The sequence below is a fragment of the Agrobacterium sp. CFBP 3001 genome, from assembly GCF_027871605.1.
Taxonomy (GTDB): domain Bacteria; phylum Pseudomonadota; class Alphaproteobacteria; order Rhizobiales; family Rhizobiaceae; genus Agrobacterium; species Agrobacterium leguminum.
Map to the genome: position 1 here is coordinate 1 of NZ_JAQAHD010000017.1, position 57671 is coordinate 57671.

The window sequence follows — 57671 nt, forward strand, 5'->3', positions numbered from 1 at the left end:
ATAATAACAATATCATGATATTGTTATTATGATCGATCGCCACTCGAATCTGATCTCCACCCCAATCAATTCCATCTCACTCATATAGTTTCCGCGCATAATCATTCTCCAGCCATATCGGCAATTTCAATATAAAAATCATATATTTACGCGTCATCGTCCGGCGATTCGCAAATTGCAGGTCGTAAAACAAGATTCTGACTACGGATTTTCATCCGCCCTCAACATTCCTATACAATTCAATGCAGCATATATTTTATATGTTTCTGCGTATATATCTATATAAATATATGTTTACGGAATCCTCCCAGGTCGAAGGGGCTCCCCCCTCGTTATCTCGGCTTCCAAATCTGAATTCTTCTTCTGGTTGTACAAATATTGCTTCTTGCGTCGACGATTCATAATCTTCGCCACCCTTAGCCTCATCAGGGCTGTATCTGCACGAGCTGCAAGAACGTACATTTCATAGAGACCCATTTGAACACACCTTTCCTATCACGCGACGCAGTTGCGACCGTGTTATGAGCTTCATCTCTCTTTCCCATCTGCCTTTCAGCTCGATGGGCATTGCAACGGGGCACTGAAAACTGCCACCTAGGGAAATAAAGACACTTATCAGTGCCCCACATCAGTGATTTATGCCTGTCAGAGCCTGGCCTTCAGCCAATGCATTTCGAAGAGATAGAGAGGCCCACCACAAACCAGATTCCACCTCTCCTCCGGTCATTGCCAGAGGACTTTCCCTGTCAGGCCCCGAAATATGAGAGTGACGTCCTCTCTCACAACCGGCGCTAGTTCGACTTCAAAACAGGAGGTCTCCCGGTTTGTCGCTGAACAGGGACAGTATATGACAAGCAAACGCGGTGAGGATAAATGAGGAAATAAAAGTTCCGCTTATACGGAGAACAGTAGGTGTTGATTGCCACTGAGAACTGACCCGGCGTTTCCACCGAGAATTGACCCGCCTGTTAGGTATGTTTCGGGACTGTGGTCGTGGTCAAGTTCCTCGTTTTCTCCTTTGTCGTTTTAGTGTCGTGCGCTGAGCTGTTCTTGAAGCGGAAGCTGTCGTTTCCGGTTTCGAGGATGTGGCAGTGATGGGTAAGCCGGTCCAGCAGCGCAGTGGTCATCTTGGCATCACCGAATACGCTGGCCCATTCGCTGAAGCTGAGGTTTGTCGTGATGATGACGCTGGTTCGCTCGTAGAGCTTGCTCAGCAGATGGAAGAGCAGTGCACCACCTGAAGCGCTGAACGGCAGGTATCCCAGCTCGTCGAGGATGACGAGGTCGGAGTGGACGAGCCGGTTGGCAATCTGCCCAGACCGTCCTTGCGCCTTCTCCTGTTCCAGTGCGTTGACCAGCTCGACGGTCGAGAAGAACCGAACCCGTTTGTGATGATGCTCAATGGCCTGAACGCCGATTGCCGTCGCGATATGCGTTTTGCCCGTGCCGGGGCCACCGACCAGGACAATGTTGTTGGCGTCGTCGAGGAACTCGCAGCGGTGAAGCTGACGCACGAGCGCCTCGCTGATCTCGCTGCTGGTAAAATCGAAGCCATTCAGATCACGATAGGCAGGAAAGCGGGCGGTCTTGAGCTGATAGGCGGTCGATCGCACCTCCCGTTCGGCTGTTTCCGCTTTCAAGAGCTGCGACAGGATAGGAACGGCAGCCTCGAACGCCGGCGATCCTTGCTCCGTCAGTTCGCCGACGGCTTGTGCCATGCCGTGCATCTTCAATTGCCGCAGCATGATGACAATCGCGCCGCTTGCTGGATTATGACGCATGGCGGGCCTCCGTCTTCCTCAGGGCATCGTATCGTTCGACATTGGCCTTGGGCTCGTTGACGAGCGTCAGGGCTTGCGGCGCATCGATGGTCGGCGGCGTGAAGGATTTGCCGTCAACAAGTCGATGCAGCAGGTTCAGGACATGCGTCTTGGTCGGAACGCCGGACTTCAGCGCCATGTCGACGGCCGACAGGACGGCCTGTTCATCGTGTTGAAGGACAAGCGCCAGGATATCGACCATCTCCCGATCGCCGCCCGGCTTCTTCAGCAGGTATTGCTGTAAGGAACGGAATACCTCGGGGAGTTCGGCGAATGGTGCGCCATTGCGAAGCGCACCTGGCTTGCGCTGCACCACCGCCAGATAGTGCCGCCAGTCGTAAATTGTCTGTCCCGGCCGATCATGCGATCGATCGATGATACGACGATGCTCGCAAACGATCTGCCCTTCTGCAGCGACCACGACCCGTTCCGGGTAGACCCGCAGGCTCACCGGCCGGTTGGCGAAGGATGCCGGGACGCTGTAGCGATTGCGCTCCAGATGCACGAGGCAAGTCGGCGAGACGCGCTTGGTGTATTCAACGAACCCATCGAACGGCCGGGTAATGGGCATGAGCGCGGGTGCTTCCTCCGCCCAGATGTCGGCGATGGTGCCACGCATTTGCCCGTGCGGGGTCTGTGCCCAGAACTCCTTGCAGCGTTGCTCGAGCCAGTCGTTCAGAGCATCCAGCGATGGAAAGCGCGGCGTGGGCTGCCATAGACGATGACGCGCGTCCTGCACGTTCTTCTCGACCTGTCCCTTCTCCCAGCCCGAAGCCGGATTGCAGAACTCGGGTTCGAACAGGTAGTGGCTGGCCATCGCCTGGAAACGGACGTTGACATCACGCTCTTTGCCGCGGCCGACCTTGTCGATCGCGGTGCGCATGTTGTCGTAGATGCCACGGCCGGGGATGCCTCCGAACACGCGGAATGCATGATTATGGGCATCGAACAGCATCTCGTGCGTCTGCAGGAGATAGGCCCGCACGATGAAGGCGCGGCTGTAGCTCAGCTTCGTGTGTGCCACCTGAAGCTTGGTTCGCTCATTGCCGATGATCGCCCAGTCCTCCGACCAATCGAACTGGAAAGCTTCGCCGGGATCGAACGCCAGGGGCACATATGTCCCGCGGCCCGTCGTCTGCAATTCTCTCTGCCGGTCATCACGCCATTCCCGGGCAAATGCCGCCACCCGATTGTAGGAGCCCTCGTAGCCAAGGTTCATCAGATCGGCATGTAACTGCTTCATCGTCCGCTTCTGTTTGCGGTTCTTCTTGGATTCGGTCTTCAGCCAGGCCGACAACCGATCTGCAAACGGATCAAGCTTGCTCGGCCGCTCCGGGACCTTGAACTTCGGCTCCACGCCGTCCAGGCGCAGGTATTTGCGGATGGTATTCCGGGATAGGCCAGTCCTGCGGCTAATCTCCCGGATCGATAAATGTTCTCGAAAATGCCAGCGTCGGATCACGCTCAATAACGCCATGTCGATCACTCCATAGCCCTCGCTGAAAACATGCGAGGGAAGGTTGGAACATGGGTCAATTCTCAATGGAAATATCAGGCCACGCCGGGTCAGTTCTCAGTGGCAATCAACAAACAGTAGGTTTCAATTGTAGAACAACCGGCGCTAGGAAACTGAAAAATAAGCTCTAATAATTATTCGTCACAGACAAATCAACAATCGAGACCAGAATTTCATCAAGAAACTTGCCCGAATAGAACACCACTTCGTCATAATGGCCTTTGAGAAAAACTCCCTTGCGGGCATGGATCAAACCGCTCGGCCGTTGATCCGCATATCACCAAGAGCGGCTAGAGGCTACGGCTATCGGCAAGAGCTACGTGTGTGGCTTCTTATTCTAATCGACGGATGCAACAGCTTCCTGTCCCACCGCCTCCGGTAAAGCCTGACCTGCAATTCGACGCTGATAGTGTGAAATCATCGAACTAATTTGTGGATCACCAAGCTTTTCCTCGGCTGCAGTAAGGTAGGTTATTGCCTCATCGAAGTAGACTAAGCTCCCTGTCTTTCGATAATACTCGATCCCAAGATCAGCAAAAGCCGACAAGATGTTCTTGTTGATTGGATAGCGATCAACACCTTGGACAGCCAGCGAATAGGCATCCTCAAGGATAGCGACCCGATCCTCGTTCAACAGGCCCTTCGCACGAACAGCTCGCTCGACCAAGAGTTTGATCCTGTAACGATGAACGGGACCATCACTCCCGAAATCCTTGTTGAACAACCGAATCTCTGTCTCCGCCTTTTCAAATTGACCCTGATCAATCAGATTTCGGATCAAACGGTGTCTAGGAACACGCTCTCCTGGCGCGTTTGACATCATCATTCGTAGAAGGCGGTTCTGAACGTTCTTGTCGGGAATGCGAGCGATACCAGTTTCAACGTTGCAAAGTTCCCGCAAAGACCGGATTTCCACGTCATAGGTTGGTGAAATATTGCTGATGACGGCCTCGAACAAGGAGATTGTTTTTTCTAGATCTGAGAATTTGTACTTGGTAACAATACTCGCGATTACTGGGTGACGACAGCGCCAGCCATAAATTCCTTTGCGCTCGTCGAGATTATATTCCGTTATGATCTCGGTAAGACTAGAGAGCATTGGCGCAATGCTCGCGGCATCAACACCGAGAAGGCGGATAATCAACTGACGGTGGACCCGAATTCCAGCAGTCTCCATCGCCGCCACATAGCGGTAGATATCCTGCAATTGCGGAGCAAGATCCGCATACTCCTTGAGCATGATATCGTCAAAATTGTCATTCGCGAAGATGTTCTTAAGGCAGACAAACATGTCAGCCTCGCAGCGCACTGAAAGCCTGCGACGCCGTTCTTCTCGATTAAACCCCTCGAATTGATCCTCGACCAATCCCCGCACGTCTTTGTTTGTATCAAGAAGCGTCAGCAGGGACTCGATCTCGTCAAGCGCAAGCTTGGATAGGGTGAACACCTTACCATATTTGAAGATATTCGGAGTTTTGATGCGGGGATACCAGTGGTTCTTTGAAGATGACAGGATGACTTTGAGATGTGGATTGTCGAATTGGACGAGGAGATCAATAAGGTCGTTTACTTCCTGTAAGTGTCGATGGGCATCGTCCACAAAAAGTGTGCCGATCTCCTGCTTATCTTTTAGCTCTTGGGCTACATCGCGCCACTTGAGGACGTTCAGGGTGTGATCACCCCTATGTTCGAAGCAGACATATCCGTTCCCTCGTAGTAGATTCAGTGTTTGCCGGATAGCGGTCGTCTTGCCGACTCCACTTGCTCCCAGGACCGTGACACAGAGCGTGGCTTCTCCAGCCAAATAGCCGATGACCTCATCGACGACTTTACGCTTGAAGGTATTTCCAGCCACGATATCCGCATAAGTAGCAGATTTTCCGTTGAACATGCCACTGATGTCGGCCGGAAGTCCGCACGCATGAGCGACGTCGATGGTCACTGGCTCCAATACTGGAAACCTCCCAAGAATTGGGAGATCATTCGGGATCGTGGAGGCCTTAGGAATCTTGGGCGCTAAGGCGGCGAAAAACTCGTCGATTCCTCCGAAAGCGACTTTAATGCCCCGATTTTCAAACAGCGACGCCCTGTCCTCGTCGGGCGAATACATCAACAAGCAGATGCGACCTGGAGACAGAATTTTCGCGTTGACTGCCGCAGCTCGGTTCACAATAGCTTTGATATCAGGGTCGGCTAACGAATGGCCGATGATTATAAGGTCAGAGCCCGCTAGGTCGCCTTTGAGGCGGTCGTAAAGCGACTCTCTATAGGTCTCGGTCTGTTCATAGTCTGCTTCAGAGAGGATGATGCGCGAGGTATGACCATCGCAGATGTCATACTCAATGGTACCGTGTATTTTAAAGAGGACAGCATCCTCGGATTCGTCGCCCGTCGTGAAGCTGAAGTTCGAGTGGTAGACCCGTGCCTTCTTCCCTTTGCTAGAATACGCTTGCTCGATAAGATCGTCGTAGTTTGTAGTGAATATGCTTTTCCAAGGATAGAGAGGCAGATTCTTGAGGCCGCCAGTTGGCTTCAATCCGGCACAAACTTCACGTAGAAGATCGATAACTTTGCGACGGCTCTTTTTGGATTCGCATATGCTGGCCATTTCGCTAAGCGTATAACCGTTAGCATCGACGCTGAACGCTTTCGAATATTTTTCGATGAGCGCGGTTACAGACGGCGCACCCGAAGGAATTGATGATCCCGAGCCGAACAATAGAACCGTGTTCTTCGGGTTTATTTCCTTGGCAAGGTCTTCAAGCTTTATTGGCATGGTGCGACTCCATTCAAATGAACGGTAAGCACAAGTCAGCGTTGGTTGCAACTTATGCAGGAATTAATCCACCGCGCATTAAAAGGACCTACTATCATAGCCCTTCTAGTGATCTTGCCTTCAAGATGCATTTAATAGAAAATGCAGCTCTTAAGTGTTTTGCTTCGGCATTCCGCAATTAAGGCAAACAATGAAGCGTTCTATTGCTATTGTTCTAGTTCTGCTCATAAGCGTCAGACCGTTTCCGGCTGTTTCCGACGAAACGACGGGGATGTGCTCGCCCATCGTCAACGGCACGAAGGGCGACGTGCGGGTAGTCATCAGGTGCGCGAACTATGTGGAGGAATTTCAGTCCAATCTGGAGTTCTCGATAAAACAAATTAAACGCGTTTTTGAACTCCTCAGCCAAACCCAGATTTCGATCCTTGATCTCAGGGTTGATCAATATGAAAAGAACCAAACTGATGAACAGTGGCAGCTGTTGATCGAAGATCTCCAATACATCAACGAGGTGATAAGTGCTTCAAAGCAAGCAATTCTTATCTATCGCACAAAAATACAGAAGAAAGAGACTAAAACGGGCGAAGCGCTGATGAAACGATTGGAAGAGCGAAGACAGCTAATGGTTGAGCTGACGTATCGGAAGGACAAACTCACGGGAAATGCGTTCAACGACTGGATTGATCGATACACAAAGGTGCGCAGTCAAACAAAAGTCGATGTGATCGCTCTTATGAAGGCTTGGGACCTTTATTACTCTTGTGGACCAAAGAAGGTTTGGCCTGCTTATGGTAAAGTGGTTTCAACGTTTAAGGAGCAAAGCCCTTCAGAAGGCTTAGAACTACAGCTTCCCGAAAACTCAAAAATCCGGGCCACTACGGACGGAACTGTCGCATCGATCACTATGTCGCCGGATACCGGGATAACAATGATCATTGAGAGACAAAGCTTACTTGGAGATAATGCTACCGGCCAGATATATGGAAACCTTGGTGCAGTTGATGTTGCTGAAGGACAAAACGTGAAGAAGTTTCAAAACATTGGAGCATTCGATGCACAACGGGTTTTTGCCAACAAGCCCTTCTACTATAGGGAGTTCGAACAAGTTCAAGATTCTTATAAACTACTGGACCCGTATGATTTTCTGCAAGACCAGAAATTGCCGAATCGGCTTATTGGATCTGCAAGTGAACGGACCCTTCCGTGCGATCTATGATCGGTGATTTATCTCCGTTCGTAATCGAGTTATCGTTAGATAGAACCCATGCGATGATCCCCGCAATTGCGATTGACCACACCAAAACGCTAATAAGCCGGATAACGCGGTAAGCATCTTCTTTGCTCAGTCGCGGAAAAATATTCTTACGAATAATGTCGCGGAATACTAAAATTGCGGCTCCAATAGCAACACCTCCAATACCGGCAACTTGAGCAAGCACCTTCAAAGTTTCAGACATATTACTTCTCCGACTTCATGCGACCACGGACAAATGTCCATCTGCGTCTGGTTCGGTTGTTAGATTTGCGCGTTTTCACGCATGAAGCAATCGTTAAGGCGCGCAGCACTTTTATTGTTGATGTTTCCCGCTAAAATTGATCAAATCATTGTATTATTTAATTTTTCGATGAAAGAAATATTTCCAATCAAGTGAACAAAACGAAAGAAGATGGGGAATTGAAGGTGATCATAGGAAGAGGATTGGCCGCTGCCACCCTGCTTTTTCAAGCTCTGCCGCCTTCGCCGCGCCGACATACCTCAGCTGCGAATTCGCAAGTTCGAAAGGAACCCCTCAGGTGTTCAATTTCGCTCTCGACGAAGCCGTCGGGACATTTGGAGTTTATGTCCCGGCTTCTGGAAGCCAGAGAATGGAGAAAGGCACCTTTGCCGGTGGTAAAGCGAGCCTGAATGAAGGCTCGGTGGCATGGGAGATCGATATCGCCAAGGGTTCAGTCATTCGTGACAAGCGCATGGTTGGCGAGAAGGATGGCGGGACCTGCAAGACGATCTCGCACGCACAGAGCGACTTTGAAGAGTAATGCCGGTCTGGACAGGAGCCAGTATCGAGACCTCTGCACATGGAGCTGGCGGTCCGGTGCATCTATAGCGCCTTGGCGAAGCGTTCCAGTTTGCCCAGCGTTTGCTGACCCAGCTCCACGGCGCCGAAACCCTTCGCTTGCTGGAACTCGGCTTCCGTGCTGAACACCATGCCCAGCACAACTTTCGTCGCGCCATTCTGATCTTCAAAGGAGGCCCAGGCATCGGCATGTTTCGGCCCGTTTTCGCCCCATAGCAGCGTATAGGCGAGCCTCTCTTCGGGGCGCACCTCGACATAACGATGATGGTTCGGGAAAACTGTGCCGTCAGGGCCGATCATGTCAAAGACCCATTCGCCGCCGGTCCGCAGGTCAATCCTCTTCGTGCGGCAGGAAAAGCCTTCCGGGCCCCACCATTGCGGCAGCGTCTTTTCATTCATCCAGGCTTTCCAGACAATGTTTCGCGGCACCTTTATCGTTCGCTCCAGCACCATGGTTCGCCCGGCCACGCTGGCCAGATTGTTGAGACCGGCGCTGAAACCTTGTTGATAGCCATTGCGCATATCCTCGGCCAGGGAGGAAAGTTGCACCGTTACGGTCAAGCGGCTACGCTCTTCTACATCCTGAAAATCGGCAGTTACCAGCGCTGCCGACTGCGTTACGCCGCCGGATGAGACCACCTCATAATTCACGCTGCGGCGGGTTGGCTGCAGCTCCAGCCAGCCGCATTCACAGCGAATATCCGGCTGGCCGGCGACCTTGCAGAGCGACACTTCGCGACCGCCCAGCCTGCTGTCCGCCTCCAGGAACTCCACGGTGACCGAGGGCGAGGGAGAGGCCCACACCGCCCGGGCGGCGGGTGACAGCCAGACCTGCCAGAGCGCCGATAGCGGAACGGCAATTTCCCGTTCGAAGCTGAGCGTTGCAAAACGATCTTGCCGCTGATGCGGTTCAGTGTGTGCGCTTTCGTGATCCGGTTTCGTTGTCATTCGGATTCCTCCTTCATGGCTTGCATTGCAAATGCCTCCAGCCGGTCAAGCCGGCTCTCCCACACGGCCCGCTGCTCATCGAGCCATGTGCTTACCGGCTCCAGCGCTTGAGGCACGATGGCGCAGGTGCGCACCCGACCATCCTTGGACGTGACGATCAACCCTGCCTCCTCCAGCACGGAAAGATGTCGCATGACCGTGGGCAGACGCAGCCCCGTGGGCGCGGACAGTTCCATGACCGGCGCCGGCCCGCCGCCGAGGCGCGCCAGAATCGCCCGCCGCGTCGGATCGGCCAGAGCCTGGAAGATCAGTGAAAGTTCCTGATGATGCTTAGTCATATTGCTAACTATCATGTTTCATCGCGATGGGGCAAGGAAAAACTTAGCAGATTAACTAAGTTTTATCGGGAGGAATGGCCCCGGAGATGAAATGCCGATGCGTCGTCCGGCCGTCTCGTTTGGGTAACCGGGCCTTTCCCCTTCATGCGCCTGGCGTTCGGCAACGGGCGGCGGATGCAACTGCCGGGCCGGAAAAGGGCCATCAAAAGTTGCAGAAAAAGATTGACTCTCGCTGCCGCCTGAGTGAGCTTCGCCGGGAAAAGACGGGGAAAAAATCAAATCATCATGTCACCAGAACGCTTTAATCAATGCCTGCGGGTGATCCGCTGGACGCCGATCAATATTGCGTCCGCGCTGCAATGCGAACTTTCATGGATCGAGGCGCTGGAAGCGGGCAACGAGGAGGTTCCCGCTGGCCTGGCGACATGGCTGGAAACGCTGGCGCAAGCCCATGAGGCTCTTCCGCCTCCGTCCACTTACAGAGGAAAACGGTCGACATTCTGATGCGGCCGGCAGCTTTCAGCCTTTACCAACGATTGGATTATTCGAAATGAAATATGTCATAGCAGCTCTTGGCCTGATCGCCTTCTCAAGCCCCGTCCTCGCCGCATCCTGCGAGAAGAACTTCACTGTCTCAGGCGTACCGATGGTGACGGCTGTCTCTTACAAGTCCTGGCAGGAGCTGCCGAAGGCGAAAGCGCCCGCCGTGCTGCAAAAACTCGCTCAGGCCGTGGCGGCGGAAGGTTTTGCAGGCATCCAGATCAACAAGGCGTTGTCTTCCATCGATGCGCATCAGGAAACCAGCGGCAGCGGCAGAATTCAGACGCTGCGGGTCGTGGCCCGGCAGAAGGGCGCCGCGGTGCGAATTGATGCTGTCTTCAACATTCAGGCAGGGCAGATCGCGGACAAGAACGTCATCCGCGAGGGCATCTGCAATATCATCAATGGCGCGTGACGCACGGTGAATGACCCGTCCGTTCGCAGTCTCGATGCCGGCGCACGCTGACATCGAGACTGGGGAGCTGTGCGGGTGCGGCGCATTTGTTGCGAACGGACGCGGCGGCTGGCCCGCCGCGGGCGGCGGGCCATGTGCTGGTGCATGCCGTTGATGGCGATGCTTAGGGTATGGCGGGCAAACCCGGAATCTGCGATGGGTGCAGACAGGGATAGTGTCCGCAGCCGAAAGCAGGCTGCGAATCGACGGGGAAAACATGCCGATCTATGAACTGGCTGCCGTGGGCGCCGCGACGTGCTGGGCGATAACCGGGCTTCTTGCCGCGGGCCCGGCGGGGCGGCTTGGAGCGCTGGCCTTCAACAGGACGCGGCAGCTTTTTGTCGCCGCTTTGCTGGGGGTCTATGTGCTCGCGTCAGGCTCCTGGCGAGAGCTTCAGCCCGAGGCATTGTCGTCGCTTATCCTTTCCGGCTTCATCGGCATTTTTGTTGGCGACACGCTTCTCTTTACCTGCCTCAACCGGCTGGGGCCGCGCCGTTCGGGAATCCTGTTTGCGCTGAATGCCCCGATCGCCGCGCTGCTGGCATGGGCGGTGCTTGGCGAGCAGCTTCCCGCAAGCGCCATTGCCGGCATAGGTCTGACACTCAGCGGCGTGCTGCTGGCAATCCTCTTCGGCAAGCGCAAGGCGCAGCTGCATGAATGGGAGAGCGTGAAGGGGCCTCTCTGGCTCGGCGTGCTCTTCGGCCTTCTGGCGGCGCTCAGCCAGGCGGTCGGCTCGCTCATTGCGAGGCCCGTGATGGCGACCGGGATCGATCCTCTTGCCGCTTCCATGCTGCGTGTCGGGGTGGCCGCCCTTTGCCTGACCGCACTGACCATGCTGCCTATCGAGGCTGTCAGGCCCAGAGGCCCGATGACCCGAAGCCTGTTCCTCCAGACGGCGTTCACGGGCATCATCGCCCTGGCTTTCGGCATGACGCTGCTTCTTTTTGCCCTTTCCGGCGGCAAGGTCGGCATCGTCTCGACACTGTCGGCAACGACGCCCGTGATTATCCTGCCATTGCTGTGGCTGAGAACGCGGGAAGTGCCGGCGCCCGGCGCATGGGCCGGCGCCGCACTTGTCGTGGCCGGTATGGCGCTGATGTTCTGGAGATAGCTTCAACCCGATGGAGAACGGGTGCGGAAACACCTCATCCGCGTCGAGACTTTTCACGCCAGAATTCAGACAGCAATGACCGCTTGCTAAGCAACTTTTGCGTGCTTAAAAGGCGTCTAATATCAGTTCGTTAGAGAGGACCAACTTCGTGGAACAGGAAAACATCCAGACCGGTAAGGGTCGGCGCAGGGCGCTTTGGGCGGCAGTTGCGATTATTGCCGTTGCTGCCGCAGGCGTCATCGGCGGCAAGACCTTCTACGAAGCAAAGGTGAAGGAGCTGGTTGCCCGCAGCGGTGCGACTGCCACTTCCATCGAGGTTGATTTTCTCGGGAAAATTCATGTTCGCGATCTGACGCTGCCGCTTGAAGAGGGCAGGAATATCAAGATCGCGGCTATCGACGGACGCCCGAAACTTCCGTTTCTGGACGGCGCGCTGGACATGAACACCATCGACATCGATGTGCCGACCGGAAAGATTTCAATGGCACAGGCCCGCGTCGAGAATGTCGCGTTCCAAAAGCCGGCACAGGCGGAAGGAAACGGCGGCTCCCTGCCCCGGCGCATCGAGCGCTTCGCGGCGACAAGCATCTCCACGCCGGAGGTGACGTTTACCCAGTCCGTCGCGACCACCGAGCAGAAGACCGTTTACAGGAACCTCGCTCTCTCTGAGATCGCCGGCGGCCGTATTGCCCGATACTCTATCGATAATGGCAGCTACGACATCAAGATGCAGCTTCCCGACAGCGAAGGTGCGATGAAGGACAAGCATATGGTCGTGTCGACCGGCGCGATCGCCGGCCAGGACATCGACGTCGCTTATCTCGCCCGGCTCTATACGGAAAAGGCGGGCCCGGACGACAAGGAAGCGAAGCCGCTCTACGGGCCGCTCTCCATTAAGGCAGTTTCCTTCTCTGAAGGAGACGGTCATTTCAGCTACGATGAAATCCGCAGCGATGGCTTTACCGCCCGCATGCCGTCCGAACCGCTGCTGGAAACCCTCAAAACGCTGACGACCACCCAAGATCCTGACGAGCTTTCACCGGAGGCGCGCCAGGCGCTTTTCGCGAAGGTCGTGTCCATTCTCGACATGTTCGGCAAGAGCAACATGCAGTTCATCGGCCTCAAGGCCGACGCGCCGGATGAAAAGGAAGGCGCGGCCGGCAAAAGGGTCAAGGCCACCATCGACCGCATCGACATGCAGATGGACAGCCGCAAGCTCGACTTTGGCTTGAATGGCATGTCGATCGGCGATGGCGACGGCAAGATTGAAGTCGCGGAAGCGAGCCTCAAGGGCTTCGACTGGAGTTCGACGATCAAGGGAATTTCCGAGATCATCGCGCTCGACGAGACGCAGATGGAGACCTTCCAGTTCAATCGCCTGATACCGGAACTCGGCAGGGTGCGCCTCGGCGGCATCAACGTCGATATGGCCGCACCGGAAAAGACGGAGGAGGAGACGGAAGAAGAAGCGGCCGGAACGCCGGAACGTATCAAATTCTCACTCAAGAATTTCGAGATGGGGTTGACCAAGCCCTTCAACGGCATTCCGACCGATATCGAGATCAGGCAGGACGAGCTCACGCTTCCGATCCCGGCGGATTCGACGGAGGAAGTTTTCGTCGAAGCCCGTAAACTCGGTCTCGAAACGCTGGCCTTCTCTTATGGTCTCGCCGCCGGCTGGGACGAACCGAACAGCAATCTGGTGATCCGCGATATCTCGCTCAGCAGCAAGGATTTCGGCAGCGTCAATTTTGCCGGTCTGGTAAGCGGCTTTACGGAAGAGTTCTTCTCCTTCGACGTCAATCGCGCGCAGGCGGCACTCTTCGGGCTTGCCGGCCGCGAAGTGAAGCTCACGATCAAGGACGAAGGTTTGATGGCCAAGGCGATCAAGCTTTATGCCCTGCAGAACGACATGACGGAAGATCAGGTACGCGCCACTCTCACTCTGGTGGCGAGCATGATGCTGCCGCAGGTGGCAGCTGAACAGCCCAAGCTCCAAAACGCCGTGCAAGCGCTCGTCCAGTTCATCAGCAAACCCGGTACCCTGACGGTAACGGTCAAATCCACCGGCGCGAACGGTCTCGGCATTTTCGATCTGGTTGCCGCTTCCGACAATCCGATGGGGCTTCTCGACAAGGTCGATATTCAGGCGACGGCCGAATAAATCCGGCGATTTCCGCCCCTCCAGTGGCTGCACAGGCTTTAGCTAGTGCAGCCACTCGCAACTATAGGCCAGCACCGGCTCGGCAAAGCCCTTCAGCCTGTAACGATCGCCGTGGACGAGGACATCGGCGCCGCCATATTCCTGGAAGGTCTTGTCCGAGATCAGGATCTGGTCGCTCTCGGCGGCGGCGCAAAGCCTTGCCGCCAATTGCACGGTCGTGCCGAAGAAATCATTGCTGTCTTCGATAGGCTCCCCGCAATCCAGACCGATACGGATGTGAATGGGCTCGCCCCTGTCGCTGTTGTAACGATGGAACTCGCGCTGGATATCGATGGCGCAATCCACCGCAAATGGCGTGGAGGAGAACACGGCCATTATGCCATCGCCGGTGTGCTTGACCTCTCGTCCCGAGCGCCGCCCCAGACAACCCCGCACGAGGGCGTCGTGCGCCCGGATAAGTTCCGCCGCCATGCGATCGCCGAGGCGGGCCGTCATTTCGGTTGAACCGACAATGTCCGTGAAAAGGATCGCGCGGTGGCCGGGGTCCATATTTTTCGAGACGGCCCCGGGTGCTACCGGATCCTGTATTCGCCCGAGAAACGCTTCCACCGCCGACAGCGCGACTTCCACCACCTCGCTGGCGACGAAGCCGTGCGCTTCGCGATGCACGCACTGCGCGGTTTCAGCGTCCGGCGCGTCCATAAGGCAAAACGCCGTGCCGCGCCTTTCATCGAACCAGTAGGTCAAAAACCTGACGCCGTACCGATCCTGAATGTTGATATCTTTAAGATGTGCCGCGGCGATATCGGCAGCGGAAACGCCGGCAAGCTCGTGCCGGTCCATGAAGATAGGCATTGGTTTCCTCCCAAGAGTATATCGTTGCCTCCTCTGCCAGCCATTTTATGACTTCGCCGAATTGCCGTCCATCGTTCTTACGGGTGACGCCGCACAGGGCGGGAACACCGGAAAGGGCGATATTCGTTCGCGTTAGCACTCGCGACAGCCGCAGCGACTTAGCTGCGTTTGACCATGCGCCGAAGCAGGGAGCGGGATCTGGCCTTGCGGGAAATGAGGTGGATATCGCTGACCAGCTTTGCGCCGCCTTCCCGGCGTTCCAAGGTTATTTTCCGGCTATGGAAGGCCTCCAGTTCGGCACGATGCGCCACGCTGATGATCGTGGCGTCGGGCAACTCATCGATCACCGTCTGCATCATCCTGTCCTGGCTTTTTTCGTCGAGAGCCGCGGTCGCCTCGTCCATGACGATGATATCCGGGTTGTTCAGCAGCAGGCGGGCAAAGGTCAGCCGCTGTTTTTCACCGCCCGACAGCGTCTGGTCCCACGGCGCCTCCTCTTCCACCTTGTCTTTGAGATGGCCGAGACCAACCTTGTCGAGAGCTTCTCCTATCTCTTCGAACGTCCAGCTCTCGGCCGCCTGCGGATAGCAGACCGCCCGGCGAAGGGTGCCGGAGGGCACATATGGCCGCTGCGGCAACATGAAAAGCCGGCTGCCGGCCCGAAAACTGACGCTGCCTCCGCCCCACGGCCAAAGGCCCGCGATTGCCCGCACAAGCGTGCTTTTACCGGATCCGGATTCGCCTGCGACGAGCACCCTTTCTCCCCGCCCGATTTCCACATCGGTCTCCTTGACAACGGCCGTGCCGTCGCCGAGCGACACCGAAACATCCTTGAGGCTGAGCATCGTTTCGCCTTCCGTTTCGCCGCGTACGATCCGGCCGAGCTTATCGCTCTGTTCGGCCCGCTCCAGCCCGTCAAGCGACATCATCAGGGAGGCAACGCGGCGTGCACAGGCATTCCAGTCCGCCAGCCGGGGATAGTTGTCGACCAGCCAGCCGAAGGCGGATTGAACGATGGTGAAAGCGGATGCCGCCTGCATGACCTGGCCGAGAGACATGCTTCCATCGAGAAATTTCGGCGCGCAGAGAAGAAGCGGAACAACGGGCGCAATCAACATCGATCCATGCGACACGACCGTGGTGCGCATATATTGCTGCGCCATCTGCTTCCATTGGTGTCGGACATTGCGGAACCTCCTGTCGAGGTCGCTTCGCTCTTCCTCTTCGCCGCCCAGCAGGGCGATGCTTTCCCCGTTTTCCCGGACACGGGTGAGCGTGTAACGGAATTCCGCCTCCAGCTGGTTCTTGACCTCGGAGACCCGGACGAAGTTCCGGCCGATCAACGCAATGGAACTGGATGTGATGAGCGCATAAATCACCGCCGCGATCACCAGAAAACCGGGTATCGTGACCGATAAGCCGCCGATCGGCAGCGTCAGCGCGCCGCCAATCGTCCACAGAACGACGATAAAGGTGGACGCCGATACGAAGGCGGCAATGACGCCCGCCACGAAATCCACGGGCGCTTCGGTAGCGATCCGCATATCTTCCGACAGCCTCGCCTCCGGATTCTGATGGTCGCCGTCGATCAGGTTGAGCTGGTAATAGCGGCCATTTGCGATCCATCGGGAGACCAGCACTTTGGTCAGCCACGACCGCCAGCGGCGCTGAATGCGCATTCTGACGTAAACCTGCGAGGTCACAATAAAAACGCTTCCGAGAACCAGCGGCGGGAATATGGAAGCGAGAAAGTAGACCGTCGATGCATCCCGTTTTTCAATCGCATCGAAAATCCCGCGATTCCAGACGTTGATGCCATATTGGAAACCGACATTGACGCCGATCATAGCGAGAAGCCCGATGGAGAACGGCCAGGCAAGCCCGTCCCCACGGCGGCTCCAGAAACCCCGCGCGCTGATCAGGAAGCGCTTCAGAAGATATCGCTTGCGAGCCTCTTCGGCCTGCTGCGGCGTCAAACCCGCAGCGGGCTCCAATTCCTCCGGCGGAAGGGGATCATCGGGTGCGTCGTTGGCATGAACATTCTCTGCACCGTTGTGGCCGGTGCCATCGACTGGTTTGGGTTTTGCGTCAGCATCGGTCATGGATGCATAAACGGATGACCGTTTGAAAAGTTGCCGGCCCGGGACGCCGGTTTTTTCTCCACTTCAGCAGATAGCCAAATCCCGGTCCAAGCAGAGCGCCGGCGATGACCCATTCCATCTGGCCGAGCGAAATCGGCGCCGCTGCCGCTCAGCGCGTGTATCCGGCCATACACGGATATGGGAACCATTCGTCCCGCTCTGCGCTCTTATCCCTGAGGGAGCAATTCAATGGACACGCGCGTCACACATCGCAGAACCTCAATTGCGGGGGTAGAGACCTTCTAAAGGGAGGCTGGCTCGCAGGATGCGCCGGTCATTCTGCTGCCGCACGGCTATCCCTGCTCATCCTTCGAGTTCCGAAACCTCATGCCCAGATTGGCCGACAGATGGCGGCTGATCGCACCCGATTTTCCGGGGTTCGGCTATAGCGGCAATCCCGAAGCCTTTTCCTATAGCTTTGACGGTTATGCCAGCTGGCTTAACGCTTTTGTCGAGACGCTGGGTCTCGATCGTTTTGTGCTCTACCTGCACGACTTCGGCTCTCCCATAGGCGCAAGGCTTTCCATCATGAAGCCGGACCGCATCGTGGGACAGATCATCCAGAATGGCGATATTCCCTATGAAGACGCGCTGGGGCCGAAATATGCCGATATCGAAAAGTTCTGGTCGCTGCCTGCAGACCGGATGCGCGCCGCATTTCGCGATGCCGTCACCGAGGAGAATTTTCGTGACGAGTTTCTGAATAACGTCCGTCCCGAACTTACCGCACTCATTCCTCCTGACCTCTGGCAATTGCACTGGAGCCTTGTGACGGAGAGGAGGAAGGATATCGCAGCAGACCTACTTTCTGACCTCAAGGCAAATCGCGACTGGTTTCCGATCCACCGCCGCTACCTGCAAACCTGTCGGCCGCCGACCGTCATCATCTGGGGACCGCAGGATCATTACATGCCCGAGCGCTCCGCACGCGCTTATCTTCGCGACATGCCCGATGCCGAGCTTCATCTACTGGATGGAGGACACTGGCTCCTGGAAACAAACCTTGAGGAAGTCATCCCTTTGATCCGGAGCTTTCTTGATCGCATCCACCACTGATGGGACCACGCTTTCATCGCGCCCTCATTCAGGCCGCCGGTCCGCAATGGCATCCTCCCCACGCGAATGGCACGACAAATGTTGTGCGATGCACAAATTTCGGAGGAATAGGCATTAAATTCGGATTTTTAGATACATATCATCCGGAAAAAACCGTCTAAAACTCTCTCAACTCAAGGAGAGACGTCATGACGGACACAACATCGCAGTTTGATGGGGTAGCTATCCCCCTGGAAACCACAGAAGAACCCGCATGGACGGCTGCGACCTGGTTCGCCGTTCTTTCCATGGCGGCCACCAGCTTCGCGCTGGTATCGGCCGAATTCCTGCCGGCGGGCCTGTTGACGCCCATGGCGCGCGATCTTGGCATCACAGAAGGCACGGCCGGACAGGTCGTCACCGCCACCGCCTCCGTGGGCGCGGTGACGGCCCTGTTGAGCAATGTTCTGATCGGCAAGCTGAACCGCAAGACAGTGCTTGTCGGTCTTAGCGCGCTGGCGATTGCCTCCAACATTCTGGCATCGGTTGCCGCCGATTTCTGGCTATTGCTCTTGGGCCGGGCCGGGCTGGGTGTTGCACTCAGCGGTTTCTGGGCGCTGTCGGTTGCCGTTGTGGCGCGGCTTGTCGGCGCAAATTCAACCGGGCGCGGCATGGCTATCGTTACCCTCGGCGTTTCGCTTGCCACCATTGCAGCTCCTTCGATGGGCGCCCTGATCAGCGACTGGCTGGGATGGCGCATCGCCATGTCTATGACGGCGGGACTTGCCATAGTTGCCATGCTGCTTCAGATACTCAGCCTGCCGTCGCTGCCGGCAAGTACAAGCAACAGTCTTTCCGATGTCCTTGGATTGACGCGACGCCGCAGCGTTCAGCTCGGTATGCTTGCCATCCTGTTGCTGATGACGGGGCATTTTGCAGGCTCGGTCTATGTGCGTCCCTTCCTCGAAAAGGTCACGCTTCTTGACACCACGCCGATTGCACTCGCCCTGCTCGGATTTGGCGTTGCCTCGGTGATCGGCAATGTCGTCGGCGGCCGGATGGCTGACGCCAGTATCCGCGTTGCTCTCATCGTCACTGCAGCGGTGATGGCATTTGCGACGATCGCCCTCGTTATCTGGGGTGCTCATACGAGTGCGGCTTTTGCTCTCGTCGCACTTTGGGGCCTTGCATTCGGCATGGGGCCGGTCGTGCTGCCGACAAACCTCTCCCGTGGTGCACCCGATGCCTTGGAGGCAGCCGGCAGCCTGATGGTGGTATCTTTCCAGGTGGCGATCAGCATTGGCGCGGTGCTCGGCGGTTATATCGTTGACTCCTACGGTGCGACCGCGCCGCTCGCTCTCACCGCCGTCCTTGCCGCATTGACGGTCGCACTCGCCGTCGTGCAGCGTCGCGACTGATCCCTGCCACTCCTGGGCCGCGGGCGACATGACGTCCGCGGCAACCGGATGAGCGGCGAATTTCCGGAGCCGCCACCTGAAACAGGTTAAAAATTGGGGCAGGTCCTGCCTTGCGTCACTCCACCTTTGCGCTACGCTTGAGAACAGGGATTTCTCAATGGAGGGACTGAGGCATGTGCAACAATTGCGTGATCGAGAACGTAAAACGGAACATGCTGTCACGACGCCTGCTGTTCAAGGGCGCCGCGGCCGGTTTAACGGCCATGACGGCGGGCAGCCTGGCGGCGCCGGTGCTGGCGCAATCGCCCCGGCAGGTCGTTGATCTCACCCATACCTATGATTCCACATTTCCCACATTCGATGGCAAACCGGGCATAGAATACGAGTGGGCAGCGGAGATCGCCAAGGACGGCTATCAGCTCCACAAACTCACCATCTACGAACATACCGGCACCCATATCGATGCGCCTTTCCACTTCAGCGCGGATGGCGCGAGCGTCGACCAGCTGGAGCCGCAGAAACTTGTGGCGCCGCTTGTCATCGTCGACATCACCGACCGCGCCAAAGACGATGCCAATTCCACCATTGAAGCCGAAGACATCGAGCGCTGGATATCTGCGAATGGCGACATTCCGGCAGGTGCAATCGTGGCCCTGCGCTCCGGCTGGGCAACCAAAGTGAAGAGCCCCTCATTCCGCAATGACGACGCCGGAAAATTCGCCTTCCCCGGTTTCGGCAAATCGGCGACCGACCTTCTGCTCAAGCTCGATACGGTCGCCATTGGCGTCGACACGCTTTCGCTGGATCCCGGCAACTCCGCAGATTTCGCGGTTCACAATTCCTGGCTGCCGGCGGGGCGCTACGGCATCGAAGGGCTGAACAACCTCGAGGCTCTGCCGGTCAAGGGAGCGACCATAATCGTCGGCGCGCCGGCACACCGCGGCGGAACAGGCGGCCCGGCCCGGATTCTGGCCCTAGTCTGATTCCGGACAGCCCTTTCGTTCACTCATGGATCGATTGGAAAGGCGAATCCGGCCTTGACGCGGTCCATGACGACCATCGTCTTGAACCCCTTGATATCGTGGTTCTCGTAAAAGAACCGGCGGGTGAAGGCCTCGTAGTCTTCCATGTCCTTGGCCGTGATCACCAGGATGAAATCGGCGTCACCCGTCACGTAATAACCGATCATCACCTCCCGCGTGGCGCGAATGGCGGCCTTGAAACGATCGACAATATCGGCCCTTTCTCGCTCCAGCGAGACGAGAACGATCATGGTGATGCCGCGCCCGACGGCCTTGGGCGAAACGATTGCCACATCGGCTTCGATCACCCCTTCATCACGCAGGCGCTTCAACCGACGCTGGCACGCGGTTGGCGACAGGTTGACGATTTTGGCCAACTCTTCCGATGTCAGGCGATTGTTCTTCTGTACGGCGTCAAGCAGTGCCCGGTCGGCTCGGTCAATCTGGGTCATGCGGGATTCCTGCATCTTTATGTCGAACTAAGCATTATTCCTGCGTCGACGCGTGCTTAAACGCCGTCGATCAATCATGCAGCGCAGTTAAGCTTCTGGCAAATGAAAAGGGAACTTGCCGATGGAAGCTATCGCCAGCGCAGCGCTTAAAAACCTTCAACGACCGGAGCTGATCGAACATCGCGCCTTTCTGGATGGGCAATGGGTGGCGCGCAAGGAGACGCTGGGCATTGTCGATCCGGCTAGCGGAGATCATCTGCTCGATGTCTCTTCCTGCTCCCTGAACGACGTGGACGCCGCAGTCGAGGCCGCCGGCAGAGCGTTTCTCCGGTGGCGGGACATGCTGCCCGTGGAACGCGGCGATATCCTGCGGGCATGGGGCCGGCTGATGCGTGACAATGCCCGCGACCTCGCTGTTATCATCAGCGCCGAACAGGGAAAGCCGCTTTCGGAATCGCTCGGCGAAATTTCCTATGCCGCCGCCTTTCTCGACTGGTTTGCGAGCGAAGGCGAGAGATCCTATGGCGAGACAATTCCCAGCCACCTCAAAGGCGGCAATCTTTCCGTGCGGATGCAGCCGATCGGCGTCACGGTGGCCATCACGCCCTGGAACTTTCCCTCAGCCATGATCGCCCGCAAAGCGGGCGCGGCCCTTGCTGCCGGCTGTACGATGATCGTCAAACCGGCGCCGGAAACGCCGCTTTCGGCACTGGCACTGGCAAAACTGGCGCAGGAGGCGGGCATGCCGGCCGGCGTGTTGCAGGTTCTGCCGGGTGAAGCCGCGCCGCTCGCGCGCCGCCTGCTGGAGCATACCGAGGTGCGGGCGTTTTCCTTCACCGGTTCGACGGAGGTGGGGCGGCTCCTCCTCACGCAATCGGCGGCGACCATCAAAAAAGCCTCGCTGGAACTTGGCGGCCACGCACCCTTCATCGTCTTCGCCGATGCGGACCTGTCCCAGACCGTGAAAGGCTGCCTCGCCGCCAAATTCGCCACATCGGGACAGGACTGCCTTGCGGCAAACCGCATCTATGTTCAACGCGGGCTTTATGACCGTTTCATTGAGCGGTTTGCCGATGCGACCTCCAGACTGACCGTCGGCCATGGCCTTGAACCCGGTATCGACATCGGGCCGATGACACGACCGTCCGTCGCCGAAAAGTGCCGTCAGCAGATCGCGCAGGCGCTTTCTGCCGGCGCACGCCTCGTCTGCGGTGGACAGGACCGCCCGCTCGGCGGCAATTTCGTCACCCCCACCGTGCTGGCCGATGTGACAGACGACATGTTGATCGCGCGCGAAGAAACCTTCGGTCCCGTCGCCGCCATCCTGCCCTTCGATGACGAGCGGGAGGTGGTCCGCCGCGCCAATGCCACGGAGATGGGGCTTGCCGCCTATGTCTACACCAACGACCTCGGCCGGGCGATGCGCCTGACCGACCAGCTGGAATACGGCATGGTTGCCGTCAACACCCCGAAATTCACCGGCGCGCCCATTCCATTCGGCGGCTGGAAACAATCCGGCCTTGGCCGCGAGGGCTCGCGTCATGGCCTCTTGGAATATCTCGAACCCAAATATGTCTGCTTCGGCAACCTGGCTGCCTGAAAGGAACTCGCCTATGACCATCGACATCAAAAACATCGCGGAAATGGATCGAAATGCGGTTCTGCATCCCTTCACGCAGCTGAAGGATTTTGCCAGCGGCAAACTCGGCGAACCGACCATCGTCGAAACCGGCAAGGGCATCCGCATTCAGGACGCGCATGGCAAGCAGCTGATCGATGGCTTCGCCGGTCTTTATTGCGTCAATGTCGGCTATGGCCGCACCGAGGTGGCGGAGGCCATCTCCCGTCAGGCCTACAGGCTTGCCTACTACCATTCCTACGCCGCCCACACGACGGACGAACTGGCGATCCTTTCCGACCGGCTGGTGAAGATGGCGCCCGGCAAGATGAGCAAGGTCTTTTACGGCATGTCGGGCTCGGACGCCAACGAGACCCAGGCCAAGCTCGTCTGGTATTACAACAACCTGCGCGGCAGGCCGCAGAAGAAAAAAATCATTTCCCGCGAGAGAGGGTATCACGGCTGCAGCGTGGTCTCCGGCTCCATGACCGGCATGAGCTTTTATCACGACCACATGGACCTGCCGCGCGCCGGCGTGCTGCACACCGGCGTTCCGCACCATTACTGGGGTGCGGAAGCCGGTGAAACCGAGCTGGAATTCTCAAAACGCCGCGCCGATGAACTGGAAGCACTCATCCTGCGCGAAGGGCCCGACACAATAGGCGCCTTCATTGCCGAACCGGTGCTTGGCACGGGCGGCATCACACCGCCGCCGGAAGGCTACTGGCCGGCGATACAGGATGTTCTCAAAAAATACGATGTCCTGCTGATTGCCGATGAGGTGATTACCGGTTTCGGCCGTACAGGCTCCATGTTCGGCTCGCAACATTATGGCATCGAACCGGACCTGATCACCGTCGCCAAGGGCCTGACTTCGGCCTATTTCCCGCTCTCCGGCGCCATCGTTGGAGAAAAAGTCTACAGGGTGATGGAGGAAGGCGCCGATCGCGTCGGGGCCTTCTCCCATGGCTACACCTATTCCGGCCACCCCATCGGTGCGGCTGCGGCAAACGCCGTGCTCGACATTGTCGAAAAGGAAGACCTGCCTGGCAATTCGCGGGCCGTCGGCAGCTATTTTCAGGAGCAGTTGAAGGCGAAGTTCGCGCAGCTTCCAATCGTCGGAGAGGTGCGTGGCGTGGGCCTGATGGGCGCCATCGAATTCGTGGCGGATCGTGAAAAGAAGACACGTTTTGCCCCCGGCCTCACGGTCGGCGCGCGCGTTTCGAAGGCGGCGCGCAACGGCGGCCTTATTGCCCGCGCCATGCCGCATGGCGATATTCTGGGCTTTGCGCCGCCACTCGTCACAACGAAGGCGGAGGTGGACGAGATCATCGCTATCGCCGAAGCCGCCGTGCGCAGCGTCATGGATGATCTGGTGCAGGCCGGCGAGAAAATCTGATCGCCAACCCTCGGGTTAAACGGTCACCGCTGCTGCCCATTTCGAAAGCAATGACGTGACAACTGCACCTATTTGCGGCGCAGTTGTCATCTGCGCTGCATAAGGCTTCATCTTTTCGCAGAAGCATGCATAATGTCATGAAATTACCTTCGTCAAAAACGAGACAATTTCATGCGTCGTCAAGCCAATCCTCTCAGCTCCGATCCGGTTTCCGCAAGCAAACCGGTGGCATGGCGGCCGTCGCTTGCCAAGCAGAAGGGCGAAACGAAACATTCGGCACTGACGGAACGCATCATTGCCGATATCGACGCCGGCGTCCTGAAGCCGATGGACCGCATGCCGACCCACCGCGATCTCGCCCGCGAACTCGGCCTTTCGGTCCAGACCGTCAGTCTTTCCTACAAGGAGGCCGAGCGGCTGGGTTATCTCAGCGGCGAAATCGGCCGCGGCACTTTCGTGAAGACACGGGTGACGGACCGGGCGGGCCGCATGATGCTCGATCACAGCCCGACCGAGGTGCTCGATCTATCGATTATCCGCGGCGTTTATCTCGACGACCATGAAAACGCCTCGCGCGCCATCCTTCGCGACTTGGCCGATGGCGACAATTCGGGCTTCATGCGCCCCTGCCGGCCGGTCGCGGGCCTCGACAGCCATCGCGAAACCGCCCGGATCTGGCTTGGCATGATGGGCGTGACCGCCGGCGCGGAGCGTATTCTTGTCACCAACGGTGCTGCGCACGGCATTTTCCTTGCTTTGAGCTGCATTATCCGCTCGAACGACGTGGTTCTCTGCGAAAACCTCACCGACCACGGCATTATCGGCCTGTCGAACATTCTGGGCTTCAGCCTCAAGGGCCTGCCGACCGACGAAGAGGGCATTCTGCCGGACGCGCTCGAGGCCGCCTGTGCAGCCGGCGGTGTCAGGGCGCTGGTGCTCATTCCCACCCTCAACAATCCCACCGGGCATGTTTCGGGTGCGGAGCGCAGGCGGGCGATTGCGGCGATTGCCGAACGGTACGGCGTCTTTGTCATTGAGGACGAAGTTTATCGCCCGATCATCGAGGATGACCTGCCATCCATCACCGAAATGCTGCCTGATCTGGGCTTTTTCGTCACCAGCTTTACCAAGACGGTGCTGACCGGGCTACGCGTCGGTTATCTCGTCGTGCCGCCCGCCTACTCCATCCGCGCCGCCTCTATCCTGCGTGTATCGAGCTGGAGCGGCACCTATCTCACGGCCGAAATCGCCACGCGCTGGGTCGAAAACGGCACCGCAGGGCGGCTGCTGGATGTCCAGCGCGCCGAAGTGCGTGCGCGGCAAAAGATCGCCACGGACATATTGGGCGACCATATCGCCTCGACCCACCCCCTCTCCTTCTGCGCCTGGCTGAAGGTTCCACCGCGCTGGACGGAGGACGGCCTGGTGCGCGCGCTCACAAACCAGAACGTCGCGGTCACGCCGTCGGAACCATTCATTGCCGGCCCCGGCCATGGAGGCGGCATCCGCATATGCCTCGGCGGCCGCCTCAATCACCCAAGCCTCGTCAAAGCCTTGACCACCGTGCGGCAGACCTTCGAGCAACTGCCGCCGGTCTACGATATCGGTTCAATAGGCTGAGGCAGCCGCCCGAAAATCATTGAATCATTACAATATAATAATTGACATGATTTTACTTCGCTCTCAACATGACAATCATGAAGAGCGAAAACCTGTCCACATCCGCCGACAAAACCCTGCTTCCGGTCTCGCTGACCGCGATAGAGCAGGCAGCTGCGCGGCTTGCCGGACAGGTGGAGCGCACGCCGCTTGTTCGCTCGGACAATCTGTCCGAACGCTGTGGTTATCCCGTTCATCTGAAACTTGAAACCCTTCAGCCCATCGGCGCCTTCAAACTGCGCGGCGCGATGAACGCCATACTCTCGCTTGACGATGAGGCACGTAGGCGTGGCCTCGTCACGGCCTCGACAGGCAATCATGGCCGGGCCGTGGCTTATGCTGCACGCAAGCTCAGAATTCCCTCCACGATTTGCATGTCGGCACTCGTACCGGCGAACAAGGTTGAGGCGATCCGCGCGCTCGGTGCGGAGATTCGGATCGTCGGCAGGTCACAGGATGACGCGCAGGAGGAAGCGGAGCGCCTGAACAAGAATCTCGGCCTGACCGCAATCCCGCCATTCGATGATGCTGACGTTGTGGCCGGCCAGGGCACGATCGGTCTCGAGCTTGTCGAAGACATGCCTGAACTGGCGACGGTGCTCGTTCCTCTTTCCGGCGGCGGCCTTGCGGGCGGTATCGCCGTTGCGGTGAAGGCGCTGAAGCCACGGGCACGGGTCATCGGCATTTCCATGGAGCGGGGTGCGGCGATGCAGGCGTCGGTCGCAGCCGGCCGGCCCGTCACCGTCCGGGAAGAAGAAACGCTGGCAGATTCGCTGGGCGGCGGGATTGGACTAGAGAACCGCGTGACATTCGCGCTTTGCCAGACGCTTCTCGATGAGATCGTGCTGGTTTCCGAAGACGAGATCGCGGCCGGCATCCGCCATGCGGCGCGCGAAGAAGGTTTGACGGTGGAGGGTGCGGGCGCCGTTGGTTTCGCTGCCATCCTGTCCGGCAAGATCGACATCAGCGGCCCGACCGCCATCATCGTGTCGGGCGGAAACATCGATCCGGCGATCCACAGAACAATCATCGACGGGGGAGCCGCATGAGCCGCATCACCATCCTGACCGAAAAAGATCTGCGCGGTGTCATCCAGCTCGACCTTTCCGCTGTCGACTGCGTGGAGCGGGCCTTTGCGGCGCTCGCAACGCAAGCCGTTGCCATGCCGCCGATCCTGCGGCTCGATATTCCGGAGTTTCGTGGCGAAGTGGATGTGAAGACGGCCTATGTGCCGGGCTTTGACGGTTTCGCCATCAAGGTCAGCCCCGGTTTCTTCGACAATCCGAAACTCGGTCTGCCCAGCCTCAATGGCCTGATGATCCTCTTCAGTGCGAAGACCGGACTGGTGGAGGCCCTTCTCCTCGACAATGGCTATCTTACCGATGTGCGGACCGCCGCGGCTGGTGCTGTCGCGGCGCGGCATCTGGCCCGCAAAGACGCGTCCGTCGCCGCAATCTTCGGGGCGGGCATGCAGGCCCGTTTGCAGCTTGAAGCCCTGATGCTGGTGCGCCCGATCAGATCGGCACGGATATGGGCACGCGACCATGACAAGGCCAAGAGACTTGCGGGCGATTTCGCCAGCGAACACGGCATCGAAGTCACCGCCATGGCCGATCCGCAGGCCGCCGCGCGGGGTGCCGATATCATCGTGACAACGACACCAGCCGAAAGCCCGATCCTCTTTGCCGACTGTCTGGAAGAAGGCCAGCATCTGACAGCCGTGGGATCGGATGCCGAACACAAGAACGAGATCGATCCGGCCGTATTCGCCAGAGTACATTATGTCGCGGACCGCATCTCGCAGACCCGCATTCTCGGTGAGTTGCGTCACGCCATCGCCGCCGGCCACGCCGCGTCGGATCAGCACTTCGCCGAACTTGGGGACGTCATTGCTGGCAAGGTGCAGGGCCGCATGTCGAACAAGGACATCACCTTTGCCGACCTGACCGGCACCGGCGTGCAGGACACGGCTATCGCCAATCTCGCCTTTGCCCGCGCAAAGGAAGCCAAGAGCGGTCAAACCATCGAAAACAGCGTAAAAATGGGAGACGCAGCGTGAGCGTAACGCTGAACTTTACGCGCGAGGAATATGCCGCGCGCCTGTCCAAAACACGTAAAGCCATGGAAAAGGCCGGGCTCGATCTTCTGGTCGTCACCGACCCGTCCAACATGCATTGGCTGACCGGCTATGACGGCTGGTCCTTCTATGTGCATCAATGCGTGCTGGTGCCGCCGGAAGGCGAGCCGATCTGGTACGGCCGCAAGCAGGATGCCAACGGCGCCAGACGCACAGCCTATCTCGCCCACGACAATATCATCGGCTATCCGGATCACTACGTTCAATCGACCGAACGGCACCCGATGGACCTGCTGTCTGAGATCATCGAGGAGCGCGGCTGGTCCGGCCTGACGGTCGGTGTCGAGATGGATAATTATTATTTCTCGGCAGCCGCCTTCGCGTCTCTGCAGAAACATCTGCCAAACGCCCGTTTCAAGGATGCCGCGGGTCTCGTGAATTGGCAGCGCGCGGTGAAAAGCCCGACCGAACTCGACTATATGCGCAAGGCCGGCAAAATCGTCGAGCTGATGCACAAACGTATTGTCGATGTCGTTGAGCCGGGCATGCGCAAATGCGATCTCGTGGCCGAAATATACGATGCCGGCATTCGTGGAACCGCCGAATTCGGCGGCGACTATCCCGCCATCGTGCCGCTGCTTCCTTCGGGTGCCGACGCCTCCGCCCCGCATCTGACATGGGACGACAAGCCGATGCGCTCAGGCGAAGGTACTTTCTTCGAAATCGCCGGCGCCTACCGCCGTTATCATTGCCCGCTGTCGCGCACCGTCTTTCTCGGCAAGCCAACACAGGCGTTTCTCGATGCGGAAAAGGCGACTCTTGAGGGCATGGAAGCCGGTCTTTCCGCCGCAAAGCCAGGCAACACCTGCGAGGACATCGCCAATGCCTTCTTCGCCGTCCTGAAAAAATACGGGATAATCAAGGACAACCGCACCGGCTATCCCATCGGCCTCTCCTATCCGCCGGACTGGGGCGAGCGCACCATGAGCCTTCGCCCCGGCGACGGCACGGAGCTGAAGCCCGGCATGACATTCCATTTCATGACCGGTCTCTGGCTGAAAGACATGGGCCTCGAAATCACCGAAAGCATCGCCATCACCGAAACGGGTGTCGAATGCCTTTCCAATGTGCCGCGGCAACTGTTCGTGAAAGGCTGAGACGATGTTGAAGACCGCGCTTCGCCCCTCGCCGATCACGCCCACCGTCGATTTTGACGCGAAGGGTGTGCAGCATGGTCATCTGCGGCTGCCATACAGCCGCGATGACAGCGCCTGGGGCTCGGTGATGATTCCGATCTGCGTCATCGCCAATGGCGAAGGGCCGACAGCCCTTTTGACCGGCGCCAATCATGGTGACGAATATGAGGGACCGGCAGCACTTTTTGAACTCGCCCACACGCTTGATCCGGCAGATGTGAACGGGCGCGTCATCATCGTGCCGGCGCTCAACTATCCGGCCTTTCGAGCGGGAACACGCACCTCGCCCATCGACAGGGGAAACCTGAACCGCAGCTTTCCCGGCCGCCCTGACGGCACGGTGACGGAGAAGATCGCCGACTACGTGACCCGCCATCTGATACCGCTCGCGGATATCGTTCTCGATTTCCATTCCGGCGGCAGGACGCTTGATTTCCTGCCCTATGCCGCAGCCCACGAATTGCCCGACAAGACGCAGGAGGCCCGGTGTTTTGAAGCGGTGGCGGCTTTTGCTGCGCCCTATTCGATGAAGATGCTGGAAATCGATGCCGTCGGCATGCTCGACACAACGGTCGAGGAGATGGGCAAGGTCTTTGTCACGACCGAACTCGGCGGAGCCGGCACGGCAAGCGCAAGATCGATCGACATCGCCCGGAAAGGCACCGTCAATCTGCTGCGCCATGCCGACATCCTCGCAGGCGCACCGGCACCTGCGCCAAGCCGCTGGCTGGATATGCCATCCAGCGATTGCTTCACCTTTGCCGAAGACGACGGGCTCGTCGCTTTTGTCCGCGATCTGGGAGACGCGGTCACGGCGGGTGAAACAATCGCCCGGGTTTATTCTCTCGGCAAAACCGGCCTCGCGCCGGTCGATTACCGCGCCTCCATCAATGGCGTGCTTGCCGCGCGCCATGTTCCCGGCCTGATCAAGGCCGGCGACTGCCTTTCCGTCATCGCCACGGTCACGGAGAATACCTAGCCACAAGAACATCGTGAGATCCGAAAACGGACCGCGCAACCCAACCAGAGGAGTAAGAACATGCACATTACCAGACTTGCCGGGCTTTCCGCCCTCGCGCTTACCATCGGCGTGACGTCCGCCAGCGCCCTGACTGTCGAAGAAGTCAAAAGCCAGGGCTATATCCGCGCCGCAACGGCCAATGAAGTGCCCTATTCCTACATGCAGCCAGACGGCACCTCCGCCGGCATCGGCCCCGATGTGGCCAACGCGGTTCTGAAATCGATGGGTATCGAGGAGGTCAACTGGACGGTGACGCCCTTCGGCACGCTGATCCCCGGCCTCAAAGCCCGTCGCTTCGATTTTGCGGCCGCCGAACAGAACATCTCGCCCGAGCGCTGCAAGCAGGTCGCCTTCACCGAACCGAACTCGTCCTATGGCGAAGGCCTGCTGGTGAAGAAGGGCAATCCGAAAAAGCTGACCACCTATGCCGATATCGCCAAGGACCCCTCGTTGAAGGTAGCTGTCGTGTCGGGCGCCAACAATGTCGACTTCCTGCGGGCGGTCGGCGTCAAGGAAGAGCAGATCGTCTTCATCCCCGCCAATGCCGATGCCATTCCCACCGTCCAGAGCCGGGCCGACGCCTACGCCGCGACGGAACTGACGGTTTCGGAACTCGCCAAGGGTCAGGCCAATGTCGAGCAGGTCAAGCCTTTCACCGATCCGGTCGTGAAGGATGCGCCGGTGCGTAATTACGGGGGTTTTGCCTTCCGGCCAGAAGACAAGGAGCTGCGTGACGCCTTCAACGCCGCACTCGTCGAATTCCGCAAGACCGACGATTACAAGAAAATCCTCGCCAAATATGGCCTCTCCGAACAGAGTATTGCGGCGGCGGCCGAAAAGAAGGTCGCCGATCTCTGCGCCGGCAAATAATGCCAGCCGGCGCCCGGCCATAACCGGGCGCCGTTCCTCGGAAACTCGGGAAAACGCCAGATGGACATGACCGCCTATCTGCCAATGTTATGGCAAGGTGCCGTCGTCACCATGACGATTACGGTCGCAGCCCTTGTCGTCGGCACGGTGCTCGCCTTTTTCTTCGGCATTCTGCGCGTCGAGGGTGGACCGATCCTGTCGACCATCGCGCTTTGTTACACGGAAGTGTTCCGCGGCACCTCGCTGCTGGTGCAGCTTTTCTGGTTTTATTATGCCCTGCCGCTGGTCGGGCTGAGCTTCGATCCGATTACCACCGGCGTGCTGGTGCTTGCCGCCCATGCCGGCGGTTACGGAGCGGAAATCGTTCGCGGCGCGCTGTCGTCCGTCTCGGTGCAGCAGCTGGAAGCCGCACGCGCGCTGAATTTCACACGGATGCAGACGCTGTTTCGCATTTCCTTGCCGCAAGCTGTCGTTGAGATGATGCCGGCCTTCGGCAATCTCGCCATCGAAACGCTGAAGCTTTCATCGCTCGTGTCGCTGATCTCGATTGCCGATCTCACATTCGCGGCGCAGTCGATCCGCAACCTGACGCTGGATAGCGCCAGCATCTATTCGGTCACGCTGCTTTGTTATTTTGCGATGTCGCTGATCCTGATGGTCCTCATCCGGGTGATCGAACGCTTCGTGCGCCGCGGCAACGTCTTCCCGCGCACCCGCCATTCGTAAGGATATCTTCTCATGATGTATGGTTACGAATGGGACACGACCACCTGGCTCACCTACACGACCTCCATCCTGCCCATCATTCTGATTGGACTTACGGTAACGCTGAAAGCAGCCGCCGCCGGCTTCGCGATTGCGCTGGTTCTGGGGCTTGTCTTTGCGCTGCTGCGCCGCAGCCGGGTGAAAATGATCTCCTGGCCGACCGCGCTGGTGGTCGAATTCCTGCGCGATACGCCGCTTCTGGTGCAGCTGTTCTTTCTCTATTACGTGCTTCCGGATTTCGGCATTGTCCTGCCGGCATTTCTCACCGGCGCGCTGGCGCTCGGCCTGCAATATGCCGCCTACACGTCCGAGGTCTATCGCGGCGGCATAGAGGCGGTGCATCACGGCCAGTGGGAAGCGGCGACGGCGCTTAATCTCACACACATGCAGACCTACAGGGATATCATCATCCCCCAGGCCATTCCGCGCATCGTTCCGGCCATGGGCAACTATCTGGTTGCCATGATCAAGGAAACGCCGGTGCTTTCCGTCGTCACGGTTCTGGAGATGATGGGGCTTGCCAATATGATCGGCGAGCGCACCTTCGAATATCTGGTGCCGCTGACGCTTGTGGGCCTGATCTTCCTCCTTCTGACCATAATCTGCTCGGCAGGCCTCAGCCGCCTGCAAAGGGCACTTCCAAAAGCAGGAATACCCTTGCGATGACCAACAACACGAACCAGCCACTGATCGAATTTTCCGATGTCACGAAACGCTTCGGCATTCTGACGGTGCTCGACCAGTTCAATTTCAGCGTGGCGAAGGGCGAAAAAGTCACCCTCATCGGTCCGTCCGGCTCCGGCAAATCAACAGTTCTGCGCATTCTCATGACGCTGGAGCCGTTCCAGGAGGGAAAGCTGACCCTTGCGGATATGTCCTACCATGAGCCAGGCGGCAAAGGACCATTCAAGGCCTCGGAAAAACATCTGCGCCAGATCCGCAACCACGTCGGCATGGTGTTCCAGAGCTTCAATCTCTTTCCCCATATGACCGTCCTTCGCAATATCGTGGAGGCGCCGGTGCGGGTTCTGGGCATCGGCCGCGCGGAGGCGGAGGCGCGCGCAATCGAATTGCTGAAGATGGTCGGGCTGGCGGATAAGAAGGATCATTATCCGGTGCAGCTTTCCGGCGGGCAGCAGCAGCGTGTCGCCATTGCCCGCTCGCTTGCCATGCGTCCGCGTGTCCTGCTTTTCGATGAGCCGACCTCGGCGCTCGACCCGCAACTGGTCGGCGAAGTGCTGTCCGTCATCCGCGACCTGGCCCATGAGCATGACCTGACAATGCTTCTTGTCACCCACGAAATGCGCTTTGCACGGGAAGTCTCGGACCGCGTGTGTTTCTTCGATAAGGGCCGCATCTGCGAACAGGGAAAACCGGACGAGATTTTTGGCCAGCCGAAAGAAGACCGCACACGCGAATTTCTGGCTTCCGTCTTACGGTGACCTTGGTGCAATCAGTCGGCAGGGCTGGACAGAACCTTTCCGTCCCTGCCCTGCACGATATCATGCGACGGAACCGGTGGAGCATCGGCAGCCGGCAGGGGCGGGATTATCAACCACGCGCCGGGATAGTCGTTGCGAAGATGCCGGGGATTGTAACGAATACTGGTTCCGGCGGCATGGTGAAGCGTCCCGAGCGTTGCGTCTTTTGACAGGACACCTCTTTTGATCTCGTGGAGTTTTCGCTCGCCATCAAGGGCAAGCGTCGCCTCGGAAAGATCGAAACCGTCGATGTGAACCGTCTGGTCCTGCGCCGTGTCGAGAACCCATTTATCGGAATCGACGACGCCATCGATATAGACATTGCCGGTGGAGGCACGCAGGGACGTGCCTTTCGGCAGGGTGATGCCGTCGACAACATTGCCATCGGAAAGAGTGCAGTTGTTGAAAGCGGATATGCCGCCATCGGGCGAAAGATCGAACTCCACCGGTTGCGTCGCGTCGCAGCGCCAGCCGTTCTGGGTGGTCACGCCGTTGCCGGTGATCCGCATGGTCTGCGGGGTAAAGCCCACTGTTTCATAATTCTCGTTGGTTTTTATCGCGATATAACGGGCGATTTCGACGGCATCGATATCCGCCACCCGCACCGGATGCGGAAACACGGCCCGGTCGAAGGCTTCCCTGTTATTGGCAATGGCCAGTTCGAGTTTGGTGCCCTTGGGCATATCGATTTGGCCCAGACGCGCCGGCTCGAGCAGTTCCGGCCGATGGCTTGCCGCCCTCTCTTTGTCATAGGCGCGCATCTGCAGATAAAAATCACCGAACCGAAAGAGGGTGAAAAGCGCGACGGCGGTTACCAGCCCATAGGGCAGGATCGTGGGGCGCTTCCAGCGGCCTGCCACATATCGTACGAACAGCAGGAACGTCCAGACGATCCATACGAAGGTCGTGATGAGCAAGAAGGCAAGGAGAAGCAACGCTTCGACGGACGGGAGTGCGACAGGGATCATGCAAACCAATGGTCTTGGGCGGATCGTTTTGATCCCGAAGAGACATCAGTGCTTTAGCCCACAAGCGGTTGTCTTTTCAACTCGGCGATGGCGGGCGAACATGGCAGTGGCTGCCCGGGCGACAGATAGCCGCCGCCCGGTCAATGCGCTTGTGGGCCATCAGCCGCCAAGCACGAAACGGGAAAATGCCAGGGCATTGCGGGCATCCTCGTCCATTTTCGCGAGGTCGGCGCCGCCGCTGAGATCGCGCCACACCTTGATGTCGGAGCCGATTGTTCCGCCGGTCTTGACGAAAGGCTCCATGACGACCGCGCCGGTGTAATTGATATCGCGAAGGGCGAGGCCGATTTCGTGCCAGGGCATCCTGCCCTTGCCCGGTACGCGGCGATTGCTCTCGCCGGTATGGAAATGCCCCAGCAACGGGCCGGCCGTACGGATGGCCTCGCCAAAACTGTCTTCCTCGATATTCATGTGGAAGGTGTCCAGCATGACTTTCACGTTGTTCTTGCCAACATCCTTGACGAAAGCAACGCCTTCGGCCGCCGTGTTGAGCACGTGGTTTTCGAAGCGGTTGAGGACTTCGATGCACAGGTTGATGCCGAGATCATTGGCGAAATCGGCAATGCCGTGAATGCCTTCGACGCCGCGCGCATAATCGCCCGCCTTGTCGACCGGCTGCGAATAGTCGATTGGCCAATAGGAATGCAGCGCGCCGCCGATGGTGTGGATGTCTAGCTTGGCGACATTGGTAAGGGTGCGTTCAAAGAACGCCTTGCCGGCTGCACGAACCGCGGCATCCTCTGACGACAGGTTCTTCGTTTTCGAAGGGCCGATGCCGGCGGTGAGGATGATGCCGTTATCCTTTGCGCTCTGCCTGATGACGGCGAGTTCGGCGTCGCTGTATTCATTGATGTGGTGGGCGGCGACTTCGATGATATCGAAACCGAGCTTGGCGACCTTCTCGATATAGGGGCCGAACTTGGCGCTCCACTCATGTTCCCAGTAGGAGTAATAGATGCCGTGTTTCATGGGGTCTCTTTCGCTTTTCTGTTTCGCTTGACTTTGGATAGGGAGGCGCAGCCCTTCAGGCAGGTTCAGGACGCGGAACTGCTTCCCGGATTTCCGATGCGAATATCCGGCTCCGTGCTTGTCGACGTGATGAAGCGGCCATTGGGGAGATCGTTTTCCTCCACCTTCCGGTTGATCTCGTCCTCGCCGAGACCGAAGCTTCGCCAGCGGTCCCGCAGCCGCGCACGCAGATCGTCTTCGTCGACATCAACGAAAATAGTGAGATCGAAGATCGGCTTGAGGCGATCCCATGGCGACTGGCCGGCGAGGAGATAATTGCCCTCGCAGACGATGATATCGACAGATTGCGGGATCAGGCGTCCGCCGGCGCGGGCGATCTCGATGGCGCGGTCGAAGACGGGGACGGCAACAACATCATCCTCATTGGCCTTCAGGCGCTCAAGCATGTGGCGCAGGCCGTGAGCATCGAACGTATCGATGGCGCCCTTGAAGGCACGGCGCTTCATCTCTTCCAGAACGGCATCGTCATAATGAAAGCCATCCATCGGAAACAGTGCGGCCGATACGCCTTTGCCTGCGTTCAACGCATCGACCACGCATTCGGCAATGGTTGATTTTCCCGATCCGGGGGCACCGGCAATCGCAATCATCACACGCCGGCCCTCCGACCCTTCCAGTCGCTGGAGGGCGAGGCCCGCAATCTCACGGGCATTATCGTCAATAGTGTTCAAGGTGCTTGCCCCGATAATGAGTGCTTTCAGAAAATGCGGTACTGGTTCGCCTTGTCGCGCAGGAATGACAGTCCCCTGTCGAGAACCTCATCGGCGCTGGGCGCAACCGGCCGCCAGGTGGAAATCGCACCGGCCATCTCCCTGGGCATCGCAGCGAAGCTTTCGAGCGTCAGCACGCCCTTGAAGCCGATGGCCGCGAGCGCCGAAAAGACCTCGTCCCAGGCAACATTGCCGCAACCCGGCGTGCCGCGGTCGCTTTCCGACATATGCATGTATTTCAGATGGTTGCGGGCGGCGACGATGCCGTTGGCGATGCCCTTTTCCTCCATATTCATGTGGAAGGTATCGAGATGGACGAAGATGTTGTCGGCACCGATGCGCTCCACCAGCGCCACCGCCTGTTCGGCGGAATTAAGCAGATGGTTCTCGTAGCGGTTGACGGTTTCGATACCGAATTGCAGGCCGAGTGTTTTTGCGTGGCCGGCAGCGCTGGAGAGCGCCCTTGTCAGATTGTCATATTCGCCCTGTGTCGGAGGAAATCCGGTTCGCTCATTGGTGCCGCCATAGGTAACACCCGTCAGCGCCTCCGCGCCCATTTCTGCTGCCTTGTCGAGCGCAGCATTCAGATGGTCGATTGCCGCATCGGGACGTACGGACGCCCAGGCGGGCTCCGGCAGCACCAGCGAGCAGACGGCGCGCAAACCGTATTTCTCCAGCAGGACGCGCGTGTGTTTGGCATCGACGGAGGGGATATCGATAAGCGGAATCTCGATGAAATCCTGACCGTAATCCGCAGCAGCGGCGATGGACCGTCTGGCGTTTTCGTGGTCCCAGTTCAGGGACCACATCATTGCGTGAACACCGAAGCCTTTCACGTCATACCTTCTTTCTGAGAGATGCGAAGTAGCTTGAAAACAGGCCGCGCGCCGCCATGACGACAATCATCAGCACACCCCAGAGCGCCGTTGCCAGATGCTGGTTGGCACCAAGAAGATTGAGGCCGGACGACAGCAGTTGCAAAACGATCAGCGCGACGAAGACCGGCAGCACCCGACCGAAACCGCCGAACGGATTGATGCCGCCGAGAAAGGCCGCCAGCACCGTGATCAGCAGATAGGATTCCCCGTGGCCGACACGGACGGAGTTGAAACGGGCAAGCATGATGATGCCGGCAACCGCACACATCAGGCCCGAGAGCGTGTAGACGAGGACCTGAATCTTGCGCGTATTGAGGCCGGAATAACGCGCGGCTTCGATGTTCGAGCCGATCATCAACAGGCCGAAGCCGAGCTTGGTTCGCGTCAGGAGCACATGCCAGAGGCCGACGCAGACGATGAAAATCAGAAGCGGGACCGGCAGGCCGAGAAGTGTGCCGTGACCGAGCGGCGCCATATAGGCGGGGAAACCGGAAACGTCTCCGCCACGGGTGAGAAACTCGCCAAGGCCACGCAGGAAAATCATCATCGACAGCGTCACCAGAATGGGGTGCGCGCGGGTGTAGGCAATCGCCGCCCCCGTCATCGCGCCGGCAGCGCCGCCGGTGACAAGTGCGGCAAGGCAGGCGAACAGGAATGCACTCGGCGGCGCGTCCACCCCGCCATGGGCCTGCAACACCCAGGCTGCGGCGAGACCCGACAGATTGGCGGCGAAGGTGACGGACAGATTGATGCCGCCCGTCAGCAGCGGCAGCAGCATCGCCAGTGTCAGCAGGCCAAGTTCCGGCAGCTGGAAGGCGACCGAACCGAATGTCGCGAGCGAGAGAAAGTTATCGGCAAAGGTTCCGAAAATGAGCATGACCGCGACGAAAGCAATCACCGGCCCAGCCATGTCGGCACCGAAAATCGCGTTGAATTTCCGAACGAGACTGTTCATCGCTGTGCGCTCCCCTTCTTTGCGGATGTCCGTAAGGCACTCGGCAAAAGCTTGTCGAAGCGGGTGGAAGAGAGCGTGATGGCGATGAGGATGATGGCACCGACGATCATCTTGAAGGCAAAGGGAGAAACGCCCATCAGGTTGAGGCCGTTCTGGGTGATCGACACCATCAGCACCCCGAGCACGCAGCCGATGACGGAGCCCTTGCCGCCGCCAAGCCGCGCACCGCCAAGCACGGTTGCGGCAAGAACATCCAGCTCGCGGCCATAAAGCGCGTTCGGCACCACCTCCTGCGCATAGTGCGCCTGCATGAGCCCGGCAATGCCCGCCATCAGGCCAAGCCAGCCGAAGGAAATATAGTGCATGGCGCCGATATTGATGCCGAAGCGGCGTGCGCCTTCGGGATTGTCGCCAAAGGCGTAGAGCTTGCGACCGACGGTGGTGCGCGAAATCATGAACCAGGTGGCGAGGCAGCAGAGAATCATGACCACGACGGGCAGCGTCAGCTCAACCCAGGAACCATCGGACATCTCGCGCTCGTAAAACACCACGCGCGTCGACAGCCATTCGGGCAGGTCGTAGATCGACACGCCCTTGGTGAAGAACATCAAGAGCCCGAAGAAGATGTTGAAGGTGGAGATGGTCGCGACGATGGAAATGATGTTGAGCCGCCAGACGAGGAAGGCGTTGACGAAACCGAGACCAAGGCCAACCGCGCCGGCAATGATGAAACCTTCCGCCCAGTTGCCGCCGCCGAGCGCATTGAGCGCCAGCACCGTGACATATTGAACGACCGAGGCGGCCACCGCGAAGGATATGTCGATACCGCCCGAAATCAGCACCACAAGCAGGCCGACCGCGAAGATGATGTTGACCGCCGAGACATTCAGCACATCGAAGGCGTTGGAAATGGTGAGAAAGCGGTCGGTGGCAAAAGACAGCCCCGTGCAGAGCAGCACCATGACCACAAGCAGCGTGAATTCGGTTGTATGTCCGAGGATGAGCCTACGCATAGATGGCGGACTCCAGTTCGGTCAGCGACAGGCGTCGCGGATCATAGGTGGCGTGGAACCGGCCTTCGACCATGTGGATGACCCTGTCTGTATTGAAATAAACTTCCGGCGGCTCGTCGGAGATCACGATGATCGAAAGACCTTCTGCGGCGAGCTTGCGGACGATTTCGAAGATGCCGGCGCGGGCGCCGACATCGACCCCCACGGTCGGCGCATCGAGGATGAGGATTTTCGGCCCGATGGCCAGCCACTTGGCAATCGCCACACGCTGCTGGTTGCCGCCCGAAAGCGTGCGGATTGGATCTTCCGGCAGGCCGATCTTGACGCCGAGCGCAGAAATCCAGCGGGAAACGACATCGGCCTTTTTAGAGGGTGAGATGAGGCCGCCGCTCAGCAGCCGGTCGAGCGAAGCCATAACCAGATTGTCGGCAATGGACTGCGGCTGGTTGAGGCCAAGCGACAGCCGGTCTTCGGAAAGATAGGCGACGCCCGCCCGGATCGCATCTCGGTTGGAATGAAAATCCACCTTCTTGCCGTCAATCAGGATTTCACCCGATTGCGGCCGATGCATGCCGAACAGCGTCAAAGCCAGTTCCGTGCGGCCGGCTCCCAAGAGGCCGGTTATGCCAAGCGTTTCGCCCCGCCGCAGATCAAACGAAACATCCTCGAACTCGCCGGCCCGGCTCAGCCCGCGCACCGAGAGAACGGTGGGTTTGTCATCGTGATCGGCTGCAATGACGGCGCTATCGAAATTGCGGCCGGTCATCAGTTCGGTCACCCGTGACTGGGTCATGCCTTCGACGGGAAAGACACCGACAAGCGACCCGTCCCGCAAAACGGTTATGCGGTCTGAAATCTCGAGCACTTCCGCAAGGCGGTGCGAGACGAACACAACCGCGACGCCGGAGGCCGACAGGTTGCGGACGATGTCGATCAGGTAATCCGTTTCCGACTGCGTGAGCGACGCGGTCGGTTCATCCATGAAAACGAGCCGCGCTTCCCCGACCAGCGCGCGGGCAATCGCCACGATCTGACGCTGGGCGATAGGCAGTTCCTTGAGCGGCTTGGCGAGATCGATCTCGACGCCGAGCCGGGCAAGCGCCTTTTCGGCAGCCTGTTCGATGGCGCGCTTGTCGACCAGCCCGTATTTTCCATTCACCGCATACTGGAAGCCGATATTCTCAGCCACCGTCATTTCATCGAACAGCGCCAGATCCTGCCAGATCACCTGGATGCCAAGCGATTGCGCAAGCGTCGGGGTCATCGCAGCGATGGGTTTGCCGTCGAAATAGAGCTCGGCGTCGCTCTCGGGCGTATAAACGCCCGTTATGACCTTGATCAGCGTGCTTTTACCGCAGCCGTTTTCGCCGGCAAGGCAATGCACTTCACCCGGATTGACCTCGAAAGAAACACCCTTCAGCGCGCGGACGCCGCCGAAGGTGACTTTGACATTTTTGAGGGACAGGAGCGGTTCTGCGCTCATGATAACGTAAATCTCCTTCGCCGCGGCAGCATTGCAGACGTGGCGCTCGGCATGTTTTTTCCAGATGGGACGCCGCGCGAGTATCACACCTCGCGCGACGCCCCTGGCCTTGGGGAGGATCAGAGGCCCATGGAAACGAGCTTGTCGATGCTTTCCTTGTCGATCTTCAAAAGCTGGTCGACGACGATGGTGTTACCCTCGGGATTGATGGTGCCGAGACCTTCGATATTGTCGCCGGCCTTGGGTGTCTCACCCTTGGCGATACGGTCCGCAAGCGTGATGAAGACTTCACCGGCCTGTTTCGGGTTCCACATGAAGCCGCCCGTCAGCGCGCCGGACTTGATGAGCTTGGCGCCCTGCCCCGGCGAGAACGGTCCGATGACGAAGACCTTGCCATCCTTGCGCCGCTCTTCGACGGCACGCCCGGCACCAATCGGCCCCTGCGAGCCGAAAGCGAGGAAACCGCTCAGGTCTGCATTGGCGGACATCAGGTCAAGCGCCGTCGAACGGCTCTTGTCGAGGTCTTCGGCGACACCGTAGCGATCGCCAACGAGCTTCATGTCGGGGTAGTTCGCCTTGATATAGGCGATGGCGGCATCAGCCCAGGCATTATGAAGCGGAACCGTAAGCGAACCGACGAAGACGGCATAGGAGCCCTTGCCGCCCATCTTTTCCGCCAAGAGCTTACCATGCGCTTCGCCGAAACCCTTGGCGGATGCCAGTTCGAAATCCCAGTCGGCGCCGAGCTGCTTGGGCGATTCATGGGTGATGACCTTGATACCGGCGGCCTGAGCCTTTTTCAGCACCGGCTCCAGCACCTTCGCATCATTGGGCACAACACCGATGAAATCGACCTTCTGGGCGATCAGGTCTTCGATGGCGCGGACCTGCAGGGCGGGATCGGCGCTGGTCGGGCCGACCATGAAACCGTCAACGCCGAGCTTCTTGCTCTGCTCCTTGATGCCGGCCTCCATGGCGTTGAACCACGGAATGCCGCCGATCTTGACGACGACGCCCACCTTCGGCCCTTCGGCAAAGGCGGCGGACGAGAGCAACGCGAGCGACAGGCCGACCGCTGCAGCAATAATTTTCTTCATGATGTTCCTCCTCAAAAAATTAGGCAAACGAAACCAGCCGCAGCCATTTTTCATCTGGCGCGTTCAAAATTTCTCATCTCGCTTATTCGAGACTCTCCCTTGCCACTCCCACAGCAACCATCTTGCACAATCGATGTTGCCAAGTTGCACAATCGATGGTGCAATAACCATAACATGAAGCGCCCTTCCGTCAAGGGGATGTGTGCTCTAATAATTGGAATCAGTTGGGGAGATCGCAGTGACGGGTATAAGTTCCAAGAAAGCCACCATTTATGACTTGTCGATATTGTCGGGCGCATCAGCCTCGACAGTGAGCGCGGTGTTGAACGGATCGTGGCGCAAACGGCGGATTTCGGAGGAGACTGCCGATAAGATTCTCTCGCTCGCCAAAGCGCATCGCTACACCACCAACCTGCAGGCCCGCGGCCTGAGGAGTTCCAAATCCGGTCTCGTCGGGCTTCTGGTGCCCATTTATGACAACCGGTTCTTTTCATCGATGGCGCAGACATTCGAGGGGCAGGCACGCAAACGCGGCCTGTCGCCCATGGTGGTCTCCGGACGGCGCGATCCCGAAGAAGAACGCCGCACAGTGGAGACCTTGATCGCCTATTCCATCGATGCCCTCTTCATTGCAGGCGCGACCGATCCCGACGGCGTGCACCAGGTCTGCGCCCGCGCAGCATTGCCGCATGTCAATATCGACCTTCCCGGCAAATTTGTACCCTCCGTCATTTCCGACAACAGGCACGGCGCGGAGATACTGACATCGGCGATCCTTGCCCATGCGGAAAAAGGCGGGCCTCTCGGCCCTGACGACGTCATCCTGTTCGGCGGTCATGATGACCACGCCAGCCGCGAGCGTATCGACGGCTTCCACGCCGCCAAGGCCGCATATTTCGGGGCGGAGAGCGGAGACGATATCGAGATCACCGGCTATTCACCACATATGACGGAGCTGGCATTCGAACGTTTCTTCGAGCGCAGGGGCCGCCTGCCCCGCTGTTTCTTCGTTAATTCATCGATAAATTTCGAAGGCCTGCTTCGTTTCATGGGGCGTCATGATGGCGAGGCCTTCGGCGACATCGTTGTCGGCTGCTTCGACTACGACCCGTTCGCGTCATTCCTTCCCTTCCCGGTCTATATGATTAAACCCGATATCGCGCAGATGCTTGAAAAGGGTTTCGAACTGCTGGAAGAGAACCGGACCGAGCCGGAAGTCACTATCATCGAACCGAAGCTCATTCCCCCGCGAACCGCTCTCGAAGGCCCGCTCGACGACATATGGGACCCGGTTGCATTGCGTCGCATGGCGAAGTGACCGCGCGAAATCCCGCTTGACCTCAACCGCGCTTGAGGTCGTACCGATTGCATGGTGCTTCACCATCGCAACGGGAAAATGATGATCGAAAAACTCATGAGGATGCTGGAAGACGGACGGGACAATCCGCTCCTGCGCTTTTCAATCGCAAAGACGCTCAAGGCGGTTGGGCAGTTCCAAGATGCCGCGCTTCATCTCCAGGAGGCCATCCGGCAGGATCCCGACTATTCGGCGGTCTGGGCCGAACTCGGCGAATGTCGTGCACGGCTGGGAGATGACGACGGCGCCATTGCGGCGTGGGTGGAAGGCATCGCGGTGGCCGTCAGGCGTGGCGACATTCAGGCAAAGAGGCAGATGGAGGTCCGGCTGCGACGTTTGCGGTCACGCGCCCTGAAGGGCGTCAGTTGATGAGACGGGCATCACGGGCGCAACTCGGCCGCGTCGTTGCCAGCACAATCGAGCCCATGCGCTAAAAAATCGCCGGAAGGTTAGCCAGATTTCATAAAACTGGCTATGATCGCCGGAAAAATCACGGGAGGCGGCTGTCGAGGGCCGGTGATTTATGGGTTTTTCGGATCACATCAAGGAAATCGAGCACGTCGGACAGGGCAGGAATACCGGTCGGGATGCGGTGGTGCTCGAATCCTGGCGGCGTTGTCTCGACACCTATCAGCTTGATCCGGCCAAGGCCCGCGAAGCCGTCATCGTTTCCGAAACATGCCTGCGCGAGCATCGCCAGCGGGCTGAAGACCTCGTCCACATCGCCCGTTCCGGCCTGGAGCGGCTGTATCGGCAGGTGGCCGAGCAGAATTACGTTCTTCTTCTGTCGGATCAGCAGGGGGTGACGGTCGAGTTTCTGGGCGACCCGTCATTTAACAACAATCTGCGCAAGGCCGGGCTTTACCTAGGCTCGGAGTGGTCGGAACCGCGCGCCGGCACCTGCGCTGTCGGCGCCTGCATCGCCACCGGCGAAGCGCTGACGATCCACCAGACCGATCATTTTGATGTGACGCATACGCCGCTTTCCTGTACCGCCGCCCCGATCTACGATACCCAGGGCGCACTCACCGCCGTACTCGATATTTCGCTGCTGAGTTCCCCCATCCTCAAGACGAGCCAGAACATGGCGCGCCATCTGGTTTCATCGACCGTGCGAAGGATCGAACTTGCAAATCTGATGGCCAGCAGCCGCCATGATCTCGTGCTGCGCTTTGCTGGCGCGCCCGAATTTCTGGATGTCGACCCCGAAGCGGCCCTGTCCGTCGATGGCTCCGGCCGCATAACGGGCATGACGCACGCCGCCGCCCGCCTTCTCGCCGCATCGCGCGGGCTTGACTGGCGCCTGCCGGAACGCCTCCTCGGGGAGCGGGTAGAGGCGTTTTTCGAGGCCGGCTTCGATGAACTCGCCTCCCTCACCCGATCAAGCCTGCCGCAGGAGAGGCGCATCGTCGTGAAGGACGGCACTGTGCTGTATGCGCACGCGATCGAACCGCAACAACACCGGTCGACCGTGCCGCTTGCCCGTCCAAAATCCCAGCCGGTCATGGAAGAGATCGGCGGCGATGGGCCGGCGGTTCGAAACCTCAGGCGCAAGGTGGAAAAACTGGCGCCCGCAAAACTGTCGATCCTGCTGCAGGGCCAGACCGGAACCGGCAAGGAACATCTCGCCCGCATCATTCATGACGCCAGCGGCGTTTCCGGCCGCTTCGTCGCCGTCAATTGCGCCGCCATTCCCGAACAGCTGATCGAGAGCGAATTGTTCGGTTATCTGCCGGGAGCCTTCACGGGCGCGCTGGCAAAAGGACGCAAGGGGCTGGTGGAAGAGGCACAAGGCGGAACGCTTTTCCTCGACGAAATCGGCGACATGCCGTTTGCGGCACAAAGCCGCCTTTTGCGGGTGCTGGCCGAAGGCGAGATTCTGCCCGTCGGTGGCTCCACCCCCCAGAAGGTCGATTTCAGGGTGATTTCCGCATCGCACCGCCCGTTGAGCGACATGGTACGGACAGGTGATTTCCGCGAAGATCTCTACTACCGCCTGAATGCGGCCGTGCTGACCTTGCCGGCGCTTTGCGAGCGCGACGACTTCCCCTGGCTCCTCGATAGGTTTCTGGAAAAACATGGGCTGCCGGGTCGTCCCCTGACGCTCTCCAACGCCGCCCGGATGTCGATCCTTGGCCATCGCTGGCCCGGCAATATCCGCGAGCTGGACAATGCGATAGCCTTTGCCGCCGCCCTTTGCGATGACGGGGTGATTACGGCTGAAGATCTTCCCGATCATCTGGCCTCCGCAACGTCAGCCCCCATGATCGACAGTCGCGGTGCCGATCTCGGCGCGCTTCTGGCCGCCTGCAACGGCAATGTGTCGGAGGCCGCGCGCCGGCTTGGCATCGACCGCACCACCATGCACCGGCGAATGCGACGCCTCGGCATCGGAAAGCCTCACTAGAAAAAGTGAGGCATGCGCCACGGCTGTCGCGCCACAGCTGTGGCGCTGTATAAAACCTTCACTCTGGTAAACCCCCGCAATTTCGGGCTTCCGGTACGGCAAACCGTGCTGGCACGGGCATTGCACCTTCTCCGGCATCAGGAGCCATCGAGGAGAAAACATGCGCGCGCTCAGATTTCATGCAGCCAGGGACCTGCGGATCGAAGACATTCCCGAGCCGAAACGGCCGGGGCCGGGACAGGTTCTCGTCCGCAACCGGTTCGTCGGCATCTGCGGCACCGATCTGCATGAATATAGTTACGGTCCGATCTTCATCCCCACCGGACCGCACCCCTTTACCGGCGCCCATGGCCCGCAAATTCTCGGTCACGAATTCGGCGGTGTCGTGGAGGCCATCGGCGAAGGCGTCACCTCGGTCGGCGTCGGTGATCGCGTCTCGATCCAGCCGCTCGTCATGCCGCGATCCGGTGACTATTTCGCCGACCGTGGCCTCTTCCATCTGAGCACGCAGTTGGCGTTGGTCGGTCTCAGCTGGGACGGCGGCGGCATGGCGCAGGCAGCACTCGTCAACGAATATAACGTTCAGAAGATTCCCGACGAGATGACCGATGAAGAGGCCGCACTCGTTGAACCCTCAGCGGTTGCGGTCTATGCCTGCGACCGCGGCGGCGTCACCGCCGGCAACAGCGTTCTGGTCACGGGCGCCGGCCCGATCGGCATGCTCACGCTTCTGGCCGCGCGTGCGGCCGGCGCTGCCCAGCTCTTCGTGTCCGATCTCAATGACGCCCGCCTTGAGCTTGCCCGCAGCATCGTCCCCGACGTCATCACTATCAACCCGAAGCGCGACAATGTCGGTGATGTCGTGCGCGCGGCAACGGAAGGCAAGGTCGGCTGCGATGTCGCCATTGAATGCGTAGGCAATGAACATGCGCTCAAGGCCTGCGTCGATGCGGTGCGCAAACAGGGCGTCGTCGTCCAGACCGGCCTGCATCCGCATGAAAACCCGATCGACTGGTTCCAGGTGACATTCCGCGACCTTGAGATCAAGGGCTCGTGGGCCTATCCGACCCATTACTGGCCCCGCGTCATCCGGCTCATCGCCTCCGGCCTGCTGCCGGCAACGAAGATCGTTACCAAACGCATCACGCTCGATACGGCCGTGTCGGAGGGCTTCGATGCCCTGCTCGACCCCGCCGGCACTCATCTGAAGATCCTGATCGATCTTTCAAAATAGGCTTTCCGCCTCCGCATGCCGGGAAAAGGAGCCCGGTATGCGGGAGCCGTTGGCTTTCGGGGCGGCGACTTCGCCGCTCCACCATCAGACCAAGCACCATGGAGGAGATGAATATGCTTGATGTCAGTCCCGCCACCAAAATCGACACGGTTCTTTCCAAGCTCGGCAATGCGCTGGAAAATGGAGACATAGACGCCGCCGTCAACCTGTTTCAGGCCGATTGTTACTGGCGCGACCTCGTGACCTTCACCTGGAACCTGAAGACACTGGAAGGCCGTGAGCAAATCCGCGACATGCTGACGAGCCAGCTTTCCGCCATCAAACCCTCGGGCTTGGTGCAGGATGTGAAGGAGCAAGCCTCGGAAGGCGATGGCGTCACCGAAGGCTGGTTCGAGTTCGAGACCGGTGTCGCCCGCGGTTACGGCCACATCCGCCTGAAGGACGGGCTGATCTGGACATTGCTCACCACCATGAGCGAACTGAAGGGCCATGAGGAACCAAAGGGTATCCGCCGTCCGATGGGCGCGGAGCACGGCCACGACCGCAACCGCCGGACCTGGAAGGAAAAACGCGAAGCCGAAGCCACCGAACTCGGCTATTCGGAGCAGCCCTATGTCGTCATCATCGGCGGCGGACAGGGCGGCATTGCACTCGGCGCGCGTCTTCGCCAGCTTGGTGTGCCGGCGATCATCATCGAGAAAAATGAGCGGCCCGGCGACAGCTGGCGCAAGCGCTACAAATCGCTCTGCCTGCATGACCCCGTCTGGTACGATCACCTGCCCTACATTCCCTTCCCGGAAAACTGGCCCGTCTTCACGCCGAAAGACAAGGTAGGTGACTGGCTGGAAATGTACACCAAGGTGATGGAGCTGAATTATTGGGGCTCCACCACGTGCAGGTCGGCACAATATGACGACGCGACGGGCGAGTGGACAGTGATTGTCGACCGGGCGGGCAAGGAGGTCGTACTGCGGCCGAAACAGCTGGTGCTGGCGACAGGAATGTCCGGCAAGGCGAATATCCCGAAACTCCCCGGACAGGATGTCTTCAAGGGCGAGCAGCAGCATTCCTCGCAGCATCCGGGTCCGGACGCCTATGCCGGCAGAAAGGTCGTGGTGATCGGCTCCAACAACTCGGCGCATGATATCTGCGCAGCGCTCTGGGAAGCCGGCGCCGATGTCACCATGCTGCAGCGGTCCTCCACCCATATCGTCAAATCGGACTCGCTAATGGATATCGGGCTCGGCGATCTCTATTCCGAGCGGGCAGTGGCAAACGGCATGACGACGCGCAAGGCCGACCTCATCTTCGCCTCCCTGCCCTACAGGATAATGCATGAGTTTCAGGTTCCCGTTTACGATCGCATTCGCGAACAGGATGCCGATTTTTATGCCGCGCTTGAGAAAGCCGGTTTCATGCTCGATTTCGGCGATGACGAATCCGGCCTGTTCATGAAATATCTGCGGCGTGGATCGGGTTATTACATCGATGTCGGGGCCTGTGACCTCGTGATCGACGGCTCGATCAAACTCAGATCCGGTGTCGACGTCTCGCATCTGACGGAGAATGCCGTGGTGCTGAAGGACGGCACGGAACTGCCTGCCGATCTGGTGGTCTATGCGACCGGCTATGGTTCGATGAATGGCTGGGCCGCCGATCTCATTTCGCGTGAAGTGGCGAACAAGGTGGGCAAATGCTGGGGCCTCGGTTCCGACACCACCAAGGATCCCGGCCCATGGGAAGGCGAGCAGCGCAACATGTGGAAGCCGACACAACAGCAGGCGCTGTGGTTCCACGGCGGCAATCTGCATCAATCGCGGCACTATTCGCAATATCTCTCGCTCCAGCTCAAGGCGAGACAGGTGGGCCTTAAAACGCCCGTTTACGGCCTTCAGAAGCCGCATCATCTGTCCTGATCAGAGCCCAGGGGCGCAGGCCAAGCTCGGCGCCCCGGGCGACATACATGTCTGCGTCTAAGTCTTTTCCACGTTTCCAAGCTCGCTCAATATGGCAATCAGCTGCGGCGCCGTTTCGCGGATTTCCTTGAGATGGATCGTGCTCAGATGCGCCATGACCTGCTCGGCCTTTTCCGTCAGCTGTAACGTCTGACGGCGGCGATCGGCAGGGTCTGGTTCGCGCGTGATGAGGCCGCCGCTTAACAGACGACCGGCGAGCTCGGTTGCCGAATGGGGCGCGATCAGCAGCCGTTCCGCAAGTAGCCCCACCGTCATGACCTCGCCCGCCGGCAAGCCCTTGATGGCCAGAAGCGCCTGATGCTGCTGCGGCGGCAGGCCCGCCGCCTGAGCGGCCGAGGTGCTGAAATCCATGAATTTCTTAAGCGTGTGGCGAAAGACGGCAAGCGCCTCATATTCCGATTGGGTCGGCAATGTCATATTTCGCAAGCCCTTATCCTGGTCGCCTCTCATTCTTCTTTAGTCCGACTATCCGCGAATGAAAATCGCCGGATATTTTGAGAGATTACAAATCCATTGATTTATATCGTATTACGACATATTTATCGCGCCACTATTTTCGCGCACCCAAGGATAAGCCGTTGACCCAAGCCTCTTCACCCTCCAGATCAAGTCAATTCGATAGCGGTTTTCCAAGGCGGCAAGCCGGTGATTTCACGACGGACAAACGCGTGCTGCTGCTGATCGCCATGGCTTGCATCGTCGGCTCGCTCGGGGCCTTTGCCGCATGGCTTCTGGTCAGCCTCATCCAGCTTGTTACCAACACTGTCTGGCTTGGCAGGTTCAGCACGCACGAGGTCAGTTTCGCAGACATACATCCGTCCCTATGGATGGTCGTGGCGCCGGTTCTTGGCGGTATCGTCATCGGGCTGATGGCCCGTTTCGGTTCGGAAAAAATCCGGGGGCACGGCATTCCGGAAGCGATCGAGGCGATCCTCATCGGCGGCAGCCGTATGTCCCCGAAAGTGGCGCTCCTGAAGCCTCTCTCGTCTGCCATTTCGATCGGTAGCGGCGGGCCCTTCGGCGCGGAAGGCCCGATCATCATGACGGGCGGCTCGATCGGCTCTCTCTTTGCGCAATGTTTCCACATGAGCAGCGCGGAACGCAAAACCCTGCTTGTGGCAGGCGCCGCCGCCGGCATGACGGCGATCTTCGGTTCGCCGATCGCCGCTGTCATGCTCGCGGTCGAACTCCTGCTATTCGAGTGGAAGCCGAGAAGCTTCATACCGGTTGCAGTCGCTGCTGCGGTTTCGATTACCTGGCGGCCGTTCTATTTCGGCACCGGTCCGCTATTTCCTACGGATTTCGCTTATGACCTGCCATGGTGGGGGCTTGCACCCTGCGTCCTGATCGGCGTGCTCGCCGGCCTGCAGTCGGGATTGATGACTATATTGCTCTACAAGATCGAAGATCTTTTCGAAAAGCTCCCCATCCACTGGATGTGGTGGCCGGCGCTCGGCGGCCTCGCCGTCGGCCTCGGCGGCCTGATGGAGCCAAGAGCGCTCGGCGTCGGTTACGACATTATTGCCGACCTTCTCGACAACCATATTGCCGCTCAGGCCGTCCTCACCATTCTTCTGGTCAAGTCGGGAATCTGGCTCATCGCCCTGTCCTCGGGCACATCCGGCGGTGTGCTCGCGCCGCTTCTCATCCTCGGCGGATCGGCGGGTTATCTGACAGGGACATTCCTGCCCGGCGAGCCCGCCCTCTGGGCGTTGCTCGGCATGGCCGCCATGATGGGTGGGACAATGCGCGCACCGCTGACCGGGATCTTCTTCGCGATTGAGATCACTGGCGATCTCAGCACCGCGATCCCGCTCATGATCTCCACCGTGGCCGCCTATTCCGTCACCGTCCTTTTGATGCGGCGCTCGATCCTCACGGAAAAGATCGCCCGGCGCGGCCAGCACATCACGCGCGAATATGCGATCGATTCCTTTGAGCTCACCCGTGCGTCCGAGATCATGATCCGCAAGGTCGACACGCTGCCTGCCGGGATGACGGTATCGCAGGCGATTTCATTCTTCACCGGCTCGCAGGAAACGCACCGGACATATCCGGTGGTACAGCCCGAGGGAACGCTGGTGGGGCTTGTGTCGCGGGCAGACATTCTCTCCTGGCAACAGGAGCCGCATGGCGGCGAAGAAACATTGGCCGACAGGCTGGCTGACCGCGAAATCCCGGTTGCGCACGAAAACGACCCCGTTGGCTTGATCGCCGACCTGATGCTCAGCGCCGACACGGGCAGGATCACCATTGTAGACAAGTCCTCGAATAGTCTCGTCGGTCTCGTTACGCGCAAGGACCTGCTTCATCTGCGCCAGGCGCAGCAGAGGTCCGAGCAGGAACGGCAACCCTTCATCGGAACGGCAATGACAAATCGCCGCCAGCCTGCGACGACGCCCTGAAACAGGGCAGACCTTTCCGCTCGCCCGCATATCACCCGAAAGCGCCGGCCCACTTCGATGAAACGGGCCGGGCATTTTTACGGCTGCGGCTTATCGGATCGCCAGAACCGATAAAGCTCGGCGACATTGCCGCTGGTCATGAGCGGCATTACCGCCTTCAGCCGCGCCGCCGGCCAATCCCACCATTTCATCTCGAGCAGCATGGCGATGCTGTCGTCATCGAACCGCTTTCGGATCGTTTTTGCGGGATTGCCGCCGACGATGGCATAGGGTTCGACATTCTTCGTCACCAGCGCCCGCGTTCCGATCACGGCGCCATCGCCGACCGTGATGCCGGGCATGATGATCGCTTCCGAGCCTATCCAGACATCGTTGCCGATGACGGTATCGCCCGCCGGCAGATAACCGTTGCCGGCATTCTCGAATTCCGGCACCTCCGGCATGAAGAAGAACGGGAAGGTGCTGATCCACTCGTTGCGATGGCCCTGATTGCCGGCAATGATGAAGGCGGCGCCCGAACCGATCGAGCAGAAGCTTCCGATCACCAGCCTGTCCGCGCCTTCATCCGGCAGCAGATAACGGGCGCAATCCTCAAAACTGTGGCCGTGATAATAGCCGGAATAATAGCTGTATTTCCCGACCACGAGGTTCGGATTCTTGACCTGCTTGTCAAGCGTGATGCCCCGGAACGGGCTTTCGAAGTAATTTTCCATTGTAGTAATCTCACTGCATATGTTCGCATTCGCTTGCCTTCAGACAAGCCGACGCCGAGCGCCAAGCCTGTCGGCTTTTCGCTCGATGCTCCTCGCGCTGCGGCGGGAGCTAGATGCAGGTGATACTCGATGCTTTTATCATTCAGTCTGGTTACCGCAAAAAGAGGCGAAGGCCAAGCCGAGACATGTCGCCAGTCTCCAATGGTCGGGTCGCAGCACCGCCACCCATAAAAAACAGCGGGGATTGCTCCCCGCTGTCCACGTTCATTCGGCGTTTTCAGTGCATCGCCATCGCGGAGCCTATAGCCCAACACGGCGATAATCACGATCTCAGTAATGCACCGACTGGGAATCGATCGGCGTCGTCTTCGGCGGAGCGAACTTCGTCAGGTCGATGCCCTCGACGGCGGAACGATACTCCTCGATGCTCGGCGTACGGCCGAGAATGGCGGACAGCACCACGACCGGTGTCGAGGCCAGAAGCGATTCACCTTTCTTTTCGGCACTGTCTTCAACGACACGGCCCTGGAAGAGACGCGTCGAGGTTGCCAGAACCGTGTCACCCTTCGCCGCCTTTTCCTGGTTGCCCATGCACAGGTTGCAGCCCGGGCGCTCCAAATAGAGGATGTTTTCGTATTCGGTCCGGTTCGTTGTCTTCGGATTGATATCATCGAATTCGAAGCCGGAATATTTCTGCAGGATTTCCCAATCCCCTTCCGCCTTCAGCTCGTCGATGATGTTGTAGGTCGGCGCGGCAACGACGAGCGGAGCCTTGAATTCGACCTTGCCTTCGGTCTTTTCGATGTTGCGCAGCATCTGCGCGACGATCTTCACGTCGCCCTTGTGCACCATGCACGAGCCCACGAAGCCGAGATCGACCTTCTTGGTAGCGCCATAATAGGAAACCGGACGGATCGTATCGTGCGTGTAGCGTCTCGAAACGTCGTTGTTGTTGACGTCTGGATCGGCGATCATCGGTTCGTTGATGACATCGAGATCGACGACGACTTCAGCGAAATATTTCGCATTCGCGTCAGGCTTCAATGCTGGAACTTCACCGGAACGAATCTCCGCAATGCGCTGATCCGCCTTCGCAATCAGGCCTTTAAGCGTCTGTGCGGCATTGTCCATGCCCTTGTCGATCATGATCTGGATGCGCGACTTGGCGATCTCCAGCGACTCGATCAGCGTTTCGTCTTCGGAAATGCAGATCGACGCCTTGGCCTTCATTTCGGCCGTCCAGTCGGTGAAGGTGAAAGCCTGGTCGGCAAGCAGCGTTCCGAGATGGACTTCGATGATACGGCCCTGGAACACGTTGTCGCCGTGCTGCTGCAGCATCTGCGCCTGCGTCGCGTGCACAACGTCGCGGAAGTCCATGTAGGGCTGCATCGTTCCCTTGAAGGTGACCTTGACCGACTGCGGGATCGGCATGGTCGCCTCACCCGTGGCGAGCGCAAGCGCGACGGTGCCGGAATCCGCACCGAAGGCGACGCCCTTGGACATGCGGGTGTGGCTGTCGCCGCCGATGATGATTGCCCGGTCATCAACGGTGATGTCGTTCAGCACCTTGTGGATCACGTCTGTCATGGAGTGATAGACGCCCTTCGGATCACGGCCGGTGATGACGCCGAAATTGTGCATGAAGGCCATGAGCTTCGGCGTGTTGGCCTGAGCCTTCTTGTCCCAGACGGACGCCGTGTGGCAGCCGGACTGATAGGCGCCGTCCACCAGCGGCGAAATGACGGTTGCCGCCATCGCTTCCAGTTCCTGCGCGGTCATCAGACCGGTCGTATCCTGCGAGCCGACGATGTTGACCTTGACGCGAACGTCGGAGCCGGCGTGCAACACCTTGCCAGGCGTCACGCCAACGGCGTTGCGGTTAAAAATCTTCTCGACGGCCGTGAGGCCCTGGCCTTCGATCGAAATTTCCTTGTTCGGTGCAAAGACAGGGGTCGCCTCGACGCCAAGCGTTTCAGCGGCAAAAGTCTGGAGCTTCTTGCCAAAGACGATGGCGTAAGAGCTGCCCGCCTTCATGAATTCCATCTTCTGGGGCGTGAAGGACGAAGCGAGGTCGACCAGCTCGGTGCCGTTTTCGTCCCGCAGCTTGCGATTCTTGGCGTCGATCTTGAGGACCGTGCCGGTCTCGACCGAATATTTCTGCTCGAGGATGGGGTTGCCGTCATTGTTGAGGATCGGCTTGCCGTCTTCACCGAGCTTCTTCACCCAGTTCTTCAGATTGACGCCGATGCCACCCGTCACGTCGACGGTGGTGGCGAAAATCGGCGAAATGCCGTTGGTGCCCGCAACGATGGGGGCATAGTTGACGAAGGGCACGTAGGGGCTGGCCTGCTTGCCGGTCCACAGCGCCACGTTATTGACGCCCGACATGCGCGAGGAGCCAACGCCCATCGTGCCCTTTTCGGCGATCATCATCACCCGCTTGTCGGGGTGCTGCTTCTGCAGCGCGACGATTTGCGCCTGCGCTTCCGGCGAGATCATACACTGGCCGTGCAGCTGGCGGTCGGAGCGCGAATGCGCCTGATTGCCGGGAGACAGGAGGTCGGTGGAAATATCGCCTTCGGCGGCGATGAAGGTGACGATCTTGATCTCGTCTTCGACATCCGGAAGCTTGGTGAAGAATTCGGCCTTGGCGTAGCTTTCCAGCACGGCCTTGGCGATGGCGTTGCCGGCCTTGTAGGCATCCCGCAGGCGGAACATGTCGGCATCGTAAAGGAAGACCTGGGTCTTCAGCACTTCACCCGCCTTGGTGGCGATTGCGGCATCGTTGCCGAGCGCAATGTCGAGCAGCACCTTGATCGACGGGCCGCCCTTCATGTGCGACAGCAGTTCCAGCGCAAAGGTCGGAGTGATCTCAGGGACGATGACGTCGCCGAGGATGATCTGCTTCAGAAACGCAGCCTTCACGCCGGCGGCGCTCGTGGTTCCCGGCAATGTGTTATAGATGAAAAACTTCAGGGCATCGGCGCGGTGTTCGCTGCCTGCATCCTTGATCAGTTCAATGATTTCGGCGGTCAGTGCACCGTCATCGATCGGCTTGGGCGCGAGACCCTGTGGTTCTCTGCTTTTGATTTCAGCCAGGTAATCCAAGTAAAGGTTCATCGCAATCCCAACGTCATGATGTCTATGGAGCCGAACGCAGCGTCACCGAACGGTACTGTTGATCGGCCCGGGTTTCTATCGATTTCGAGTACGCCAACCGGGGCCGGCTGACAAGATGTCGCATTTCAGTAAAAAACTCGTAGACGGGATTTAGCGTCGATCCTGTGCTTTGCAACCACGTCGCGACACTTTTGATTGTGGCGCGCACTGCATTTCAGCCAGTGGTTTTTTAGGCCTCCCCCATTAAGGATTTATTAACCAAATCGGCGCGAGTATTAGATTATTCTAATTACCCGTTATTGGAGTAATTCCATGTTGCGCATCGGAAAATCAGCAGCGCAGCAGCTTGGGGAGGCAGCATGAAGTTTGCAGCATCAGGCTATTTATTATCATTTGCGGCACTGGTCCTTACACCGGCATCGGGCGTCGCGCAGGTCGCCACGACGAATTTCAACGTCCAGATCACCATTCAGGCGGCCTGCCAGATCAATTCCGCCGGCAACCTCAATTTCGGCACCAATGGTGTGATCGGCAGCAATATCGATGCGACCAGCAATATTGTCGTGCAATGCACGGCCAGCACGCCCTTCAGCCTGGGTCTCAGCGCCGGCGCCGGCTCTGGAGCGACGGTCGCCAACCGTCTGATGACATCGCCTGCGGGTGCGACCATTTCCTACTCGCTTTATACGACTGCGGCACATAGCACGGTGTGGGGGAACACCGTGGGAACGGACCGGCAAACGGGAACCGGAACCGGGGCGCCGCAGACATTCACGGTCTATGGGCGCGTTCCTGCCCAGACGACACCCGCGGTCGGCGTCTATACCGATACGGTGACGGCCACGCTCAACTACTGATCGCCACAGGGAGGATCGCGCATGCGTGTTTTTACCTTAGCGGCTGCGTTTTTTGCCGGTTTGAGTGTTTCACCTTCACAGTCTGCATCTCTACGGGTCGCACCCGTGCTTCTGGATCTCAAAGCGCCCACGGCGGCCTCCAGCCTCCGCATCTGGAACGATGCGAAAACCCCGATCAACGTTCAGGTCAGGATATTCCGCTGGACCCAGCAGAACGGGCAGGACGTCTATACGGCAGCGCAGGACGTCGTCGCCAGCCCGCCGATGACGCAGCTGAAGGGAGGCGCGGAAAACCTTATCCGCATCGTCCGCCTTTCCAAGGCGCCGCTTCGGGCCGAAGAGAGTTACCGCGTCATCGTCGACGAATTGCCGCCGGCGGGAAGACCGCAATCCGGCACGGTCAATCTGGTGGTGCGCCACTCCATACCCGTTTTCTTCTCACCCGCCTCCACAGGCGACGCAGAACCTGCCTGGAAGGTAACGCCGCAGGGCAATGGCTACCGGGTCTCGGTGTCCAATACGGGCGCAAAGCGCATAAGGATCGCCAACCTGATGCTTTCCGCTAGCAACGGGCAGGCGCTTGCCCGGCAGCAGGGGCTGGTGGGATATGTGCTTGGCGGATCCGCCGCAAGCTTTGTGGTTCCGGCAACGGGCGGCAAGAAAGGCGGCGGCACGCTGAAGATTTCGGCAGACAGCGAAGGCGGCCCCGTCAATGCGACGGCGCGCGTCTCGGGCGGCTGATCTCGCCGTTTTGACGATTGCCGCTCTGACGGTCATTTCATCGGGCAATTTCTCCGTGGCGCAGGATATACCCCCTGCGGCGCAACCCGCCTCTTTTGCCGCAAAAGAAGCGGGACAGTTGCAGCTCGAAGTCTACATCAACGATGTTTCGACAGAACTGATCGCCACATTTCGTCAAAACGACGCCGGATCGTTTCTCATCGAGCCGGAACAGCTCACGAATATCGGGATTTCCCCGGTTGAAAGCGCTGCCAGCGATGATGGCTGGATCGATATTTCCCGGCTGCCGGATGTTGTGGCGCGCTACGATGAAGGCACCCAGTCCATGCATTTCACCCTGCCGATGGCGGCGCGGGCGAACAGGGTGATCGACGCCTCCGGCAAGATTGCGCAGAAGCAGGACGAAGAGACCCGGGAAAAGGCCACAAGCGATTTTGGAGGTCTGGTGAATTACACGATCTACGGTTCTTCCGGCGGCAACAAATGGTCGGATATCGCCGATTTCAACGGCGTCTCGGCCCTTTTGGAAAGCAGGGCCTTCGGTCCGCTCGGCGTGCTCTCCTCATCGCAGGTTCTGAGCACATCGCGCCTGTCGGAGTTCGATACGCAGCGTCTCGATACCACCTGGAGCTATTCGGACGAGGACACGCTGACGAGCTATCGGGCCGGCGATCTCATCACCGGCGGGCTGAGCTGGACACGCCCGACACGGTTGGGCGGCCTGCAGATACGCCGCAATTTCGACCTGCGTCCGGATATCGTCACCATGCCGATGCCGGAATTTGCCGGTTCCGCTGCCGTGCCCTCCACCGTCGACGTCTACGTCAACAATGTCCGCCGCCTGTCGCAGGATGTTCCCGAAGGGCCGTTCTCGATCACCAATCTCCCTGTCATCAGCGGCGCGGGCAATGCGCGGCTGGTGGTGCGGGATGCGCTTGGGCGCGAAACCGTGTCCGAAACGCCCTTTTATGCTTCACCGGATCTGCTGGCGCAGGGCCTCATCGATTTTTCGGCCGAGCTTGGCTTTGCCCGGCGCAATTACGGAACCTCGTCATTCGATTACGATGACAGGCCGCTGGGGTCTGCGACGCTGCGTTATGGCGTGTCGGACAGTCTGACGCTGGAAGGCCATGCGGAAGGCGGCGAGAATTTCTACAATATCGGCTTTGGCGGCGTCTTCACCCTTGGAGCGCAGGGATTGGCGGCGGTTTCGGGCGCATCGAGCCGCTTTGGCGCGGAAAGCGGTTACCAGCTTTCCGCAAGCGTCGAAGCGGAATTGCTGGGGGTAAAATTTCACGCACGGTCGCAAAGGACATTCGGCGATTATCACGATATGGCCTCCGTCTCCGCCGACCTGTCCGATATCCGCACGGCATCCGGGCTGCTGAGCGCGCGGCCGCCGCGTGCACTCGACCAGATTTCCGTTTCCACCCAGCTCGGTTTCGATGAGACCAGCCTCAATTTCTCCTATACGGAACTCGAAACATTCGATGAAAGACGATCCCGGCTGCTCGGCCTTTCCGCCACGCGGCCGTTCGGCGAGAACGGCAATATTTTCATCACCGCCTATAAGGACCTCGAGGACAACAAATCCTACGGCATCTTCGCGGGCCTCTCCTGGTCGTTCGGCGGCGGCGTCTCCGGCTCGGCCGGCATGTCGTCGGATGCGGATGGATATTCGCTGACGGCCGAGGTCGGCAAATCCGAAGAGCAGGCCGAGGGAAGTTATGGCTGGCGCCTGCGCGGCTCGACCGGCGGCAACGACATCGCCTCCGTTTCCGGCAGCTACCGCGGCAGCGCCGCGCGCGTTTCGGCCGGCGTCGACCAATTCAACCGCACGACACAGGCCTATGCGCAGATCGAAGGATCGATAGCGCTCGCCGGCGGCGATGTCTTTGTCGGCAACCGGATCGACGA

Annotated in this window: 49 protein-coding genes (1 of these 49 running past the window's edge); 29 read left to right on the top strand and 20 right to left on the bottom strand. The window is 58.9% G+C overall.

Annotated features, from left to right (window positions below):
* Positions 1–968: 968 nt before the first annotated feature.
* The 3 genes from istB to PH605_RS19035 form a co-directional block, all read right to left on the bottom strand.
* Positions 969–1781: an IS21-like element helper ATPase IstB gene (gene istB / locus PH605_RS19025; protein WP_142845786.1), complete on the bottom strand. Its 813-nt coding sequence runs from the start codon at positions 1779–1781 to the stop codon at positions 969–971.
* Entirely contained in the window at positions 1771–3297 is a 1527-nt protein-coding gene (gene istA / locus PH605_RS19030; RefSeq protein WP_271040158.1) for an IS21 family transposase, read from the bottom strand. Before istA ends, istB begins: the two co-directional genes overlap by 11 nt.
* Before the next feature lie 376 nt (positions 3298–3673).
* Positions 3674–6112, bottom strand: coding sequence for an SIR2 family protein (locus PH605_RS19035; RefSeq protein WP_142845784.1), 2439 nt, complete (start codon positions 6110–6112; stop codon positions 3674–3676).
* A gap of 190 nt (positions 6113–6302) precedes the next feature.
* Here PH605_RS19035 and PH605_RS19040 point away from each other — a divergent pair, with 190 nt between their 5' ends.
* Positions 6303–7328, top strand: a complete 1026-nt coding sequence (locus tag PH605_RS19040) for a peptidoglycan DD-metalloendopeptidase family protein (protein WP_142845783.1) — start codon at positions 6303–6305, stop codon at positions 7326–7328.
* Here PH605_RS19040 and PH605_RS19045 read toward each other — a convergent pair.
* The gene (locus tag PH605_RS19045; RefSeq protein WP_142845782.1) at positions 7285–7569 is read right to left on the bottom strand and encodes a hypothetical protein; all 285 of its coding nucleotides are present in this window, start codon (positions 7567–7569) and stop codon (positions 7285–7287) included. The genes PH605_RS19040 and PH605_RS19045 overlap by 44 nt on opposite strands.
* Before the next feature lie 409 nt (positions 7570–7978).
* Here PH605_RS19045 and PH605_RS19050 point away from each other — a divergent pair, with 409 nt between their 5' ends.
* On the top strand, positions 7979–8149 hold the full coding sequence (locus PH605_RS19050) for a hypothetical protein (RefSeq protein WP_162856858.1): 171 nt from the start codon (positions 7979–7981) through the stop codon (positions 8147–8149).
* Positions 8150–8211: 62 nt separating this feature from the next.
* Here PH605_RS19050 and PH605_RS19055 read toward each other — a convergent pair whose 3' ends face one another.
* Positions 8212–9135: an SRPBCC family protein gene (locus PH605_RS19055; protein WP_142845781.1), complete on the bottom strand. Its 924-nt coding sequence runs from the start codon at positions 9133–9135 to the stop codon at positions 8212–8214.
* Positions 9132–9473, bottom strand: coding sequence for an ArsR/SmtB family transcription factor (locus PH605_RS19060; RefSeq protein ID WP_161987955.1), 342 nt, complete (start codon positions 9471–9473; stop codon positions 9132–9134). Before PH605_RS19060 ends, PH605_RS19055 begins: the two co-directional genes overlap by 4 nt.
* 285 nt (positions 9474–9758) lie before the next feature.
* Between PH605_RS19060 and PH605_RS19065 the strand changes: the two genes are divergently transcribed.
* The 4 genes from PH605_RS19065 (at position 9759) to PH605_RS19080 (ending at position 13742) form a co-directional block, all read left to right on the top strand.
* Entirely contained in the window at positions 9759–9977 is a 219-nt protein-coding gene (locus tag PH605_RS19065) for a hypothetical protein (protein WP_003505772.1), read from the top strand.
* A gap of 46 nt (positions 9978–10023) precedes the next feature.
* Positions 10024–10428: a hypothetical protein gene (locus PH605_RS19070; RefSeq protein ID WP_078053844.1), complete on the top strand. Its 405-nt coding sequence runs from the start codon at positions 10024–10026 to the stop codon at positions 10426–10428.
* A 256-nt stretch (positions 10429–10684) separates the two neighbouring features.
* On the top strand, positions 10685–11578 hold the full coding sequence (locus PH605_RS19075; RefSeq protein ID WP_078053930.1) for a DMT family transporter: 894 nt from the start codon (positions 10685–10687) through the stop codon (positions 11576–11578).
* A 148-nt stretch (positions 11579–11726) separates the two neighbouring features.
* A complete protein-coding gene (locus tag PH605_RS19080) occupies positions 11727–13742 on the top strand; it encodes a hypothetical protein (RefSeq protein ID WP_142845779.1) in 2016 nt (671 codons plus the stop codon).
* A gap of 42 nt (positions 13743–13784) precedes the next feature.
* On the opposite strand, the gene PH605_RS19085 is transcribed toward PH605_RS19080, so the two are convergent.
* Both PH605_RS19085 and PH605_RS19090 read right to left on the bottom strand, forming a co-directional pair.
* Positions 13785–14597 carry a nickel-binding protein gene (locus PH605_RS19085; protein WP_142845778.1) on the bottom strand — a complete coding sequence of 271 codons (813 nt, stop codon included), beginning with the start codon at positions 14595–14597 and terminating at the stop codon, positions 13785–13787.
* Between the two features lie 158 nt (positions 14598–14755).
* A complete protein-coding gene (locus tag PH605_RS19090; protein ID WP_142845777.1) occupies positions 14756–16699 on the bottom strand; it encodes an ABC transporter ATP-binding protein/permease in 1944 nt (647 codons plus the stop codon).
* A gap of 315 nt (positions 16700–17014) precedes the next feature.
* Here PH605_RS19090 and PH605_RS19095 point away from each other — a divergent pair, with 315 nt between their 5' ends.
* The 3 genes from PH605_RS19095 to PH605_RS19105 all read left to right on the top strand — a co-directional run bounded on the left by PH605_RS19095 (position 17015) and on the right by PH605_RS19105 (position 20174).
* Positions 17015–17794, top strand: coding sequence for an alpha/beta fold hydrolase (locus PH605_RS19095; RefSeq protein WP_237680941.1), 780 nt, complete (start codon positions 17015–17017; stop codon positions 17792–17794).
* A 188-nt stretch (positions 17795–17982) separates the two neighbouring features.
* Positions 17983–19191, top strand: coding sequence for an MFS transporter (locus tag PH605_RS19100; RefSeq protein WP_065657752.1), 1209 nt, complete (start codon positions 17983–17985; stop codon positions 19189–19191).
* A 173-nt stretch (positions 19192–19364) separates the two neighbouring features.
* Positions 19365–20174 carry a cyclase family protein gene (locus PH605_RS19105; RefSeq protein ID WP_065657751.1) on the top strand — a complete coding sequence of 270 codons (810 nt, stop codon included), beginning with the start codon at positions 19365–19367 and terminating at the stop codon, positions 20172–20174.
* A 23-nt stretch (positions 20175–20197) separates the two neighbouring features.
* Here PH605_RS19105 and PH605_RS19110 read toward each other — a convergent pair whose 3' ends face one another.
* The gene (locus PH605_RS19110; RefSeq protein WP_003521623.1) at positions 20198–20665 is read right to left on the bottom strand and encodes an Lrp/AsnC family transcriptional regulator; all 468 of its coding nucleotides are present in this window, start codon (positions 20663–20665) and stop codon (positions 20198–20200) included.
* Between the two features lie 121 nt (positions 20666–20786).
* Between PH605_RS19110 and PH605_RS19115 the strand changes: the two genes are divergently transcribed.
* The 11 genes from PH605_RS19115 to ehuA all read left to right on the top strand — a co-directional run bounded on the left by PH605_RS19115 (position 20787) and on the right by ehuA (position 32712).
* On the top strand, positions 20787–22265 hold the full coding sequence (locus PH605_RS19115) for an NAD-dependent succinate-semialdehyde dehydrogenase (RefSeq protein WP_142845776.1): 1479 nt from the start codon (positions 20787–20789) through the stop codon (positions 22263–22265).
* A 13-nt stretch (positions 22266–22278) separates the two neighbouring features.
* The gene (locus tag PH605_RS19120; RefSeq protein ID WP_142845775.1) at positions 22279–23682 is read left to right on the top strand and encodes an aspartate aminotransferase family protein; all 1404 of its coding nucleotides are present in this window, start codon (positions 22279–22281) and stop codon (positions 23680–23682) included.
* Positions 23683–23853: 171 nt separating this feature from the next.
* Complete coding sequence (gene ehuR, locus PH605_RS19125; protein WP_142845774.1) at positions 23854–25302, top strand: MocR-like ectoine utilization transcription factor EhuR; 1449 nt, start codon at positions 23854–23856, stop codon at positions 25300–25302.
* 68 nt (positions 25303–25370) lie between these two features.
* Positions 25371–26390, top strand: a complete 1020-nt coding sequence (gene eutB, locus PH605_RS19130; RefSeq protein ID WP_161987954.1) for a hydroxyectoine utilization dehydratase EutB — start codon at positions 25371–25373, stop codon at positions 26388–26390.
* Positions 26387–27400, top strand: a complete 1014-nt coding sequence (gene eutC / locus PH605_RS19135; protein ID WP_142845773.1) for an ectoine utilization protein EutC — start codon at positions 26387–26389, stop codon at positions 27398–27400. Before eutB ends, eutC begins: the two co-directional genes overlap by 4 nt.
* Positions 27397–28575, top strand: coding sequence for an ectoine hydrolase DoeA (gene doeA, locus PH605_RS19140; RefSeq protein ID WP_142845772.1), 1179 nt, complete (start codon positions 27397–27399; stop codon positions 28573–28575). Before eutC ends, doeA begins: the two co-directional genes overlap by 4 nt.
* 4 nt (positions 28576–28579) lie before the next feature.
* Positions 28580–29593 (top strand): N(2)-acetyl-L-2,4-diaminobutanoate deacetylase DoeB, encoded by a 1014-nt coding sequence (gene doeB / locus PH605_RS19145; RefSeq protein WP_142845771.1) that lies wholly within the window; start codon positions 28580–28582, stop codon positions 29591–29593.
* A gap of 60 nt (positions 29594–29653) precedes the next feature.
* On the top strand, positions 29654–30505 hold the full coding sequence (ehuB, locus tag PH605_RS19150; protein ID WP_142845770.1) for an ectoine/hydroxyectoine ABC transporter substrate-binding protein EhuB: 852 nt from the start codon (positions 29654–29656) through the stop codon (positions 30503–30505).
* 60 nt (positions 30506–30565) lie between these two features.
* Entirely contained in the window at positions 30566–31231 is a 666-nt protein-coding gene (gene ehuC / locus PH605_RS19155) for an ectoine/hydroxyectoine ABC transporter permease subunit EhuC (protein WP_142845769.1), read from the top strand.
* Between the two features lie 12 nt (positions 31232–31243).
* A complete protein-coding gene (gene ehuD / locus PH605_RS19160) occupies positions 31244–31936 on the top strand; it encodes an ectoine/hydroxyectoine ABC transporter permease subunit EhuD (protein WP_142845768.1) in 693 nt (230 codons plus the stop codon).
* Positions 31933–32712 carry an ectoine/hydroxyectoine ABC transporter ATP-binding protein EhuA gene (ehuA, locus tag PH605_RS19165; RefSeq protein ID WP_065657740.1) on the top strand — a complete coding sequence of 260 codons (780 nt, stop codon included), beginning with the start codon at positions 31933–31935 and terminating at the stop codon, positions 32710–32712. The genes ehuD and ehuA overlap by 4 nt, the downstream gene beginning before the upstream one ends.
* 11 nt (positions 32713–32723) lie before the next feature.
* Here ehuA and PH605_RS19170 read toward each other — a convergent pair whose 3' ends face one another.
* The 8 genes from PH605_RS19170 to PH605_RS19205 all read right to left on the bottom strand — a co-directional run bounded on the left by PH605_RS19170 (position 32724) and on the right by PH605_RS19205 (position 40944).
* On the bottom strand, positions 32724–33719 hold the full coding sequence (locus PH605_RS19170; RefSeq protein WP_142845767.1) for a hypothetical protein: 996 nt from the start codon (positions 33717–33719) through the stop codon (positions 32724–32726).
* A 159-nt stretch (positions 33720–33878) separates the two neighbouring features.
* Positions 33879–34748, bottom strand: coding sequence for a D-psicose 3-epimerase (locus PH605_RS19175; protein WP_065657738.1), 870 nt, complete (start codon positions 34746–34748; stop codon positions 33879–33881).
* A gap of 65 nt (positions 34749–34813) precedes the next feature.
* Positions 34814–35479, bottom strand: coding sequence for a nucleoside triphosphate hydrolase (locus PH605_RS19180; RefSeq protein ID WP_142845766.1), 666 nt, complete (start codon positions 35477–35479; stop codon positions 34814–34816).
* 26 nt (positions 35480–35505) lie between these two features.
* Positions 35506–36354, bottom strand: a complete 849-nt coding sequence (locus PH605_RS19185) for a sugar phosphate isomerase/epimerase family protein (protein WP_142845765.1) — start codon at positions 36352–36354, stop codon at positions 35506–35508.
* Between the two features lies 1 nt (position 36355).
* Entirely contained in the window at positions 36356–37351 is a 996-nt protein-coding gene (locus tag PH605_RS19190; protein ID WP_142845764.1) for an ABC transporter permease, read from the bottom strand.
* A complete protein-coding gene (locus tag PH605_RS19195; RefSeq protein ID WP_065657734.1) occupies positions 37348–38364 on the bottom strand; it encodes an ABC transporter permease in 1017 nt (338 codons plus the stop codon). Before PH605_RS19195 ends, PH605_RS19190 begins: the two co-directional genes overlap by 4 nt.
* Complete coding sequence (locus PH605_RS19200; protein WP_142845763.1) at positions 38357–39847, bottom strand: sugar ABC transporter ATP-binding protein; 1491 nt, start codon at positions 39845–39847, stop codon at positions 38357–38359. The genes PH605_RS19195 and PH605_RS19200 overlap by 8 nt, the downstream gene beginning before the upstream one ends.
* A 119-nt stretch (positions 39848–39966) precedes the next feature.
* A complete protein-coding gene (locus PH605_RS19205; protein ID WP_003521644.1) occupies positions 39967–40944 on the bottom strand; it encodes a substrate-binding domain-containing protein in 978 nt (325 codons plus the stop codon).
* 238 nt (positions 40945–41182) lie between these two features.
* On the opposite strand from PH605_RS19205, the gene PH605_RS19210 reads away from it, so the two are divergent.
* From PH605_RS19210 to PH605_RS19230, 5 genes are all read left to right on the top strand, one after another.
* The gene (locus PH605_RS19210) at positions 41183–42262 is read left to right on the top strand and encodes a LacI family DNA-binding transcriptional regulator (protein WP_104680050.1); all 1080 of its coding nucleotides are present in this window, start codon (positions 41183–41185) and stop codon (positions 42260–42262) included.
* Between the two features lie 81 nt (positions 42263–42343).
* Entirely contained in the window at positions 42344–42670 is a 327-nt protein-coding gene (locus PH605_RS19215) for a tetratricopeptide repeat protein (RefSeq protein WP_142845762.1), read from the top strand.
* Between the two features lie 154 nt (positions 42671–42824).
* Entirely contained in the window at positions 42825–44708 is a 1884-nt protein-coding gene (locus tag PH605_RS19220) for a sigma-54-dependent Fis family transcriptional regulator (RefSeq protein ID WP_142845761.1), read from the top strand.
* Between the two features lie 160 nt (positions 44709–44868).
* Positions 44869–45942: a 2,3-butanediol dehydrogenase gene (locus PH605_RS19225; RefSeq protein ID WP_142845760.1), complete on the top strand. Its 1074-nt coding sequence runs from the start codon at positions 44869–44871 to the stop codon at positions 45940–45942.
* A gap of 113 nt (positions 45943–46055) precedes the next feature.
* Complete coding sequence (locus tag PH605_RS19230; protein ID WP_142845759.1) at positions 46056–47858, top strand: NAD(P)/FAD-dependent oxidoreductase; 1803 nt, start codon at positions 46056–46058, stop codon at positions 47856–47858.
* A gap of 57 nt (positions 47859–47915) precedes the next feature.
* Here PH605_RS19230 and PH605_RS19235 read toward each other — a convergent pair whose 3' ends face one another.
* A complete protein-coding gene (locus tag PH605_RS19235; protein ID WP_142845758.1) occupies positions 47916–48335 on the bottom strand; it encodes a MarR family winged helix-turn-helix transcriptional regulator in 420 nt (139 codons plus the stop codon).
* A 161-nt stretch (positions 48336–48496) separates the two neighbouring features.
* Here PH605_RS19235 and PH605_RS19240 point away from each other — a divergent pair, with 161 nt between their 5' ends.
* Entirely contained in the window at positions 48497–50323 is a 1827-nt protein-coding gene (locus tag PH605_RS19240; RefSeq protein WP_237680939.1) for a chloride channel protein, read from the top strand.
* A gap of 77 nt (positions 50324–50400) precedes the next feature.
* On the opposite strand, the gene catB is transcribed toward PH605_RS19240, so the two are convergent.
* Positions 50401–51036, bottom strand: coding sequence for a type B chloramphenicol O-acetyltransferase (gene catB / locus PH605_RS19245; protein ID WP_142845757.1), 636 nt, complete (start codon positions 51034–51036; stop codon positions 50401–50403).
* Between the two features lie 330 nt (positions 51037–51366).
* Entirely contained in the window at positions 51367–54156 is a 2790-nt protein-coding gene (locus PH605_RS19250; protein ID WP_142845756.1) for a bifunctional aconitate hydratase 2/2-methylisocitrate dehydratase, read from the bottom strand.
* A 359-nt stretch (positions 54157–54515) separates the two neighbouring features.
* Between PH605_RS19250 and PH605_RS19255 the strand changes: the two genes are divergently transcribed.
* The 3 genes from PH605_RS19255 to PH605_RS19265 all read left to right on the top strand — a co-directional run.
* Entirely contained in the window at positions 54516–55013 is a 498-nt protein-coding gene (locus tag PH605_RS19255) for a Csu type fimbrial protein (protein WP_065657727.1), read from the top strand.
* Positions 55014–55118: 105 nt separating this feature from the next.
* Entirely contained in the window at positions 55119–55754 is a 636-nt protein-coding gene (locus PH605_RS19260; RefSeq protein ID WP_161987953.1) for a fimbrial biogenesis chaperone, read from the top strand.
* Positions 55726–57671, top strand: the 5' portion of a protein-coding gene (locus PH605_RS19265) for a fimbria/pilus outer membrane usher protein (RefSeq protein ID WP_142845754.1). It continues 493 nt past the right edge of the window; only the first 1946 of its 2439 coding nucleotides appear in the window; the start codon lies at positions 55726–55728; the stop codon falls past the right edge of the window. Before PH605_RS19260 ends, PH605_RS19265 begins: the two co-directional genes overlap by 29 nt.

Coding starts and splice junctions, on each gene's coding strand:
- istB (WP_142845786.1), bottom strand. CDS start 1,781: ATGCGTCATAATCCAGCAAGCGGCGCGATTGTCATCATGCTGCGGCAA.
- istA (WP_271040158.1), bottom strand. CDS start 3,297: ATGGCGTTATTGAGCGTGATCCGACGCTGGCATTTTCGAGAACATTTA.
- PH605_RS19035 (WP_142845784.1), bottom strand. CDS start 6,112: ATGCCAATAAAGCTTGAAGACCTTGCCAAGGAAATAAACCCGAAGAAC.
- PH605_RS19040 (WP_142845783.1), top strand. CDS start 6,303: ATGAAGCGTTCTATTGCTATTGTTCTAGTTCTGCTCATAAGCGTCAGA.
- PH605_RS19045 (WP_142845782.1), bottom strand. CDS start 7,569: ATGTCTGAAACTTTGAAGGTGCTTGCTCAAGTTGCCGGTATTGGAGGT.
- PH605_RS19050 (WP_162856858.1), top strand. CDS start 7,979: ATGGAGAAAGGCACCTTTGCCGGTGGTAAAGCGAGCCTGAATGAAGGC.
- PH605_RS19055 (WP_142845781.1), bottom strand. CDS start 9,135: ATGACAACGAAACCGGATCACGAAAGCGCACACACTGAACCGCATCAG.
- PH605_RS19060 (WP_161987955.1), bottom strand. CDS start 9,473: ATGACTAAGCATCATCAGGAACTTTCACTGATCTTCCAGGCTCTGGCC.
- PH605_RS19065 (WP_003505772.1), top strand. CDS start 9,759: ATGTCACCAGAACGCTTTAATCAATGCCTGCGGGTGATCCGCTGGACG.
- PH605_RS19070 (WP_078053844.1), top strand. CDS start 10,024: ATGAAATATGTCATAGCAGCTCTTGGCCTGATCGCCTTCTCAAGCCCC.
- PH605_RS19075 (WP_078053930.1), top strand. CDS start 10,685: ATGCCGATCTATGAACTGGCTGCCGTGGGCGCCGCGACGTGCTGGGCG.
- PH605_RS19085 (WP_142845778.1), bottom strand. CDS start 14,597: ATGCCTATCTTCATGGACCGGCACGAGCTTGCCGGCGTTTCCGCTGCC.
- PH605_RS19090 (WP_142845777.1), bottom strand. CDS start 16,699: ATGACCGATGCTGACGCAAAACCCAAACCAGTCGATGGCACCGGCCAC.
- PH605_RS19100 (WP_065657752.1), top strand. CDS start 17,983: ATGACGGACACAACATCGCAGTTTGATGGGGTAGCTATCCCCCTGGAA.
- PH605_RS19105 (WP_065657751.1), top strand. CDS start 19,365: ATGTGCAACAATTGCGTGATCGAGAACGTAAAACGGAACATGCTGTCA.
- PH605_RS19110 (WP_003521623.1), bottom strand. CDS start 20,665: ATGACCCAGATTGACCGAGCCGACCGGGCACTGCTTGACGCCGTACAG.
- PH605_RS19115 (WP_142845776.1), top strand. CDS start 20,787: ATGGAAGCTATCGCCAGCGCAGCGCTTAAAAACCTTCAACGACCGGAG.
- PH605_RS19120 (WP_142845775.1), top strand. CDS start 22,279: ATGACCATCGACATCAAAAACATCGCGGAAATGGATCGAAATGCGGTT.
- ehuR (WP_142845774.1), top strand. CDS start 23,854: ATGCGTCGTCAAGCCAATCCTCTCAGCTCCGATCCGGTTTCCGCAAGC.
- eutB (WP_161987954.1), top strand. CDS start 25,371: ATGACAATCATGAAGAGCGAAAACCTGTCCACATCCGCCGACAAAACC.
- eutC (WP_142845773.1), top strand. CDS start 26,387: ATGAGCCGCATCACCATCCTGACCGAAAAAGATCTGCGCGGTGTCATC.
- doeB (WP_142845771.1), top strand. CDS start 28,580: ATGTTGAAGACCGCGCTTCGCCCCTCGCCGATCACGCCCACCGTCGAT.
- ehuB (WP_142845770.1), top strand. CDS start 29,654: ATGCACATTACCAGACTTGCCGGGCTTTCCGCCCTCGCGCTTACCATC.
- ehuC (WP_142845769.1), top strand. CDS start 30,566: ATGGACATGACCGCCTATCTGCCAATGTTATGGCAAGGTGCCGTCGTC.
- ehuD (WP_142845768.1), top strand. CDS start 31,244: ATGATGTATGGTTACGAATGGGACACGACCACCTGGCTCACCTACACG.
- ehuA (WP_065657740.1), top strand. CDS start 31,933: ATGACCAACAACACGAACCAGCCACTGATCGAATTTTCCGATGTCACG.
- PH605_RS19170 (WP_142845767.1), bottom strand. CDS start 33,719: ATGATCCCTGTCGCACTCCCGTCCGTCGAAGCGTTGCTTCTCCTTGCC.
- PH605_RS19175 (WP_065657738.1), bottom strand. CDS start 34,748: ATGAAACACGGCATCTATTACTCCTACTGGGAACATGAGTGGAGCGCC.
- PH605_RS19190 (WP_142845764.1), bottom strand. CDS start 37,351: ATGAACAGTCTCGTTCGGAAATTCAACGCGATTTTCGGTGCCGACATG.
- PH605_RS19195 (WP_065657734.1), bottom strand. CDS start 38,364: ATGCGTAGGCTCATCCTCGGACATACAACCGAATTCACGCTGCTTGTG.
- PH605_RS19200 (WP_142845763.1), bottom strand. CDS start 39,847: ATGAGCGCAGAACCGCTCCTGTCCCTCAAAAATGTCAAAGTCACCTTC.
- PH605_RS19205 (WP_003521644.1), bottom strand. CDS start 40,944: ATGAAGAAAATTATTGCTGCAGCGGTCGGCCTGTCGCTCGCGTTGCTC.
- PH605_RS19215 (WP_142845762.1), top strand. CDS start 42,344: ATGATCGAAAAACTCATGAGGATGCTGGAAGACGGACGGGACAATCCG.
- PH605_RS19220 (WP_142845761.1), top strand. CDS start 42,825: ATGGGTTTTTCGGATCACATCAAGGAAATCGAGCACGTCGGACAGGGC.
- PH605_RS19225 (WP_142845760.1), top strand. CDS start 44,869: ATGCGCGCGCTCAGATTTCATGCAGCCAGGGACCTGCGGATCGAAGAC.
- PH605_RS19230 (WP_142845759.1), top strand. CDS start 46,056: ATGCTTGATGTCAGTCCCGCCACCAAAATCGACACGGTTCTTTCCAAG.
- PH605_RS19235 (WP_142845758.1), bottom strand. CDS start 48,335: ATGACATTGCCGACCCAATCGGAATATGAGGCGCTTGCCGTCTTTCGC.
- catB (WP_142845757.1), bottom strand. CDS start 51,036: ATGGAAAATTACTTCGAAAGCCCGTTCCGGGGCATCACGCTTGACAAG.
- PH605_RS19250 (WP_142845756.1), bottom strand. CDS start 54,156: ATGAACCTTTACTTGGATTACCTGGCTGAAATCAAAAGCAGAGAACCA.
- PH605_RS19255 (WP_065657727.1), top strand. CDS start 54,516: ATGAAGTTTGCAGCATCAGGCTATTTATTATCATTTGCGGCACTGGTC.